Source organism: Klebsiella sp. K-Nf6 (assembly GCF_002806655.1).
Classification (GTDB): Bacteria; Pseudomonadota; Gammaproteobacteria; order Enterobacterales; family Enterobacteriaceae; genus Klebsiella; species Klebsiella variicola.
Genome location: NZ_PIBN01000003.1, coordinates 1 through 55,646, shown reverse-complemented (window position 1 = coordinate 55,646; position 55,646 = coordinate 1). Strand labels below are relative to the sequence as shown.

The 55,646-nt window shown below is 58.9% G+C and carries 54 protein-coding genes, 1 tRNA gene and 1 pseudogene (1 of these 56 running past the window's edge); 27 read left to right on the top strand and 29 right to left on the bottom strand.

All coding sequences use genetic code 11. The annotated features are described in order from the left end of the window. The 4 genes from CWM61_RS06665 to CWM61_RS06650 form a co-directional block, all read left to right on the top strand. Positions 1 to 434, top strand: partial view of a nucleobase:cation symporter-2 family protein gene (locus CWM61_RS06665; RefSeq protein WP_008806808.1) — the end only. It extends 958 nt beyond the left edge of the window; the window shows 434 of its 1,392 coding nt (coding positions 959–1,392); the start codon falls outside the window, past its left edge; it ends in the stop codon at positions 432 to 434. 140 nt (positions 435 to 574) lie between these two features. Further along, positions 575 to 2,272: an AsmA family protein gene (locus CWM61_RS06660; RefSeq protein ID WP_100630958.1), complete on the top strand. Its 1,698-nt coding sequence runs from the start codon at positions 575 to 577 to the stop codon at positions 2,270 to 2,272. A 254-nt stretch (positions 2,273 to 2,526) separates the two neighbouring features. Then, positions 2,527 to 4,086 (top strand): PTS transporter subunit EIIC, encoded by a 1,560-nt coding sequence (locus CWM61_RS06655; RefSeq protein WP_100630957.1) that lies wholly within the window; start codon positions 2,527 to 2,529, stop codon positions 4,084 to 4,086. Between the two features lie 12 nt (positions 4,087 to 4,098). Next, the gene (locus CWM61_RS06650; protein ID WP_100630956.1) at positions 4,099 to 5,478 is read left to right on the top strand and encodes a glycoside hydrolase; all 1,380 of its coding nucleotides are present in this window, start codon (positions 4,099 to 4,101) and stop codon (positions 5,476 to 5,478) included. Between the two features lie 358 nt (positions 5,479 to 5,836). Here the strand turns inward: CWM61_RS06650 and CWM61_RS06645 are convergent, their stop codons facing one another. The 11 genes from CWM61_RS06645 to CWM61_RS06595 all read right to left on the bottom strand — a co-directional run bounded on the left by CWM61_RS06645 (position 5,837) and on the right by CWM61_RS06595 (position 17,569). Next, complete coding sequence (locus tag CWM61_RS06645) at positions 5,837 to 6,559, bottom strand: MurR/RpiR family transcriptional regulator (protein ID WP_100630955.1); 723 nt, start codon at positions 6,557 to 6,559, stop codon at positions 5,837 to 5,839. Between the two features lie 71 nt (positions 6,560 to 6,630). Beyond that, positions 6,631 to 7,305: a D-lyxose/D-mannose family sugar isomerase gene (locus CWM61_RS06640; RefSeq protein WP_100630954.1), complete on the bottom strand. Its 675-nt coding sequence runs from the start codon at positions 7,303 to 7,305 to the stop codon at positions 6,631 to 6,633. After that, entirely contained in the window at positions 7,302 to 8,219 is a 918-nt protein-coding gene (locus CWM61_RS06635; RefSeq protein WP_074386935.1) for an ROK family protein, read from the bottom strand. The genes CWM61_RS06640 and CWM61_RS06635 overlap by 4 nt, the downstream gene beginning before the upstream one ends. Before the next feature lie 49 nt (positions 8,220 to 8,268). Next, positions 8,269 to 9,129, bottom strand: coding sequence for a ketose-bisphosphate aldolase (locus CWM61_RS06630; protein WP_074387090.1), 861 nt, complete (start codon positions 9,127 to 9,129; stop codon positions 8,269 to 8,271). A gap of 80 nt (positions 9,130 to 9,209) precedes the next feature. Continuing rightward, positions 9,210 to 10,061 (bottom strand): class II fructose-bisphosphate aldolase, encoded by an 852-nt coding sequence (locus CWM61_RS06625; RefSeq protein WP_074386934.1) that lies wholly within the window; start codon positions 10,059 to 10,061, stop codon positions 9,210 to 9,212. Positions 10,062 to 10,072: 11 nt separating this feature from the next. Continuing rightward, positions 10,073 to 11,164, bottom strand: coding sequence for a PTS fructose transporter subunit IIC (locus CWM61_RS06620; RefSeq protein ID WP_074386933.1), 1,092 nt, complete (start codon positions 11,162 to 11,164; stop codon positions 10,073 to 10,075). Between the two features lie 23 nt (positions 11,165 to 11,187). Continuing rightward, complete coding sequence (locus tag CWM61_RS06615; RefSeq protein WP_015369119.1) at positions 11,188 to 11,502, bottom strand: PTS fructose transporter subunit IIB; 315 nt, start codon at positions 11,500 to 11,502, stop codon at positions 11,188 to 11,190. A gap of 21 nt (positions 11,503 to 11,523) precedes the next feature. After that, on the bottom strand, positions 11,524 to 11,994 hold the full coding sequence (locus CWM61_RS06610) for a PTS sugar transporter subunit IIA (protein ID WP_074386932.1): 471 nt from the start codon (positions 11,992 to 11,994) through the stop codon (positions 11,524 to 11,526). A 10-nt stretch (positions 11,995 to 12,004) separates the two neighbouring features. Next, the gene (locus tag CWM61_RS06605) at positions 12,005 to 13,576 is read right to left on the bottom strand and encodes a BglG family transcription antiterminator (protein WP_100630953.1); all 1,572 of its coding nucleotides are present in this window, start codon (positions 13,574 to 13,576) and stop codon (positions 12,005 to 12,007) included. Between the two features lie 267 nt (positions 13,577 to 13,843). Continuing rightward, positions 13,844 to 16,162, bottom strand: coding sequence for an alpha-xylosidase (gene yicI / locus CWM61_RS06600; RefSeq protein WP_100630952.1), 2,319 nt, complete (start codon positions 16,160 to 16,162; stop codon positions 13,844 to 13,846). A gap of 12 nt (positions 16,163 to 16,174) precedes the next feature. Next, positions 16,175 to 17,569, bottom strand: coding sequence for a glycoside-pentoside-hexuronide family transporter (locus CWM61_RS06595; protein ID WP_100630951.1), 1,395 nt, complete (start codon positions 17,567 to 17,569; stop codon positions 16,175 to 16,177). A gap of 292 nt (positions 17,570 to 17,861) precedes the next feature. Here CWM61_RS06595 and CWM61_RS06590 point away from each other — a divergent pair. The 4 genes from CWM61_RS06590 to CWM61_RS06575 all read left to right on the top strand — a co-directional run bounded on the left by CWM61_RS06590 (position 17,862) and on the right by CWM61_RS06575 (position 20,003). After that, positions 17,862 to 17,956: transfer RNA gene (locus CWM61_RS06590), tRNA-Sec, on the top strand. 167 nt (positions 17,957 to 18,123) lie between these two features. Further along, positions 18,124 to 18,591 (top strand): DUF3237 domain-containing protein, encoded by a 468-nt coding sequence (locus CWM61_RS06585; protein ID WP_074386928.1) that lies wholly within the window; start codon positions 18,124 to 18,126, stop codon positions 18,589 to 18,591. A gap of 112 nt (positions 18,592 to 18,703) precedes the next feature. Then, positions 18,704 to 19,711 carry a zinc-binding alcohol dehydrogenase family protein gene (locus CWM61_RS06580; protein ID WP_008806800.1) on the top strand — a complete coding sequence of 336 codons (1,008 nt, stop codon included), beginning with the start codon at positions 18,704 to 18,706 and terminating at the stop codon, positions 19,709 to 19,711. A gap of 1 nt (position 19,712) precedes the next feature. Beyond that, a complete protein-coding gene (locus tag CWM61_RS06575) occupies positions 19,713 to 20,003 on the top strand; it encodes a putative quinol monooxygenase (protein ID WP_074386926.1) in 291 nt (96 codons plus the stop codon). Between the two features lie 51 nt (positions 20,004 to 20,054). On the opposite strand, the gene CWM61_RS06570 is transcribed toward CWM61_RS06575, so the two are convergent. Further along, complete coding sequence (locus tag CWM61_RS06570; protein WP_100630950.1) at positions 20,055 to 20,753, bottom strand: winged helix-turn-helix transcriptional regulator; 699 nt, start codon at positions 20,751 to 20,753, stop codon at positions 20,055 to 20,057. 370 nt (positions 20,754 to 21,123) lie between these two features. Between CWM61_RS06570 and CWM61_RS06565 the strand changes: the two genes are divergently transcribed. Continuing rightward, entirely contained in the window at positions 21,124 to 22,173 is a 1,050-nt protein-coding gene (locus tag CWM61_RS06565; protein ID WP_100630949.1) for an NAD(P)-dependent alcohol dehydrogenase, read from the top strand. Here the strand turns inward: CWM61_RS06565 and CWM61_RS06560 are convergent. Then, complete coding sequence (locus CWM61_RS06560; RefSeq protein ID WP_100630948.1) at positions 22,170 to 23,123, bottom strand: GlxA family transcriptional regulator; 954 nt, start codon at positions 23,121 to 23,123, stop codon at positions 22,170 to 22,172. The genes CWM61_RS06565 and CWM61_RS06560 overlap by 4 nt on opposite strands. Before the next feature lie 21 nt (positions 23,124 to 23,144). Continuing rightward, positions 23,145 to 23,924 carry an MBL fold metallo-hydrolase gene (locus CWM61_RS06555; protein WP_100630947.1) on the bottom strand — a complete coding sequence of 260 codons (780 nt, stop codon included), beginning with the start codon at positions 23,922 to 23,924 and terminating at the stop codon, positions 23,145 to 23,147. 167 nt (positions 23,925 to 24,091) lie between these two features. On the opposite strand from CWM61_RS06555, the gene CWM61_RS06550 reads away from it, so the two are divergent. After that, entirely contained in the window at positions 24,092 to 24,652 is a 561-nt protein-coding gene (locus tag CWM61_RS06550) for an NUDIX hydrolase (protein WP_100630946.1), read from the top strand. On the opposite strand, the gene CWM61_RS06545 is transcribed toward CWM61_RS06550, so the two are convergent. The 3 genes from CWM61_RS06545 to CWM61_RS06535 all read right to left on the bottom strand — a co-directional run bounded on the left by CWM61_RS06545 (position 24,642) and on the right by CWM61_RS06535 (position 27,363). Then, positions 24,642 to 25,496 (bottom strand): DMT family transporter, encoded by an 855-nt coding sequence (locus tag CWM61_RS06545; RefSeq protein ID WP_074386920.1) that lies wholly within the window; start codon positions 25,494 to 25,496, stop codon positions 24,642 to 24,644. The two genes, CWM61_RS06550 and CWM61_RS06545, sit on opposite strands and share 11 nt — an antisense overlap. Positions 25,497 to 25,520: 24 nt before the next feature. Continuing rightward, positions 25,521 to 26,330, bottom strand: a complete 810-nt coding sequence (gene nlpA, locus CWM61_RS06540; protein WP_100630945.1) for a lipoprotein NlpA — start codon at positions 26,328 to 26,330, stop codon at positions 25,521 to 25,523. Between the two features lie 127 nt (positions 26,331 to 26,457). Next, positions 26,458 to 27,363, bottom strand: a complete 906-nt coding sequence (locus CWM61_RS06535; protein WP_100630944.1) for an AraC family transcriptional regulator — start codon at positions 27,361 to 27,363, stop codon at positions 26,458 to 26,460. 116 nt (positions 27,364 to 27,479) lie between these two features. Here CWM61_RS06535 and CWM61_RS06530 point away from each other — a divergent pair, with 116 nt between their 5' ends. Next, entirely contained in the window at positions 27,480 to 28,016 is a 537-nt protein-coding gene (locus CWM61_RS06530) for a carboxymuconolactone decarboxylase family protein (protein WP_074386917.1), read from the top strand. A 20-nt stretch (positions 28,017 to 28,036) separates the two neighbouring features. On the opposite strand, the gene CWM61_RS06525 is transcribed toward CWM61_RS06530, so the two are convergent. Both CWM61_RS06525 and CWM61_RS06520 read right to left on the bottom strand, forming a co-directional pair. After that, entirely contained in the window at positions 28,037 to 28,507 is a 471-nt protein-coding gene (locus CWM61_RS06525; RefSeq protein ID WP_016946126.1) for a DUF1348 family protein, read from the bottom strand. Beyond that, entirely contained in the window at positions 28,507 to 29,136 is a 630-nt protein-coding gene (locus CWM61_RS06520; RefSeq protein WP_074386916.1) for a pyridoxamine 5'-phosphate oxidase family protein, read from the bottom strand. The genes CWM61_RS06525 and CWM61_RS06520 overlap by 1 nt, the downstream gene beginning before the upstream one ends. A gap of 95 nt (positions 29,137 to 29,231) precedes the next feature. Between CWM61_RS06520 and CWM61_RS06515 the strand changes: the two genes are divergently transcribed. Beyond that, positions 29,232 to 30,146: a LysR family transcriptional regulator gene (locus CWM61_RS06515; RefSeq protein ID WP_061152913.1), complete on the top strand. Its 915-nt coding sequence runs from the start codon at positions 29,232 to 29,234 to the stop codon at positions 30,144 to 30,146. Here the strand turns inward: CWM61_RS06515 and CWM61_RS06510 are convergent. Further along, complete coding sequence (locus CWM61_RS06510; protein WP_074386915.1) at positions 30,143 to 31,636, bottom strand: MDR family MFS transporter; 1,494 nt, start codon at positions 31,634 to 31,636, stop codon at positions 30,143 to 30,145. The two genes, CWM61_RS06515 and CWM61_RS06510, sit on opposite strands and share 4 nt — an antisense overlap. 80 nt (positions 31,637 to 31,716) lie before the next feature. Here CWM61_RS06510 and CWM61_RS06505 point away from each other — a divergent pair, with 80 nt between their 5' ends. Next, positions 31,717 to 32,364 carry a TetR/AcrR family transcriptional regulator gene (locus CWM61_RS06505; protein ID WP_074386914.1) on the top strand — a complete coding sequence of 216 codons (648 nt, stop codon included), beginning with the start codon at positions 31,717 to 31,719 and terminating at the stop codon, positions 32,362 to 32,364. 493 nt (positions 32,365 to 32,857) lie between these two features. Here the strand turns inward: CWM61_RS06505 and CWM61_RS06495 are convergent, their stop codons facing one another. Next, positions 32,858 to 33,274, bottom strand: a complete 417-nt coding sequence (locus tag CWM61_RS06495) for a GNAT family N-acetyltransferase (RefSeq protein WP_074386913.1) — start codon at positions 33,272 to 33,274, stop codon at positions 32,858 to 32,860. Here CWM61_RS06495 and CWM61_RS29095 point away from each other — a divergent pair. Then, the gene (locus tag CWM61_RS29095; protein WP_162676795.1) at positions 33,249 to 33,365 is read left to right on the top strand and encodes a hypothetical protein; all 117 of its coding nucleotides are present in this window, start codon (positions 33,249 to 33,251) and stop codon (positions 33,363 to 33,365) included. The two genes, CWM61_RS06495 and CWM61_RS29095, sit on opposite strands and share 26 nt — an antisense overlap. Here CWM61_RS29095 and CWM61_RS29090 read toward each other — a convergent pair. Beyond that, a complete protein-coding gene (locus CWM61_RS29090; protein WP_046620780.1) occupies positions 33,325 to 33,447 on the bottom strand; it encodes a hypothetical protein in 123 nt (40 codons plus the stop codon). The two genes, CWM61_RS29095 and CWM61_RS29090, sit on opposite strands and share 41 nt — an antisense overlap. Positions 33,448 to 33,653: 206 nt before the next feature. Between CWM61_RS29090 and eefA the strand changes: the two genes are divergently transcribed. The 8 genes from eefA (at position 33,654) to CWM61_RS06450 (ending at position 44,447) form a co-directional block, all read left to right on the top strand. Continuing rightward, on the top strand, positions 33,654 to 34,778 hold the full coding sequence (gene eefA, locus CWM61_RS06485; RefSeq protein ID WP_074386912.1) for a multidrug efflux RND transporter periplasmic adaptor subunit EefA: 1,125 nt from the start codon (positions 33,654 to 33,656) through the stop codon (positions 34,776 to 34,778). Further along, positions 34,778 to 37,885, top strand: coding sequence for a multidrug efflux RND transporter permease subunit EefB (gene eefB, locus CWM61_RS06480; protein ID WP_100630943.1), 3,108 nt, complete (start codon positions 34,778 to 34,780; stop codon positions 37,883 to 37,885). Before eefA ends, eefB begins: the two co-directional genes overlap by 1 nt. 3 nt (positions 37,886 to 37,888) lie before the next feature. Continuing rightward, positions 37,889 to 39,253, top strand: a complete 1,365-nt coding sequence (gene eefC / locus CWM61_RS06475; protein ID WP_074386910.1) for a multidrug efflux RND transporter outer membrane subunit EefC — start codon at positions 37,889 to 37,891, stop codon at positions 39,251 to 39,253. A 45-nt stretch (positions 39,254 to 39,298) separates the two neighbouring features. Then, entirely contained in the window at positions 39,299 to 40,462 is a 1,164-nt protein-coding gene (locus tag CWM61_RS06470) for a multidrug effflux MFS transporter (RefSeq protein ID WP_074386909.1), read from the top strand. 162 nt (positions 40,463 to 40,624) lie between these two features. Beyond that, positions 40,625 to 41,527: an N-acetylmuramic acid 6-phosphate etherase gene (gene murQ, locus CWM61_RS06465; RefSeq protein WP_074386908.1), complete on the top strand. Its 903-nt coding sequence runs from the start codon at positions 40,625 to 40,627 to the stop codon at positions 41,525 to 41,527. Positions 41,528 to 41,551: 24 nt separating this feature from the next. After that, positions 41,552 to 42,982 carry a PTS N-acetylmuramic acid transporter subunit IIBC gene (gene murP / locus CWM61_RS06460; RefSeq protein WP_074386907.1) on the top strand — a complete coding sequence of 477 codons (1,431 nt, stop codon included), beginning with the start codon at positions 41,552 to 41,554 and terminating at the stop codon, positions 42,980 to 42,982. A gap of 165 nt (positions 42,983 to 43,147) precedes the next feature. Then, a complete protein-coding gene (locus CWM61_RS06455; protein ID WP_002923118.1) occupies positions 43,148 to 44,050 on the top strand; it encodes a DMT family transporter in 903 nt (300 codons plus the stop codon). A gap of 106 nt (positions 44,051 to 44,156) precedes the next feature. Further along, complete coding sequence (locus tag CWM61_RS06450) at positions 44,157 to 44,447, top strand: YicS family protein (RefSeq protein WP_023298372.1); 291 nt, start codon at positions 44,157 to 44,159, stop codon at positions 44,445 to 44,447. 3 nt (positions 44,448 to 44,450) lie between these two features. Here CWM61_RS06450 and CWM61_RS06445 read toward each other — a convergent pair whose 3' ends face one another. The 4 genes from CWM61_RS06445 to galB are packed head-to-tail and all read right to left on the bottom strand — an operon-like array spanning position 44,451 to position 47,853. Further along, positions 44,451 to 45,314, bottom strand: coding sequence for an NAD(P)-dependent oxidoreductase (locus tag CWM61_RS06445; RefSeq protein ID WP_100630942.1), 864 nt, complete (start codon positions 45,312 to 45,314; stop codon positions 44,451 to 44,453). Positions 45,315 to 45,316: 2 nt separating this feature from the next. Further along, complete coding sequence (locus CWM61_RS06440; protein WP_074386905.1) at positions 45,317 to 46,402, bottom strand: 4-oxalomesaconate tautomerase; 1,086 nt, start codon at positions 46,400 to 46,402, stop codon at positions 45,317 to 45,319. Next, complete coding sequence (locus CWM61_RS06435; protein ID WP_032731516.1) at positions 46,403 to 47,116, bottom strand: 4-carboxy-4-hydroxy-2-oxoadipate aldolase/oxaloacetate decarboxylase; 714 nt, start codon at positions 47,114 to 47,116, stop codon at positions 46,403 to 46,405. It lies immediately after the preceding gene. Next, complete coding sequence (galB, locus tag CWM61_RS06430; protein WP_008806774.1) at positions 47,113 to 47,853, bottom strand: 4-oxalmesaconate hydratase; 741 nt, start codon at positions 47,851 to 47,853, stop codon at positions 47,113 to 47,115. The genes CWM61_RS06435 and galB overlap by 4 nt, the downstream gene beginning before the upstream one ends. A 127-nt stretch (positions 47,854 to 47,980) precedes the next feature. Here galB and CWM61_RS06425 point away from each other — a divergent pair, with 127 nt between their 5' ends. Beyond that, complete coding sequence (locus CWM61_RS06425; RefSeq protein ID WP_074386904.1) at positions 47,981 to 49,207, top strand: LysR family transcriptional regulator; 1,227 nt, start codon at positions 47,981 to 47,983, stop codon at positions 49,205 to 49,207. Here CWM61_RS06425 and CWM61_RS06420 read toward each other — a convergent pair. From CWM61_RS06420 to CWM61_RS06410, 3 genes are all read right to left on the bottom strand, one after another. Beyond that, complete coding sequence (locus tag CWM61_RS06420) at positions 49,204 to 50,466, bottom strand: gallate dioxygenase (RefSeq protein ID WP_100630941.1); 1,263 nt, start codon at positions 50,464 to 50,466, stop codon at positions 49,204 to 49,206. The genes CWM61_RS06425 and CWM61_RS06420 overlap by 4 nt on opposite strands. Before the next feature lie 13 nt (positions 50,467 to 50,479). Then, complete coding sequence (locus tag CWM61_RS06415; RefSeq protein WP_100630940.1) at positions 50,480 to 51,850, bottom strand: MFS transporter; 1,371 nt, start codon at positions 51,848 to 51,850, stop codon at positions 50,480 to 50,482. A gap of 211 nt (positions 51,851 to 52,061) precedes the next feature. Then, the gene (locus tag CWM61_RS06410; protein WP_020324162.1) at positions 52,062 to 53,003 is read right to left on the bottom strand and encodes a LacI family DNA-binding transcriptional regulator; all 942 of its coding nucleotides are present in this window, start codon (positions 53,001 to 53,003) and stop codon (positions 52,062 to 52,064) included. 293 nt (positions 53,004 to 53,296) lie between these two features. Between CWM61_RS06410 and CWM61_RS06405 the strand changes: the two genes are divergently transcribed. From CWM61_RS06405 to CWM61_RS29800, 4 genes and pseudogenes are all read left to right on the top strand, one after another. Beyond that, positions 53,297 to 53,611, top strand: coding sequence for a PTS sugar transporter subunit IIB (locus CWM61_RS06405; RefSeq protein ID WP_004145041.1), 315 nt, complete (start codon positions 53,297 to 53,299; stop codon positions 53,609 to 53,611). Between the two features lie 11 nt (positions 53,612 to 53,622). After that, a complete protein-coding gene (locus CWM61_RS06400) occupies positions 53,623 to 54,945 on the top strand; it encodes a PTS sugar transporter subunit IIC (protein ID WP_100630939.1) in 1,323 nt (440 codons plus the stop codon). A gap of 97 nt (positions 54,946 to 55,042) precedes the next feature. Beyond that, the gene (locus CWM61_RS06395; RefSeq protein WP_004205145.1) at positions 55,043 to 55,345 is read left to right on the top strand and encodes a PTS lactose/cellobiose transporter subunit IIA; all 303 of its coding nucleotides are present in this window, start codon (positions 55,043 to 55,045) and stop codon (positions 55,343 to 55,345) included. Between the two features lie 144 nt (positions 55,346 to 55,489). After that, positions 55,490 to 55,646: pseudogene (locus CWM61_RS29800) on the top strand (hypothetical protein); the annotation flags it as partial.

The window sequence follows — 55,646 nt, the reverse complement described above, 5'->3', positions numbered from 1 at the left end:
CCTTTGTTTCCGCGGTCTTCAACACCTTCCCGAACTCCTGCTTCGGCCAGAACAACGGCGTGATCCAGCTGACCGGCGTTGCCAGCCGCTACGTCGGCTTTGTGGTGGCGCTGATGCTGATCGTCCTCGGCCTGTTCCCGGCGGTGAGCGGCTTCGTGCAGCACATCCCTGAGCCGGTGCTCGGCGGCGCTACGCTGGTGATGTTCGGCACCATTGCCGCGTCCGGCGTGCGCATCGTCTCCCGTGAGCCGCTGAACCGTCGGGCGATCCTGATTATCGCCCTGTCACTGGCGGTGGGCCTCGGCGTGTCGCAGCAGCCGTTGATCCTGCAGTTCGCCCCAGACTGGCTGAAAAACCTGCTCTCCTCGGGGATTGCCGCCGGTGGTATCACAGCCATTGTTCTGAATTTAATTTTCCCGCCAGAAAAAGCCTGATCTGACGCGCTCCCGGTCGTGCTATCGGCCGGGACGCTCTCCACGACCTGCCTCATCACGGAAATAAACCACGCCCGCCTTGAGAAGTGCGCCTAAATCGGGCATAACACGGTTATGTGCATCTCACAGAATGGAAGACCATGAAATTTCTTGGAAAGCTGATTCTCTGGCTGCTAGTCGCTCTGCTGCTCGTCATTGTTGGCGCATGGTTTCTGCTGCAAACCCACTGGGGCGCCCGCCAGGCCAGCGCCTGGCTCAGCAATGGCACCGGCTGGCAGGTCTCCTTCGATGCGATGGAACACGATTTCTCCTCCCCTCTTCATGTGCAGTTGCAAAACGTCACCTTTGGCCGGGAAGGCAAGCCGGCCACCCTGGTGGCAAAAACGGTCGATATTGGCTTCAGCACCCGCCAGTTTAGCGATCCGCTGCATGCGAATGAGATAGTCCTTAACGACGGCACCCTGAATCTGTCTCCCCACTCCGCGGCCCTGCCGTTCGCTGCCGACCGGCTGATGTTGCGCAATATGGCCTTCAACAGTCCGGAAACCGGCTGGGCGCTTAGCGCGCAGCGCGTCACCGGCGGCGTCAGCCCATGGGCGCCGGAGGCAGGCAATGTGCTGGGGAACACGGCGCAGATCCAGATGAGTGCGGGCTCGATGACCCTCAATGGCGTCGAAGCCAGCAACGTCCTGATTCAGGGTAAGATTGATCATGGCGAGGTCACCCTCTCCACCCTCGGCGCCGATGTCGCCCGCGGCACCTTAACCGGCAATGCAAAACGCAGCGCTGACGGCAGCTGGCTGGTGGATAACCTCCAGCTCAATGAGATTCGACTGCAAAGCGCCTCATCGCTGGCCGACTTTTTCGCCCCGCTGACCACCGTCCCCTCCCTGCAGATTGGCCGCCTGGATATCACCGACGCCCGCCTGCAGGGGCCGGACTGGGCGGTAACCGACCTCGACCTGAGCCTGCGCAGCCTGACGCTCAGCCACGGCGGCTGGCAGAGCGAGGACGGCACGCTGTCGATGAACGCCAGCGAATTTATCTACGGCTCGCTGCACTTCTTCGACCCGATCCTGAATGCTGAATTCTCTCCCCAGGGCATTGCGCTGCGCCAGTTTACCTCACGCTGGGAGGGCGGCATGGTGCGCACCTCCGGCAACTGGCTGCGCGCCGGTAACGCCCTGGTGCTCGACGACACCGCCTTCGCCGGACTGGAGTACACGCTGCCGGCGAACTGGAAACAGCTGTGGATGGAGCCAATGCCGGCCTGGCTGCAAAGCCTGACGCTGAAAAAATTCAGCGCCAGCCGTAACCTGATCATTGATGTGGACCCTGCCTTCCCGTGGCAAATTACCGCCCTCGATGGCTATGGCGGCGAGCTACAGCTGGTGAAAAACGGCAGCTGGGGAGTATGGAACGGCAGCGCGACGCTGAACGCCGCGGCGGCGACTTTTAACCGGATAGACGTGCGCCGCCCGTCACTCAAGCTGAGCGCGACGGCGTCTACGGTCAATATCACTGAGCTTAGCGCCTTCACCGAGCGCGGCATTCTGCAGGCCACCGCCGCGGTATCGCAGCTACCCCAGCGCCAGGTTAATCTCAGTCTGAACGGCCGCGGCGTGCCGCTGGGTATTCTGCAGGCCTGGGGCTGGCCTTCGCTTCCCATTAACGGGGACGGCAATCTCCAGCTGACCGCCAGCGGCAGCGTGCGGGCCGATGTCCCGCTCAAACCGACGGTTAACGGGCAGCTCAGTGCGGTAAATATGGAGAAACAGCAGGTGGCGCAAACGATGCGCAACGGCGAGGTCAACACCGCGCCCGCCGCGCCGCAGTAAACTCCCCCTCACCCTGGCCCTCTCCCCCACGGGGAGAGGGAACACTTCCCGGCAAAACTCCGCTCTGGCTACTCCCTTTCCCTTTCAGGGAGAGGGTTGGGGTGAGGGTCCTGAAACCTGTGTGCAATAAGCGGCTATCTGTACCTATTTAGCGCAACAGGTTCCTTTCAAATATCAGAATTGCTATAACCAAATTACTGGAAGTCGATAAAAAAACCGCTCCCTGTACCTACAAAAATATAAAAGGATCAATCATGCCTGAAATACGTCAGCGTATTCTGGAGAATATGCAAAAATTCTCCCGGGCCATGATCGGCGCCGTATTGTTCTTGCCGGTCATTGGCTTAATTCTGGCCCTCAGTTCAGTATTAACTAATCCGACATTAATTGCTGAAACCAGTTTCTTACACCAGCTTGGGCAAATGCTCGGCGACACCTTTTGGCCTTTATTTGGCAACCTCGGCTTATTATTTTGCGTCGGCATTAGCTATGGTCTGGCAAAAGATAAAAAAACCGAAGTCGCGCTGGTTTCAGTGATGTGCTTCATTATGTTCCTTGGCGCCAATCACTCCTGGCTGGAACACACCCACGGACTCGCCGAAAAAATTAACGGTGAATATTATGGCACCGGACAAACCCAGCTGCTGGGCTTTGTGGTGGTGGATATGGGCGTTTTCCTGGGCATTATTCTCGGCTGCACGATTGCGTGGGTGCACAATAAAGTCTCTGCCATTGAACTGCCTGGCGCGCTGTCGATGTACGGCGGCGCTAAGCTGACGCTGGTGGCGATGACGCCGGTGGTTATCTTCTACGCCATCGCCTTTACCTGGATTTGGCCCTTTATGACCCATGGCATCTCCGCCCTCACCGGTTTTATGAAAAATGCCGGGGTCGCCGGGGTCTTCGTCTATGGCTTCTTTGAAAAATTTCTTATCCCGACCGGCCTGCATCATTTCGTCTGGTCCCCCTTCCAGCTCACCCAGATTGGCGGCACCCTGAACGTGGACGGTCAGGTGGTCTCCGGGACCCAGGCCATTTTCCTCGCTTATATGCGCCATCCCGACCTGACGCCGGTCATGAACGACGCATTACGTTTTTCGCAGCAAGGGATGACCACTATCTTTGGCCTGGCGGGCGCCTCGCTGGCGTTCTACCACACCGCGAAGCCGGAGAAGAAAGTGATGGCGAAGGCGATTCTGCTGCCGGCGATTATCACCTCGATGCTGACCGGTATCACCGAACCGATCGAGTTCACCTTCTTATTTGTCTCGCCGCTGCTGTGGGTGATCCATGCGACGTTAACCGCCGCCTCGCAGGCCATTTGCGACATCTTCACCGTACGTCCCTGGGGAGCATCGGGCCTGATCGAGTTTCTGATCTATAACCTGCCGCTGCCGGTCTCCTTAACGCGCTGGCCGGGCTATGTCCTTATCGGTATCGGCCAGTTCGCCGTTTACTACGTGATTTTCCGCACCCTGGTGGTGAAGCTGAACCTGAAAACGCCGGGCCGGGAAGATGACGAGAACGTGAAGCTTTACAGCAAAGCAGAGTACCGCCAGAAAGTCGCGCAACCACAGTCGGTCACCGATGACATTATCCGCGGCCTCGGGGGCAAGGCGAATATTCTCTCCGTCGATAATTGTTTTACTCGTCTGCGCGTGGCTGTGCGCGATATGGCGCTGGTTGATGACGCGCAATTAAAAAATACCGGCGCCAATGGCATCGTACGAAATCGTAATGAAGTTCAGGTTATTTATGGCGTAAAAGTGGGACAGGTACGTTCCCGGGTTGATAACTGGTTAGCAGAAAATTAATGAGGAGTTTGTATGAAATTAACCGTATTAGGCGGGGGCGGCGTTCGCTCTGCATTTTTAGCGAAATCTCTGGCCTATAACGCTCATCGCATTGGTTTAACAGAAGTGGTTTTTCTCGATAACTCTGCTGATAATCTGGCGATATTTGGCGAAATTGCCCGCTATGTATTTAATACTATTCGCCCGGATATTCAGTTTAGTACCACTACCGACCCGGTCGCGGCGCTGCAGGATGCGAACTATATCATTACCACCCTACGGGTTGGCGGTGACGAAAGCCGCATTCGCGACGAACGCATTGCGCTGCAGCATAACACCCTCGGCCAGGAGACCACCGGCGCCGGCGGCTTCGCGATGGCCATGCGCTCGATCCCGGCGATCCTTCGCTATTGCCGGCTGATCGAAGAACATGCCGCCGAAGACGCCATTCTGTTTAACTTTACTAACCCGTCAGGCCTGGTGACGGAAGCGATCATCAAGTCCGGTTTTAAGCGCCGGGTCTATGGGATCTGCGATGCTCCCTCCGAGCTGATTCGTGAACTGCCAGCGATCCTTGGTTGTGAGGAACACGACCTCAGCGTGGAATGCTATGGGCTGAACCATTTCTCATGGTTTACCCACTTCACCGTACGCGGGGAAGAGGTGACCGAACGGCTGATCGCCAGCCCGGAACTGTACCAGAAGACGGCGATGCAGTACTTCTCCCCGGAGCTGGTGCGGCTTTGCGATAATCAGCTACTCAATGAATATCTCTATTATTACTACTATCGAGAGGTGGCGCTGAAGGCGATTCAGGAGGCCGGCGAGACGCGCGGAGAGCAGATCGCCCGTATCAATCAGGAGATGCGCGAAGCGCTGCGCACCGTGGATGCCAGAACGCAACCGGAAGCCGCTTTCACCATCTGGATGCAGCATTACCTGCGCCGGGAAAACAGCTATATGCAGAATGAGTCGCAGCAGGAAAAATTCCACACCCGCGAACCGCTGACGCTGCGCCAGTTTATCGAAGAGCCGGACACCGGCGGCTATGCCGGGGTGGCGCTGGATATTCTGGAAGCGGTGAACAGCACCACCACCAAGCGTATCGTGGTATCGATCCAGAATAACGACACGCTCGACTTTTTGCGCCCTGACGACGTGATTGAGATCAGTTGCGACCTGAGCCGGGAGGGCCTCAAGCCGGTGACGCCGGTGAAGGTGCCGGCGGCGCAGAAGAATATGATTTCCTGCGTGAAGGAGTATGAGCGGCTGGCGGTGGCGGCAATCCTGCAGCAGGATAAATCGCTGGCGGTGCGGGCGCTGATGGCGCACCCGCTGATCGGTTCATATTCGCTGGCGAAAACCCTGGTCGAGGCCTACCTCGACGATGAGCAATTCGCCGCCTGGCAGTAACCCGCATTGCCGATGGGATCCCCCCGCTCGCGCTGCGCTTAGCGGGGCTACGAACGGAGCGGTTTGTATTTTATGTAGGTCGGGTCAGGCGTAAGCCACCACCCGGCAAAATAGCCGCATCACCCGGTAGCCCGGATAAGGCGCAAGCCGCCATCCGGGAACTCCCCCCGCTCGCGCTGCGCTTAGCGGGGCTACAGCCCACCCGATTGAGTAGCCCGGATAAGGCGCAGCCGCTATCCGGGAACTCCCCCGCCCGCGCTACGCTTAGCGGGGCTACAGCTCACCCGATTGAGTAGCCCGGATAAGGCGCCAGCCGCCATCCGGGAACACCCCCCGCTCGCGCCGCGCTTAGCGGGGGCTAACTATTGCTACGTACGCTGGTAAACCACATCTTCAATAGTCGCTCAAAGCCTAAGATGCAGTAGCCGAAAAACGGATTGCTCCAGTAAATATCATCATCGAACTTCTGCGGGTCGTGAATAATAAACGCCGTATCCGCAGCCTGCGCCAGCGGGCTTTGATAATCGCCGGTAAAGCAGACCAGATTAATCTCCTTCCCCTCCAGGGCCTTCACCCAGTTAAGCGCCGAGCTGCTGCGCCCGGATTTAGAAATTATCCAGATGGAGTCGAAGCGGGCGGCGTTTTTCTGTTCCAGGATTTCGTAATCCGGCCACAGCGCCAGGCTCGCGTTGACGCCGGTGACGAGGAACTTGTTGTAAATATACTGGGCGATCAGCTGTGAAAAGCCGCTGCCGTGGATCAGGACGCGCTGCTGCGCAAGGCTTGCCAGCAGCGGCGTCAGCGCTTCTTCCGGCTGAACGCTCATGTAGTCGATATCGTTGGTGACATCGAGCTTCGGCATGGTGATATTGAACTTGATGAAATAGACCAGCTCCAGCCAGCCGCTGAACTTCAGTTTCTTCGCCAGCCGGACCAGCGAAGAGGGATTGCTGTAGCACTGTTCGGCCACAGCGCGGACTCCCTGGCGGATACACTGCTCCGGGTCGTTCTGAATAAAGCGCAGCACGGTCATTTCCGTTTTGCTTAGCTTCACGTCACGAAAGATACTTTCTAAATCCATGGCAGGCTCCTCTCAGCGGCAGAATACGCTATCACCTGAGGGAAACCAGGTCTGTGGGATGGCTCTCAACGTCATTGCCGGTATTCACTGCACAGCAGCCATTTTGCGGGTTCATCTTCCTCGATTGAGGGAAAACGCCCGCCGGCCTCAAGAAAACGATTATCCGTACGATCGTCATTAACCATCGAGATTTCCCAACCCATCACCATCCCTTTTTCGGCCCAGAAGCGATGATAGAGGCGCACCGGTATACAGACACTCTGTCCTGGATGTAGCACCAGCGTTTCAGCGGGTTTCAGCGTACGCCGGCAGCCATCGATCGCCACGCTAACGGGACGCTGATGATCTAACTGTTCGTCCTGTGTCGCCCAGGCCAGTTGCATACAGAGGTCGCCGCCGCCACGGTTAATAATGTCCTCCATTTTGTGGTAATGAAAATGCCAGGGCGTTTGCTGATCTGGCTGAATCTGCAACATTTTTTCCGCATAGGGTTTGGCGTAACGCGGGTCGGATAATGAACCGTTGCGTAACGTCAGCAGCGTCAGGCCCGTTTCGCGAAAGCAACCGCTACCAAAATCCGTCACATCCCATCCAAGCTGTAAATCCTGGACTTCATGCCAACCTTCACGCCGCTTTTGCGGCCAGCATGATGCCGTAAAGTGAGCAAATTCCGGCAGGCTGATACGAAAAGTTTCGGCCATCGCCAGCGCTTTATCTATTGCATAGTTAATCTGGGAACGTTTCATGGTTTTACTCCGCTTCGCACGGCAAGCCAGGCGGCGCCGCGCATACCGCTACTGTCGCCATGCCGCGCAGAAATAATAGGGGTGGAAAAATGGTCGGTGAAGACAAGCGGGGCGACCACCGAGGGTAAATCCGCCACCAGCTGCGGCGCGTTGGATAAACCGCCGCCCAGCACAATCACGCCGGGATCGATGATATTGACGATAGTCGCCAGCGTCCGCGCCAGCTGTTGACGAAAGCGATGGACCTGATGGCAAGCGGCGGGTTCTCCCACCTGCGCGCGGGCAAGAATCTGCTCGCTCGACAAAGACTCTCCACTTAGCAGTCGATAGCGTTCACATAGCCCCGTTGCGGAAATAAAGGACTCCACACAGTTAAACCTGCCGCAATAACAGCGTGTCGGCGGCCCATCCTCCTCAGGAGAATAGCCGGGCAAGGCGATATGCCCGCACTCTGCGGCAATACCTGAGGCGCCGACGAAAGGTTGCCGCTCCAGGGCAATTCCGCCTCCGCAGCCGGTGCCTAACGTCATGCCGAAAACCGATGGAAACCCTTCCCCCGCGCCATCGCATGCCTCTGATAAGGCGAAACAATTGCCATCGTTGGCTAACACCACCGGCTGACCGAGCGCCTGTTCAAGCGCATCCTGTAAACGATAGCCGTTAATCACCTGAATGTTGGCGTTACGAATGGCGCCATGCTGTGGCGAAACGCTACCCGGCAACGCGATGCCAATAGCCATCGGCGATCCCGTCCGCGCGCGAATATCGGCAACGAAATCCACGATGCACGACATAAATGCCTGACGGTTTTCTTTCCGTGTTGCGCAGCGATAACGCCCCCGCTCCCGTCCCTGCTCATCCATCACGACGGCGGCGATTTTCGTCCCACCAACATCCAGTCCGAGGTAATTCATCTTTGCCTCCTGCCGATTGGAAGGCGGGTACGCCCGCCTTCCGACTGGGTCAATACAAGCTTGCTTTGCCGGTGGAACCAAACAACTTCATTTTGTGGCGAATAACTTCACGTGCGGCAGTAATCGGTTCCGGATAAATCACATTCGGATCCCACCAGCTCTCTTTAGTCAAAATTTCACGTACTTTCAGGAAGTAGGCGTGTTTCATATCGCTGGAGATATTGATTTTCCCAACGCCGAGCGTGACCGACTCGGCGATTTCCGCATCCGGATTGGCGGACCCGCCGTGCAGCACCAGCGGGATCGACACCCGTCCGGCAATATCGCGCAGGATGTGCATCTGCAGTTCAGGTTGCATCCCTTTTGGATAGATGCCGTGCGCGGTACCAATCGCCACCGCCAGGGTGTCGACGCCGGTGCGAGTGACAAAATCCTGCGCCTGCGCCGGGTCGGTGTAGGTGACTTTCGATACCCCACCCTCTACCGACGTTCCCGTCTGGCCGATGGTCCCCAGTTCACCTTCAACAGAAACGCCAACCGCATGCGCCAGCCTGACCACTTCCTGGGTTAAAGCGACGTTTTCTTCGTAGGGCAACAGCGACCCATCGATCATCACCGAGGTAAAACCGCACTGGATCGCACGCAGCACATGCTCCACCGACGCGCCATGATCGAGATGCAGTGTAAATGGCACCCGGCTACGCTGAGTGATGTCCCGCACGTAGCTAAAAAAGGAATCGCCGACAAAATCGTGCTCGCTGGGGTGAATGGAAATGATCGCGGGGGTATTTGTCGCTTCCGCCTCTTCCACGACGGCGCGAATAAAGCAGCTGTCCGCAACGTTAAATGCGCCGATGGCAAAGCCGTGTTCACGAGTCGGTTTCAGTATTTCTTGCATGGAAACTAACATGGTCTTCTCCAGTTTCAGGGTGTAGTTCGCCCTGCCAGGGCGAATATGCGCTGGCATAAAGGGCGTGACTGATAAGTAAATCAGGCGCGGTTCATGGCGCCGGACGCTTGTAAGTAAGGGATGATAGCTTCAGCGCTGGCGTGTTCCATCACCGCCATGGCATCGGCCAGTTCAATAGAGCTGTCATGGCAAAGGGTGTGGAGGAGTGCGGCTTTACCGGCCTCAAATACCGCCGCGCCGACATTAATCTTCGCCACGCCAAATGCCGGGCAGCGGGCAAGCTGATCAAATGGCGTACCGCTGCCACCGTGCAGCGCTAAGGGCACCGAAGAGGCTCGCTGCACCTGCGCCAGACGGTCAAAGTCCAGCGCGGGCGTCACCCCAAGCGCATACATGCCGTGGGCCGTGCCGACGGAGACCGCCAGTAAGTCGATACCGGTTTGCTCGATAAACGGAGCGACGTCCGCAGGTTGCGTCATCAGGTCGGCATTTGTCGCAGAGTCATAGCGCGGAGCATCCGCCAGATGCCCCAGCTCCCCTTCAACGCACAGCCCGACGCTGGCAGCCAGCGTAGTCACTTCACGGGTCTGGCGGATATTTTCCGCAAGTGGAAATGCAGAAGCGTCAATCATCAACCCGCTGAATCCAGCGCGAAAAGCCTGGCGGATCTTCACCGGTTCTTTCCCATGATCGAGACTCAAGGTCACGGGAACGCTGGCCTCTTCGGCAAGGGTCCTGGCCACCGCCATCGCCGTCGCTGGCGGGAAATGCGCCAGATGGCCCTGATAGAGATTGAGAATAATCGGCGCGCGGTATTTTTCCGCCACGCGTACCGCGGCGCGGGCGCTCTCCAGATTCATACAGTTAATCGCCAGCAGGGCATACTGTTCACGCCAGGCTTTCTCAACCATCTGCTTCATATCGGCAAACATAGGGCCTCCGTTTACTCAAGGGTAAAGGTGATTTCATCATCGGCGACCTTTTGGTCGCTCAGTTCATCAAACTCTTCATCACGCTCCGTGACCGGTTTTTTCCACAGCGACAACATCACGCCACAGATAACCGTCCCAATCGCCAGCGCCAGACAAAACAACAGCGGATGGGTGAACAGCGGCACCACAAACATCCCTCCATGTGGAACCGGACTTTCCACACCCCAGGTCATAATCAAGCCGCCAGCGACCGCCGAAGCCACGACACAGGATCCCACCACCCGCAGCAGATCGCGGGCCGCGATAGGGATCACCCCTTCGGTGATCATGCAGATACCCATCGGGAAGGCGGCCTTAAGCGCTTCACTTTCGGCACGGGTATATTTATGACGGGTCAGCAGGAAGGACAACGTAATACCGAACGGCGGGATCATGGAGCCGACAAACTTGACCGCCTCCGGCCCATAGACCCCGCTCACCAGCAAGCCATCGGCGAATAACGACATGGTTTTATTCACCGGCCCACCAAAATCAAAGGTGGCCATCGCGCCAAGAATGGCCCCCAACAGGAATCGTGAACCGCCCTGCATCGATTCCAGCAGATGAATCAAGGCCTCCTGCAACCAGGCAATCGGCTTGCCTATCAGGGTCATCATCAACAGTCCGCTGATAATGGTGCTTAGTACCGGCAGCACCATAATGGGCATCAGCCCTTGCATTGATTTTGGCAACCGCACGTAATGCTTTAACAGAAGCACCGTGTAGCCCACCAAAAAACCGCCCAGCATCCCGCCGATAAAACCGGTGTGGATCTGCCCGCAGACAAAGCCAACAATCAGTCCTGGCGCAAAACCGGGTCTGTCGGCAATGGAATAGGCAATCGCCGCACAGATGAGCGGGACAATGAGCCCCATCCCCCAACCGCCGATTTGATTCAACATCCACGGGATGGTGCCGACGTTCTCGGCGACATTAGTACCGCCTAATATCTGACCGAGGGCAATACAGATCCCGGCGGCAACAATCAGCGGTATCATCCATGAAATACCCGTTAACAAGTGCTTTTTAATTTCCTGCGAGACAGGTGGTTTATTCTCACTCATGGTAGATCCCTCCAGAATAAGGATCAGGCATTCGCTAAGGATTTCTCGACCTTTTCGATGAACTGAATCGGTGACTTAATAACGACCTCCGTTTTCACGCGGACAATTCGTTTGTTTTTAAAACGCTCTTCGCCTTTAATTTTCACATCAACGGCAAGAATAACGACATCGGCGGCAGCAATATCTTCGGTTGTCAGTTCATTCTCAGTACCTATTGTTCCCTGAGTTTCAACTTTGACATTGTGGCCCAGCGCTTTCGCGCCTTTCATTAACTTCTCACGTGCGATATAAGTATGAGCAATACCCGCCGTACAGGCGGCAACACAGACAATATTCATCTCAGACTCCAATAGTTATTGTTAGTAAACATCCGATTCAGCATATTGACTAAAGAGATCAATAATCTTCTGCGGACTGGTTTCTTCGAGCAATTGCGCAATAATGTCATCATCGGCCAACGCTCCAGCGACCTGGGAGAGTAAGCGGATATGGGTGGTATTTTGATCTTCCAGACGGACGGCAAATAAAATAATGCAACGAACCTGACTTCCATCGAGCGTTTCCCAGGCAATATCCTGGCGAGTACGGCCAATGGCGAGCGTAGTATTCAGCACCGCAGATGATTTCCCATGAGGAATAGCGATGTGATTTTCAAATCCGGTCGAACCTTCCGACTCACGCTGCCAAACATCCTTAATAAACGTTTCTCGACAGCTTATGGCCCCATCTTTCTGCAGCAGATCGGTTAATTCTTCAATCACCTCCGCTTTAGTCGTGGCCTTCATATCCAGCAATACACGCTTAGTATTTAAAATTCGGCTGATGTCCATATTATTTACCTCATGGATATAAAATTTCATTGCTGGCAGTTGACGTTGCAGCATGGTGTAATTTCTCAGTGATCACTTTTTCTGTTACCCGCTTAATATCGGCATCGTTAAAAAAAGCCGTTACATAGACTACCGGTAGCGCAATCTCCGGCAGATGAATGGTTGAAATGACCAGTTCAATATCATCCTGTCGCTGTAGCGTATGTAAACTACCCGCAGGCAGTACGCCGACGATGGTCCAGTCGGGAAAGGCCCTGAGGACCCGGCTTTTCAACAGATGCGAAGTACCAATCCCGGTCGAACACACCAGCAGTACCCGCTTTCTGGCCACCTGCCTCTCCATTGCAGCCTGGAAATGGACAGTTAAATAACCCACTTCATCTTCCGATACCGCGTTCTCGCCCCAGGCGGCAAATACCTGATTCACCACCCGCAGAGTTAATGGCCACACCTCCGTTAATTCGCCTTTGATATCTTCAAGCAACGGATTACGGATATAGATACGATAATTCAGTCGGTTGAGCAGTGGCTTGATATGAATGAGCAGCCCTTCATATAACGCGGTGTCATGCGTCAAATCGATATCAACCACCGAGGAAAACAAGGCGATCAGCCGGGAGGTGATTTGCCGGGCCTCATCGCTGGAGCGTATATTGCACAGCATGCTGATATCATCACGCTCTTCCACCAGCATGCCGGACGAAATAATGTATTGATAAATAAACCAGCTTTCGTCCTCTGGTAAAGGATGGGCAATGCGGGCCTCAATTTTTTTCAGCATATTCTGCGCGATACGAAAGATGGACTCATCAAATAACGGATGTCCCTGTTCGCGGCGCGGTAACGCATTACCTCGAGTGATGCGATACATCATAATCAGGATATGGGTGAAGATATTGACGTAATACGGCTCGCCCAGCGACCAACTGAGTTTACGTTCCATATCCTGTAAAAGTGACTGCACAAAGATGACATCTTCTTCACCGAAATAATGCACTAAGGCTTTATAGCTACCGCTATCCAGACGGGAGTGAATAATATTCCCTGGCTCATTATGGTTAATAACACCATTAATTAATAAAGCCATGGCCTGGCGAACATGTGATTCACTCCCCTCAATATGAGTACCGCTCTGACTACGAATGAGCACCAGACCCAGTGGTCTAATCCATGATTCGATCACTTTTAAATCATTCACAATCGAGGCGCTACTAATAAAATAACGTTCTGACAATTTACTGATCGACGTTTCACGCGGCGTTTCACTTAATAACTGAGAAGCAATTTTCACACGCCGGGAATTATTCATCATGGCATCTGTATCATCGCTTTCGCTACTGAGCAACTGGTCTAGTTGCAACAGATCGGCGACGTTATCAGCCAATAGCATGACACCAGCGCCGGCACGTTTATCAATACTGATTTTCCAGTCAGAGAGCCATTGTTCGAGAAAACGTAGGTCACGCTGAACTGTTTTTTCTGAAACATTCAGGTGTTCAGCTATTTTCAATAACGTAACGTATTCTCGTTTAGGCAAGAGAAATTTTAATAATCTGTTCTGTCGCGAGGTAACCATTTGCATTATTTACCCTTATTGCATAGCAGATTAATGCCAATAAGACATCGCTATACGACGCGATCTCCACGAAAATCATTGAGGATAAATATAGGGAGAGAGGGAGTAAACAACAATACTAAATCGTGTCCGGACATCCGGACAGAAATAAGACAACCCGGAGAAAGAAAGAATATTTATAAGTCAGATCACACTTTTGCAATAAATATACGTGATAACGATCTCAAATTCGCCGAAGAATAACTCCCGCAATATGCTGCGGGAGTTTTTTATTTACAGCGTAATCGTCAACGTATTGCCCTGAGCGCTCACCACCACACCCCATTCGCTGCCAGCCTGCGTACCGCCCTGCACGCCCGCGACCTGCGGGATATTGCGCAGACACAGCGTCCAGCCGCGGGCCTCACCTTCGCCGCTCACGGCGATGGTGTTGCCCTGGCGTATAGCCTTCAGGGTGAAGATCGTCGAACCGTCGGCCGCCGGAACGTCACAGCGTGCCTCGCGTCCATCCTCGAGCTGGAACAGCTGGAAGGCGGTGCCCTCATGCCAGGCATAATCGGGTTTCTGGTCGTTGTTGCCCAGCGCCAGCAGGGTGTTGTCGCGAACGTAGACCGGCAGGCTCAGCGCATCGTGATGCTGCTTATGCCAGCGGCTACCCGGCAATTCATCGTTATGCCACAGGTGCGTCCAGCGCCCTTCCGGCAGATAAAACTGCACCTCGCCCGCTTCGGAGAACACCGGCGCCACCAGGACCGAATCGCCGAGCATATACTGACGGTCGAGATAGTCGCAGGCCGGATCGTCCGGGAACTCGAGCATCATCGCGCGCAGCATCGGCGTACCGAACTCGTTGGCCAGCGCCGCCTGGCGATAGAGATACGGCATCATACGGCATTTCAGCTGCGTGAAGTGGCGCACCACGTCGCAGGACTCTTCGTCGTAGGCCCACGGCACACGATAGGATTTGCTACCGTGCAGGCGGCTGTGGCTGGAGAGCAGGCCAAAGGCGCACCAGCGCTTATAGACGTGGGCCGGCGCGGTGTTTTCGAAACCGCCGATATCGTGACTCCAGAAACCGAAGCCGGACATGCCGATCGACAGCCCGCCGCGCAGGCTTTCCGCCATCGATTCGTAGTTGGCGTAGCAGTCACCGCCCCAGTGCACCGGGAACTGCTGCGCGCCCACCGAAGCGGAGCGGGCGAACAGCACCGCCTCCTGCTCGCCGACGGTCTCTTTCAGCACCTTCCACACCAGCTCGTTATAGATGAAGGCGTAGTGGTTGTGCATTTTCTGCGGATCGGAACCGTCAAACCACTGCACGTCGGTCGGGATACGCTCGCCGAAGTCGGTCTTGAAGCAATCGACCCCCATCGCCACCAGGCCTTTTAACTTGTCGGCGTACCACTGGCAGGCTTCCGGGTTGGTGAAGTCATAAATCGCCAGCCCCGGCTGCCACTTATCCCACTGCCACAGCGAACCGTCCGGGCGCTTCAGCAGGTAGCCCTTCTCTTTCAGCTCCTTGAACACCGGCGAGCGCTGGCCGATGTACGGGTTGATCCACACGCAGACCTTCAGCCCTTTCGCCTTCAGGCGCTTGATCATCCCTTCCGGGTCCGGGAAAGTTAGCGGATCCCATTCAAAATCGCACCACTGGAAGGCCTTCATCCAGAAGCAGTCGAAGTGGAAGACGTGCAGCGGCAGATGGCGCTCGGCCATGCCGTCGATAAAGCGATTCACCGTCGCTTCGTCATAGTTGGTGGTGAACGAGGTCGTCAGCCACAGACCGAACGACCATGCCGGCGGCAGCGCCGGGCGACCGGTGAACTGCGTATAGCGGTTAAGCACCGCTTTCGGCGTCGGGCCGTCGATCACGAAGTACTCAAGGTATTCGCCCTCAACGCTGAACTGGACTTTAGAGACTTTTTCCGAGCCCACCTCGAAGGAGACGCGCTGCGGATGATTGACCAGCACGCCGTAGCCGCGGTTGGTCAGATAGAACGGGATGTTTTTGTAGGATTGTTCGGTGCTGGTGCCGCCGTCCTCGTTCCAGGTTTCTACCGTCTGGCCGTTGCGCACCAGCGCGGTAAAGCGCTCGCCAAGGCCGTAAACGGTTTCGCCGACGCCGAGGTCGAGACGCTCGAACATGTAGTTGCGCTGTGTCTTACTATCCTGCACGTAGCCGTTGTTTTTCAGCTGGCTACCGGTGATACGCGCGCCGTTGCGCAGAAAATCCAGCGCCCAGAATTCACCTTTCGTCACGCGCACGCTGAGGCTGCCGCTTTTCAGCTCGGCGAACTCGGCCGTATTTTCTATTTCGACATGGACGTCTTTCTGCACGTTCAGCGGATAGTGCGGGCCGTTATCCAGCGCGCCCTGGAAGTGCGCCATGCGCACGCCGATTATCCCTTCCTGAGGCGAGAAAAAGCGCAGGGTGAACAATGGCGTATCCAGTTGCCAGGCGCGTTCACGGACATCGCGCGGCGCGGCATAAACCACCATTTCATTCCCCTGCTGCTCCACCTCGTAAACCTGTACGGGTTGGATCAGGTTGAGCCCTGGTTGAATGAGCCAATTTCCATCACTGATTTTCATTAAAGCGTCCTCTTAGTTTTGCCATTCTTTGTCGATCGGGGCTGCCGTGAATTCTTGTTCGTTGCGACGCGCGCCCTCGGCCAGCTCGGCCATCATTTTTTTCAGGAACGGCGTTTTCAGCGTGTAGTAGCGTTTGGCGATCACCGCGCTCAGCAGGTAGCACATCGCCGGAACGAGGGTGAACAAGGCGATAATGATGGTGAGGGTGGCGCCGTTCTGGGTTTTGGCGGCGGCGTCATAGCCGCCGCCGGCCAGCATCCAGCCGATCAGCGCGCCGCCCAGCGCCAGCCCCAGCTTGAGCACAAACAGGGTGCCGGCGAAGCTGATGCCGGTAAGGCGTTTGCCGTTGCACCATTCGCCGTAGTCGACGGTGTCGGACATCATCACCCACTGGATTGGGGTCACCAGCTGGTGCAGTACGCCAATGACGAAGATAAAGGCGAACATAGTGATTTCAGCGTCCATCGGTACGAAGAACATCGCCACGCTAAGCACCGCCAGGAGGGCGTTGGTCCACCAGAAGACGCTGACTTTGCATTTCCAGTCGGTCAGCGGTTTCGCCAGCGCCGAGCCAATCAGGTTGCCGACGCAGTAGGTGGTGAGGAAGACGGTGAACAGCGCCGCCGAACCCATGATCCAGGTGGTGTAGTACATCATCGCGCCGCCGCGAACGCAGACCGCGAGGATATTGAGGATGGTGAGCACGCCGACCACCCGCCACTGGTCATTGCGCCAGATATCGCGCAGGTCTTCACGCATCGAGGTGCTGCTCGGCGGCGCTTCGACACGCTCTTTAGTGGTGAAAAAACAGAAGGCCAGCATCAGGAAGGCAATGACTGACAGCACCGCGATGCCCCCCTGGAAGCCGAGCGCTTTATCTTCGCCGCCGATAAAGTTGACCAGCGGCATCATCAGCACGGTGGAGAGCATGCCCCCCGCCGTCGCCAGCACGAAGCGCCAGGACTGCAGCGAGATGCGCTGCGTCGGGTTGTCGGTGATCACGCCGCCCAGCGCGCAGTAGGGGATATTCACTACGGTGTAGAGCAGGGTCAGCAGCGTGTAGGTCACGGCGGCGTAGATCAGCTTGCCGTTGTGGCTTAAATCCGGCGAGCTGTAAGCCAGCACGCAGACGAGGCCGAACGGGATAGCGCCGAAGAGGATCCACGGGCGGAACTTACCCCAGCGGCTACGGGTACGGTCGGCAAGCAGGCCCATGCACGGGTCGGAAATCGCATCCAGCGCCCGCGCCAGCAGGAACATGGTGCCGACAAAGCCGGCGGGGATACCGAAAATATCGGTGTAGAAAAACATCATGTATAACATGACGTTATCAAAAATGATGTGGCTGGCGGCGTCACCCATACCGTAGCCAATTTTCTCTTTGACGGACAGAATATGATCTTTCATTTGCGCACTATTCCCTTAGCGGCACCGCGGATTGGTACCGGTTACGATTTTTGTAAACCTTTGCCGCAGTAAGATGAATTGCGATATCTCGTTATCAGATTACGTTTCTTGTTTTCTGTGATCGTGGTAGGGAATCAGCGAGTGAAAAAGTGTAACTCACGGATTTTGTGAGGATTTGTCCAGGACTGTTCTGTAAAGTCCAGTTTTAACAGTAAAAAAGTGCGTTTAGGTATGTGGTAAACGGCTGAAAGTAGCTATAATGCGCCCCGCCTCCATGTAGCAATCGAGGCGCGGAAGATCGTCATCTCCGGTGAGGTGGCTGGACTTCAAATCCAGTTGGGGCCGCCAGCGGTCCCGGGCAGGTTCAACTCCTGTGATCTTCCGCCAGTTTGCCTCTGCTCCCCAACAGCCACGCCATACCAACCTGAGCCCCCCCAAACTCATCATCCCAGCCAATCATTTTCATCCAAACCCTGCGTTATTTTGTCTCTCGCAAACCCGTTACACTGGCGCGGTGGCCGCGTGCCGTTGCCAACCGAAACAGGAGAGCCATAATGACCCCCGAACTCAGACACTGTTTTTCCATTACCATCCAGGTTGATAAACCGATAATTGTCTCCCGCAGCCCGCAGACCGGTAAGCGCCAGCTGATCCCGATTGTCGGCGGCAGCGTCTCGGGTCAACTTCGCGGCCACGTGCTGCCCGGCGGCGTCGACAGCCAGATAATCGAACCTGACGGCACCTGCAGGCTGTCCGCCCGCTATGCCCTGCAGGTGGCGGAAGGGACAGTCTATGTGGAAAATAACGGCATCCGCCGGGTGCCGGCCCAGTATCATGACCAGCTGTTCGCCGACGATATGCGCTTTTTTAGCGATATTCCGCCAGAAACCATCTATTTTCGCACTGTTCCCTCCTTCGAGGTGGATACCCCCGCGCTCAGCTGGCTAACCACCTCGCTGTTTATCTGCTCCGGTGGACGAACCCAGGATGGCGTGATGCTCGATTTCTATCAGGTGGGCTGATTTTCACTTTCTGCGTATAACTGTTATTGCCGTTAGCCCGTTTTTCCCCTTCCGGCAGCGGTCTACGATGGCGTCCTCTCTTCCTTTACCCGAATCGCAGACCGGAGCAGTTATGAAAGCTATCGCTATTACTCAAGCCGCCGCTGACGGCAACAACATCCCTTCTTTAACCGAGATCGACCTGCCGGTTCCCACCGCCCACGGGCGTGACCTGCTGGTCGCCGTGAAAGCCATCTCGGTCAACCCGGTGGACACCAAAGTGCGCGCGGGATTCCAGGGCGACACGCCGCGGGTGCTGGGCTGGGACGCCGTTGGCGTGGTGCAGTCCGTCGGTGAGGAGGTGACGTTGTTCGCCCCGGGTGATGAGGTCTGGTACGCCGGCGCGCTGGGCCGGGCCGGCAGCAACAGTGAATATCAGCTGGTGGACGAGCGCCTGGTGGCGCACAAACCGCGCACCCTCGATAACGCCGCTGCCGCCGCGCTGCCGTTGACGGCGATCACCGCCTGGGAGCTGCTGTTTCACCGTCTCGGCGTTAAGGAAGGCGGCAATGCGGGCGACACGCTGCTGATCGTCGGCGCGGCGGGCGGCGTGGGGTCAATCCTGACCCAGTTGGCCAGCAAACTGACCGCCATGACGGTGATCGGCACCGCCTCGCGTCCGGAGAGCCAGCAGTGGGTCCGCGAGGCGGGCGCGCACCATGTGATCGATCACAGCAAGCCGCTCGCCAACGAGCTGGCGCGCATTGGCATCAGCGCGGTGACCCATGTCGCCAGCCTGACCAACACCGAGCAGCACTTCAACGCGCTGATCGACGCCCTCGCCCCGCAGGGCAAGCTGGCGCTGATTGATGACCCGGAGACCCTCGACGTGGTGCCGCTGAAAGCGAAAAGCCTGTCCCTGCACTGGGAATTTATGTTCACCCGTTCAATGTTTGAGACGGATGATATGATCGCCCAGCATCAGTTGCTCACCCGCGTGGCGGCGCTGATCGACAGCCACACGATCAAAACCACCCTCGGCGAACACTACGGCGCCATCACCGCCGCCAATCTGCAGAAAGCGCATCGCCAGCTGGAAACCGGGCGTGCCGTCGGCAAGATTGTGCTCGAGGGGTTTTAAGATGATATCGCTTATCGCCGTGCTCAAGGCGAAACCGGGCCAGACGGACGCCCTGCGCCAGGCCCTGCAGGCGCTGCTCCTGCCGACGAGACAGGAGCCGGGCAACCTCGACTACGCCCTGTTTCAGCTGCGCGACGCGCCGGACACCTTCTATATGCGCGAGGCGTGGCAGGGACAGGACGCCCTCGATGCGCATGTCGCGATGCCCTATTTTCAGGCGTTTATGACGCAGATGGAGTTCCTGCTGGCTGAGCCGCTGCGGCTGGACTACCTGACGGCGATTGAGCCTTAGCAGGTTCGATTCACGAGGGGTGGGAAAATCACGCCCCTCCGCCGCACGGGCTTAAAAGTGGGTGGGAAGCGGGTGAGCGATGGTCCTCAGCACACCGCGATGGATCGTAATATAGTCACCTTTACGCAGCTCCGACAGAATCGACATAATGCGGCTACGCGACAAGTTGGTACGGCGCTGAATAAAGCTCAGGACGTTGATTTGGCGACGATATGCCTCCGGATAGTCCGCCAGCTCTGTTAGCAGGGTTCGCACCATCAGGTAAGAATCCACCCCCATCATCTCCTGCGAACGCATGCATAACACCATCAGCCGCTGCGCCAGAACATGGGCCATCTCCTGCCACAAGTTTTGCGCATTGAGGATCTCGACCGCGGCCTGATGCCCTATCCAGTGTCCGCGCAAATCTGTCTCAGCAAACAGAGAGCAGTGGTGTTTTTCCGGAATACCGTTAAAGACGCCGTAACCATCGATTAATCCCAATAGCGAAGGGGAAAATATCGTTGATATCACCATGTTGTTTTCCGCATGGCATAGCGAGGCAATCCCCTCTTCGAGCAGAATTAATCCGGATTCAGCCTGGGTAGGCGGAAAACGATAATAGGTCGATCGCGGCAGCGCAAAGGGCGAGCTGGCGGTCAGGAACGCAGATAACAGGGATTCCACCGCGAATAACGGCTTTGTTTGTCTTCCGTAATAAAAAGACGGTAACGCCTGGTCAGTAGAGAGGCTGGCTGCAGGTATCGACATGGTTTTATGCCATCGGTCAGGTTGAAAAAGTGATTCGTTGAGAATCATAGTATCAACAGGTGAAATAACGAATAAAAGACAAGACGTTACGGGGATAAAAAGAGTGTAAGCATCATTATCTGCAATAACTATTTATCTTTATTCTACAGGAATAAATAATACTATTTGCCGTAAATACCTATAAGGCTTAGCGGCTATAAAGATAAGGCCACCTTATTATTTACTGCGCTGGCTAACGCCGCGCCTGAGGGTTTCTCAACCGCTTTCCCCCTCGCATCTCGGCCAGTCCAGGCTACGCTTATCGATGCCACTGACCACCCGCATTCCCCTCCCGTTCTATTGAGTCCATTCATCAAGAAGAGGTTTCGCTATGCTGATCAATGCTATTGGTACCTACTCCGCCAGCCAACCGCTGGAATCAATGGCCATCACCCGCCGCAAGCCGGGGCCACAGGATGTACAGATCGCCATCGCTTACTGCGGCGTCTGCCACTCCGATCTCCACCAGGCGCGATCGGAATGGGCGGGAACGCACTATCCCTGCGTGCCGGGGCATGAAATTGTGGGTCGGGTGACCGCGGTCGGCGACGCCGTCTCGCGCTACGCCGTCGGCGATCTGGTCGGCGTCGGCTGCATGGTCGATAGCTGTCAACAGTGCGAAGAGTGCGCTGAGGGGCTGGAAAACTACTGCGACCACATGGTGCTGACCTATAACGGCCCGACCCAGGACGCGCCGGGCCACACGCTGGGCGGCTATTCCCAGCAGATCGTGGTCAAAGAACACTACGTACTGCGGATAACCCATCCCGAAGCGCAGCTGGCCGCCGTCGCGCCGCTGCTGTGCGCCGGGATCACCACTTACTCGCCGCTGCGCCACTGGCACGCCGGACCGGGTAAAAAAGTCGGTGTGGTCGGCATTGGCGGCCTCGGGCATATGGGGATCAAGTTGGCCCACGCCATGGGGGCCCACGTGGTGGCCTTTACCACCTCCGAATCCAAGCGTAATGCAGCCAGAGCGCTGGGTGCTGATGACGTGGTGGTGTCGCGCAATGAAGACGAAATGGCGGCCCACGTCAAAAGCTTCGATTTTATCCTCAACACCGTGGCGGCGCCGCACAATCTCGATGCCTTCACCACGCTGCTGAAACGCGATGGCACCATGACCCTCGTGGGTGCTCCGGCCACGCCGCATCCGTCGCCGGAAGTGTTCAATCTGATCTTCCGCCGTCGGTCGATTGCCGGCTCGATGATCGGCGGTATACCGGAAACTCAGGAGATGCTCGACTTCTGCGCCGAACACGGCATCGTCGCCGATATCGAGCTGATCCGCGGCGATGAGATCAACGAAGCCTGGGAAAGAATGGTCAAGGGTGACGTGAAATACCGCTTCGTGATCGACAGTGCGACCCTCGCCGGCTAAGCGCCGCGGCGAAAGGTGCGTCGCCACTCCGCCGGGCTGACGCCAAAGCGCGCTTTAAACTGCTGGCGCCAGGTGACCGCTGAAAGATAACCCACCGCCTCCGCCACCTGTTCGACCGGCAGATCGCCCGCCTCAAGCAGACTCTGGCTGCGGCGCAGACGTTCGGCGGTCAGCCAGTCGGTAATGCTCATCCCGGTCGCCCGGGCGAAGTGGCGGGTCAGGGTACGGCGGCTCATCGCCACCACCCGGGCCAGCGAATCGAGACTGTGCGGCTCGGCAATATGCTGCTGCAGATAATCCAGCAGGCAGTTAATCCGCGCATCGCGGGTGTTTTTCGGCACCGGCTGGGCGATAAACTGCGCCTGGCCGCCTTCGCGGTGCGGCGAAACAATCATCCGCCGGGCGATCTGATTGGCCGCGAGGCTGCCGAAACGCTGGCGGATGAGATACAGGCAGCAGTCCAGCGCCGCCGCGGTGCCCGCCGAGGTGATCACCCGCTGGTCATCCACATACAGGGCATTGATATCCAGCTGCACCTGCGGAAACAGGCGCTGGAAATCCTGCTCGAACTCCCAGTGGGTCGCCGCTCGCCTGCCGTCCAGCAGCCCAGCGTAGCCGAGGACGAACGCGCCGAGACACAGGCCGACAATCTCCGCGCCGTTATCCCGCGCCCGCACCAGGCTATCAAGCAGCGCCTGCGGCGGACGCCGGTCGACCTCGCCCCAGTAAGGCACCACCACGATATCCGCCTGTTCCAGCGCGGCGAAATCGCCGGTGGCGTACAGCGCAAAACCATCGCGGGCGCGCAGCAACCCCGGCCGCTCGGCGCAAATGTGCAGATGAAAGCGTTTGATTTCAGAGACCGAATCGCCAAACAGCATGCAGGGGACGGCGTAGTGAAACGGGCTAAAGCCCTCTACGGCGACAATCGCCACGTCGGTGAGTTTCATCGTCCTTTCCCCTTGCGTATGTTAATAAACCACGGTTTCCCCATCCTGCGGGATACACACCACATCGGCAATCTGATTATCCACCGCATACTGGCGCATCTCTTCCCGGCTCACCAGACAGTGGTTGACCGCCTCGAGGTGGATAGCCATGATTTTCGCTTCCGGCAGGGTGAAGTGCACGTTCAGGAGATCTTCTTTGCCCATGATAATCGGGCCAAAGCCGATGACGTGGGCGTAGCCGGCGTTCAACACCACCACGTCCGGGCGCAGCTTCAGCAGGTCGGCTGCAATGTCATCGCGCCAGATAGTATCCCCCACCAGCCACAGCGTCTTCTCCTGCGGATGGCGAAATACCACGCCGCAGGCTTCTCCCAGGCGTTCAGCCATCGCCGGCACCGCGTAGATCCGGTCGCTGCCGTGTTGGCCGGAGGTGGTTTTCTGCAGGTGCACGCCGGCAAATTCGCTGTCTGCCGACAGCAGGCGCAGATCCTGAAATCCCTGGCTGCGCAGCAGCGCGGCGTCGGCCTCATGCTGGACGAACACCGGCAGGGTTTTCGGGATCGCGGCGATCGCCGCCGCGTCCCAGTGATCGTCATGGGTATGGGTGACGATCACTGCATCAACATCGATAATTTTATCGCGGGAAAACGGCAGCTCAACCAGCGGATTGCGCAGCTCGCTACGCGCGGTGCCGGGAAAACCTGGCCAGGCGCCCTTGTCCGCCAGCATCGGGTCGATGAGAAATCTTTTCCCGGCGTAGTCAATCATCTGGGTCGCATTACGGATATGGGTGATGTTCATGTTGGCGTTCCTCTGTGGGGTCATCTGACGAACATCGTACTGAGTACCAGCCTGGCTCAACAGGGGCATTTGGGCAATGATCGATGAAATCGGGCCAACCTGCGGCAGTTGCCATCCGCCTCCGGCTATGTTGTTCTTAAGGCTCAATTTTTGACAGGAGTGGCACAATGAAAAAGAAACTGACCGCCGCCGATATGCACGACCCGCAGGTCATCGCCGAGACGCCGTGGTTCAGCATGCGTAAGGTGGGTATTGATGTCGCCCCCGGCGAGCGCCGCGACTTTTACGCCATTCACTATCCGCGCCCGGCAGTGGGGATTGTGGCCATTCAGGATGAGAAAGTACTGCTGATTCGCCACTACCGCTACCTGATCGATAAGGTGGTGTGGGCGATCCCCTCTGGCGGCGTCGATGAAGGGGAAGACCCGGCGGTCGCCGCGCTGCGCGAACTGCGGGAAGAGACCGGCTGGCAGGCGCAACGCGTCAAGGAGATCATTCGCTTTAACCCCTCCTACGGCAGCAGCGATCAGCTGTTTATCACCTGGCTGGCTACCGATTTACACTGGGTGGGGATGGATGCGGATCAGGATGAGGTAATGGAAACCGGCTGGTTTACCTTTGAGGAGATAAACCAGCTGATCGCCCGCGGCGAGATGCCGGACGGGCTGTCGCTGGTGCCGCTGCTGCAGCTGATGGCGCAGCGGCGAAGCGGCCCGCTTACGGCTTAAGCATCCGCCAGCGGAACCACAGCTGGGCCACCAGGATCAGCACGCCGCCGATGATTTTCTGCAGCGGCAGCTGTTCGCCGTACCACAGCGCGGCGGCAATGACCGTCAGCAGCGGTTCGAGCACCATGATGATCGCCGCGCTGGCCACCGCCGCGTACTTCTGCCCCTTCATCTGCAGACCGAAGCGCAGGCTGGTGGCGATGACAATGCTGGCCACCAGCCAGCCGAGAGTCGGCAGGGTCATCGGCTGGTCCCAGCGTTCAACGGCAACGGAGATGGTCAACCCGACGATACCGGTGATCGCCAGCTGCACGGTGGTCAGGGGGATCAGCGGCACTTCACGCGCGCAGCGACTGGTGTAACAGAACCAGATCGACTGCACCAGCGCCGTCAGCAAAAACCAGCCCTGGCTGGGGTGGAAGGCTATCGGCATATGCAGACTGAGCAGCCCCAGTCCCACCACCGCGATCGGCAGGCACTCCCACCAGGCGCGCGGCGGGCGTACCTTCATCATCACCCACGCGGTCAGCGGGACGAACATCATCGACAGGCTCATGATAAACGCCCCTTCGCCGAGCGACGCCGTCGTGGAGACCGAGTAGATCCACAGGCAGAGGTTGAGGGCAAACCAGAGTCCGCTGATGATGAGCTTTGGCCAGTGCTGCTTTTGCGGGCGAAAACCGCGGCAGAACGGCAGCAGCAGCAGCGCGGCGAAGAAAAAGCGCAGCCCAAGAAACGCGAAAACCGGCATGCCGGCGATCGCCTCGCGGGAAAATATCCAGCCGCAGGCGGCAATCACCGTCGCGGCAATCAGCAGCAGATCGGCCTGCCGTTGGCGTACCATACGCGCCTCTCCCTGTGTTTTAGCTTACCAGCCCGGCACCGCGCCGCCGTTGAAGATAGTCTCTGCCGCCTTCGCCACCTCCGGCGACTGATACGACTGCATAAACTCCTTCACGTTTTCCGCGTCCCTGTTGTCTTCTCGGGTCACGATGATGTTCACGTAGGGCGAGTTTTTATCTTCGATAAAGATACCATCGCGAACCGGTGACAGCCCGGTTTGCTGCAGATAGGTGGTGCTGATGATGGCCACATCGACTTTGGGATCGTCAAGTACGCGCGGCAGTTGCGCCCCTTCCAGCTCCATGATGTTCAGGTTATGCGAGTTGTCGGTGATATCCACCGCCGTCGGCAGCAGGCCGGTACCGGCTTTGAGGGTAATCAACTTCTCTTTTTGCAACAGCAGCAGCGCCCGCCCGAGATTGGTCGGGTCGTTGGGGATGGCGATCGTCGCGCCGTCTTTCAGTTCGGCGACTGACTTGATCTTGCGCGAATAGCCGGCCATCGGGAAGACGAAGGTATTGCCGACGGCCACCAGATGATAGTTATGCGCTTTGTTGTCCTGCTCAAGGAAAGGCCGATGCTGGAAGACGTTGGCGTCCAGATCGCCGGCGTTGGTCGATTCGTTAGGCAGCAGCGAGCCGCTGAATCCCACCAGCTCGACGTCCAGACCGTACTTCTCTTTGGCCACCTTCTTCGCCACTTCCGCCACATCCTGCTCGGCGCCGTTAATCACGCCGACCTTAATGTGCTTCGCTTCATTACCCTTTTGGTCGCAGCCGACCAGCACCAGACCCGCCAGCACCACTGCGGCGGCGGCCCGTAAACGTAATCTCATCCTCTTCACCCTGTCTGTCCTGACTGTCATTGTTTTTTTCGTGCAAAACTATAGCGACTTTCGGGTCGGGTAATAAACAGCAAACCACGCAACTGGAAATAAAATCATCTTCGCGGAACGCGACGCGCTAGCCCCGTCGCCACTCGCCCGGCGTCACGCCATAGCGCATTTTGAAGCGCTTCGAGAATGACGCCAGCGACTGAAAGCCGCAGCGTTCGGCAATGACCTCGAGGTTGGTCTGACGCTCCAGGCGCAGCAGCCGGGCGGCCAGCGCCATTCGCAACTGCGACAGCCACGCCTGCGGCGTCAGGTGATAGACGCGGGCAAAGTGACGGGCAAAGGTGGCCCGCGACAGAAACGCGCGGGCGGCCATGCTTTCCAGCGTCCACGGTTGCTCCGGGGTCGCCATCACCGCCAGCACCGCCGGCATCAGGCGTTCATCGCTCATCAGGCGCAGCAGTCCGCCGGGCGGCTGTTGCTCACCAAGCAGCATGCGCAGCAGGAGCACCAACAGCGTATCGCCGAGGCTGCGCACGATGGCGCTGCCGCCGGGACGCTGCGTCAGGCTCTCGCGCACCAGTATATTAAGCAGCGCGTCCAGCTCCGGGCAGTCTTCACGCGCATCGGTATGGAGATGGATCAGCGTCGATGCTTCACTGAACAGCCAGCTGACGTGCGGACCAAAATAGAATTCGCCGCACAGCATCTCCAGCGCCCCCTCCGTCGGGCCGGCGCGCATTTCCGTCACCGTGCCGTTAAACCGGTGCGCCACCGGCAGCACCTGGCCCCACTCCACCAGGCTCTCCATCAGGTGTGGCGAACCGTGGGGCAGGAGAACGACATCGCCCGCGCGCAGGTGATGGGTTTGGCCACCGACGTTGAGCCGCCCCTCGCCGCGCAGCACCACGTGCCAGGGCACCACGCCGCTGCGCATTTGCTGGTGCCCGGCCTGCCAGCGGCCGCCGAAGCGACAGTGCAGGTTCACTTCACAGCGCGGCGCCAGCAGCGCCAGCAGATGACTGAGACTGTCCATGCTTCTCCTGAGACGATAAGACAAAAAGGTGAGACGAAGACCGCCAGTCTAGCATGCGGCAAGCGCCTAAGATGACCCCATTGCCAACACACCCTCGATAACAACAGGAGTTAACCATGAGCCGTTTAGCAGATATCCGTGAACAAGACGCCACCGGCAAAGCCGCCGATATTTTCGCCGGGATCAAAAAAGCGATGGGCAAAGTGCCGAACGCCTATCTCACCATCGGCGGCCACTCGCCGGCGGCGCTGCAGCAGGCGCTGGCGCACAATGCGATGCTCCATAAAGGCAGCCTCAGCGCCCAACAGCTGGAAGCGATTAATCTGTCGGTCAGCGAAGCCACCGGCTGTGACTACTGCCTGGCCGCGCACACCCTGATGGCGAAAAAAGCCGGCTTCAGCAGCGAGCAGATCCACGCCCTGCGCCGCGGGGAGTATACGGAAGAGGCGCAGCTTGATGCGCTGGTGAAATTTGCGCAGACTCTGGTGACCACCACCGGCACCCTGCCGGCAACCGACGTCGCCGCGCTGCGCAACGCCGGTTTTAGCGACCAGCAGGTGATTGATATTATCAGCGCCATCAGCGCGATCCTGTTCACCAACATGGTGAACCGGGTTAACGACACGGTGGTCGACTTCCCGAAAGCCGATTAATCCGTCGCGCCGCGCCGGTTTTACAGCCCCAGATCGCTGAGCCCCGGATGATCGTCCGGGCGGCGCCCCTGGGGCCAGTGGAACAGGCGCTCGCTTTCGGCGATCGGCAGATCGTTGATGCAGGCGTAGCGCGTCTGCATCAGTCCGTGCTTATCAAACTCCCAGTTCTCATTGCCATACGAGCGAAACCAGTTGCCGCTGTCGTCGCACCACTCATAGGCGAAGCGCACGGCAATGCGATTCTCCTGCCATGCCCACAGCTCTTTAATCAGCCGGTATTGCTGCTCCTTGCGCCATTTTCGCTGCAGGAACTCAACAATTTGCCCCCTGCCGTGGACAAATTCGCTGCGGTTGCGCCATTCGCTATCGACGGTGTAGGCCAGAGCGACTTTTTCGGCATCGCGACTGTTCCAGCCATCTTCCGCGGCGCGGACCTTCTGGATAGCGCTGTCGCGGGTAAACGGCGGTAACGGGGGACGTTGCTCATTCATCAGGAGTCTCCTTTTGAGGATAATTGCTGCTGCAGGCGCTGATTCTCCTGCTCCAGGTCATGAATACGTTGCTGCAAGTTCTGGCTGTACTCCGCCACCTGCTGCGCGCTGTAGCGCGGCGTAATGTGCTGCGGGCAGTTCCAGTCAAACGCCTGCAAATGAAAAAGAAACAGGCGTTCAATGCGGGCGCGATAGTTGGCCGGCGCCACCTGCGCCAGCAGCTCCGGGTGGTCCTCTGCCGCCAGGACTTCGACGGTGGCGTAGATTTTCAGCCTGGCACGGCGCGGATAATCCATCAAAAACAGGCAGGCCCGGTCGCTGCCGCGCAGATTGCCGGTAGTGATGTACTGGCGGTTGCCGCCGAAATCGGCCATCGCCAGGGTGGTGTCATCCAGCAGATGCAGAAACCCCACCGGGCCGCCGCGATGCTGAATGTAGGGCCAGCCGCTCTGCGACACCGTCGCCAGATAAAAGCTGTCGCGGGTGGCGATCATCCCCGCTTCGCTGTCGCCGAAGCGGTCGGCCTGGCGGCGACTGTGCGGCGTTTGCCACAGCATGTCGCTGCCCATTTCATGCTGCACATCCATCACGTCCGGGGTGATGGCGATATCGAGAAAGGTTGCTGCCATAGCGCCTCCTGTTGTCTGGCGCCATCATGGACTGTACTGTGAAGAATGATAATACGGGTTAAGTGGCAATCATCTTTCCGGAAAACGGGAGAATAATGGATCGATTAAGCGCGATGGCGCTGCTGGTGAAAGTGACCGAGCTGGGGAGCATGTCGGCGGCGGCGCGGGCGCTGAATATGCCGTTGACCACCGTCAGCCGCCATATCGGTGAACTGGAGAGTGCGCTGGGCGTGCGCCTGCTGGCGCGAACGACCCGCAAACTGACGCTCACCGACGCCGGGGTCGATTATGTCGCCGCCGCGCGGCGGATCCTTGAGGAGGTGGAAAACGCCGAACGCCAGGCGACGGGCGAATATCAGGAACCGAAGGGCGAGCTGGTGATCTCCGCGCCAACGATGTTTGGCCGTCAGCACGTTCTCCCGGTGATCGGTGAATTTATCGCCCGCTACCCGCAAATTCGCGTCCGTTTGCTGCTCAGCGATCGCAATGCTGACCTGGTGAGCGACCATGTCGATCTGGCGGTGCGGATTGGCGACCTGGCGGACAGCAGCATGGTGGCCACCCGCCTTGGCACCATGCGGATTGTGGCCTGCGCCCATCCGGCGCTGCTGGCGAAATACGGCGAGCCGCAGCGGCCGCGCGATCTGGCGGCGCTGCCGATCATCCGCATTGAATCGCCGATGCCCTATCGCGGCTGGCGCTTTCGCGCCGCTGAGCGCGAGGACCAGCTGATTAACCTGCCGCCGGTGCTATCCGTCACCACGCCGGAGAGCGCCGCCGATGCTGCGCGGCTGGGCGTGGGCGTGGCCCGCTTACTGCATTATCAGGCGCTGGATGGCCTGCGCCACGGGGAGCTCCGTCTGCTGCTGGAAAGCGTCGAGCCCGCCCCCGCGCCGGTCCATTTGCTGTATACCGCACGAGATCTGGCGCCACTTAAGCTGAGGAAATTTATCGATTTTGCCGCACCGGCGCTGCGTCAGGCACTACTGCGCATCGCCGGCGCCGCTTAATGCACCGCGGTCTTCAGCGGTGCCTCCTTTAACAGCCAGGAGAGGACAAACGCCACCGCCATAATGCCGGCCGCCATCAGAAATGCCGCGTGGATCGCCGCACCGAAGGCGTCGAGGTAGTCGAGGCGGATATCCGCGGGCAGGTGCTGAACCGCCACCGGATTCATTCCCGGCGGCAGCACCGCGCCTTCCGGCAACAGCTTTTGCAGGTTGCTCTGCAGCACGTGCGTGAACACCGCGCCAAACAGCGCCACGCCGATGGAGCCGCCAATCGAGCGGAACAGGGTCACGCCGGAGGTGGCGACGCCGTACATCTGCGCCGGCATCGCATTCTGCACCGCCAGGACCAGCACCTGCATCACCAGCCCCAGACCCGCCCCCAGCACACCGGTAAACAGGTATAGCTGCCACATCGGCGAATGAATGGTGATGCGGGTCAGCAGTACCATGCCGGTGACGCCGAGCAGGGTGCCGAGGATCGGAAACAGGCGATATTTACCGGTACGGCTGATAATCCGCCCGCTGATAATCGAGGTCAGCAGCAGGCCGCCCATCAGGGGGATCAGCTGCAGCCCGGCCTCGGTGGGCGTCGCCTCCTTCACCACCTGCAGATAGAGCGGCAGGAAGGTGACTGACCCGAACAGCGACATGCCGATGACGAAGCCAATCAGGCTGCACAGCAGGAAGCTGCGGTTGCGGAACAGCGCCAGCGGAATAATCGGCTCGGCGGCGATCCGCTCTTCGTAAATAAAGCCGATGATCCCCACGATGCCGAAGGCCAGAATGCACCACAGCTGCGGGTCATTCCACGCATGGACGCTGCCCCCTTCCGAGGTAAACAGAATGATGCACAGCAGCGCCATGCTGAGGTAAATCGCCCCCAGCCAGTCAATCTGATGCTGGCTGCGTTTATTGCTGCTGTGGAATACCGCGCCGATCACCAGCAGCGCGAACAGGCCGAGCGGCAGGTTGATATAGAAGATCCAGCGCCAGGAGGCGTGCTGCACCAGAAAACCGCCGATCAGCGGGCCGATCACCGTCGCCAGGCCGAAGACGCCGCCGAACAGCCCCTGATAACGGCCACGGTTGGCGGGTGGGATGACGTCGGCGACCGCCGCCATACTGATCACCATCAGGCCGCCGCCGCCGAGCCCCTGCAGGCCGCGCATCAGCACCAGTTGGGTCATATTCTGCGCCAGCCCGCAGAGCGCGGAGCCGACGAGAAACAGCCCAATCGCCACCTGCAGCACGATTTTGCGACCGAACAGATCGCCGAATTTCCCGTACAGCGGCACCGCGATGGTGGAGCTGAGAATATAGGCCGTGACCACCCAGGAAAGCTTGTCCAGCCCGCCCAGTTCGCCGACAATCGTCGGCAGCGCGGTGGAGACAATGGTCTGATCCAACGCCGAGAGCAACATCACCAACAGCAATGCGCTGAACAGCAGGCGTATCGACTGCACCGGTGGGTTAGCGACTTCAGAAGTCATTACAACGCTCGCTTGAAATTAATTAAATGCATAATTAATATTTAGTGAAAGAATGAGTCGGGTCAAGAGATCGCCATACCATGACAGCACAAAAGGATCAGGATGCACCCCGCCGCCCGGGTCGGCCGCGCGGTAAAAAACCGGGTACCGCCAACCGCGAACAGCTGATGGACATTGCCCTGACGCTGTTTGCCCGCGACGGGACGGCTCGCGTGTCGTTGAACGCCATCGCCAAAGAAGCCGGGGTGACGCCGGCGATGCTGCATTACTATTTCAGCTCCCGGGAAGCGCTGGTGACCCAGCTGATTGAGGAGCGCTTTATGCCGCTGCGCAATCACATCAGCCGCATTTTTGTCGATCATCCGCAGGACCCGGTGTTGGCGCTGACGATGATGGTCGAGACGCTGGCGCATATGGCGGAGAAAAACGCCTGGTTCGCGCCGCTGTGGATGCAGGAGATCATCGGCGAGATGCCGATCCTGCGTCAGCATATGGATGCCCGCTTCGGCGAGGAGCGTTTTCAGGTGATGCTGGAGACGGTGCGTCGCTGGCAGCTGGAGGGCAAGATCAATCCGGCGCTGTCGCCGGAGCTGCTGTTTACCACGGTGATTAGCCTGGTGCTGGTGCCATTTTCACGCATTCACAGCGATCCGCGTTTACAGGCGGTCAACCGCCAGACCATCATCAGCCACGCGCTGGCGTTAATGGGCCACGGCATCGGGGGTTAAGGCGTGGTTTTGACGCTTTTGTAGCCCGGATAAGGCGCCACGCGCCGCCATCCGGGATTTTCCCTGCTCGCGCTACGCTTAGCAGGGCTACCACTCCCGTGTTATGTCCGGGCAGATTGCGCTCCCGATATTTCTTCTGCGCTATGTCTCTTATGGCGCAGGGAGCGCACAGGGGGCGGTCAGTCGCCGCCGCCCCCTGTACCCCCGGGCTCCGGCCAGCACCGGCAGTTTCAGTCGCGCAAGTGGGTATATCAACAACAGGCCGCTCGGCATCATGGCGGGCACAGCACGAACCCCAGGACGGGTAAGGCGACAGCCGCCACCCGGCAAGAATACAGGTGCCGTGCCTGATATCCTGCCCGGCGGCGCTGCGCTTGCCGGTCCTGGGTGGGACGAAACGACGGGAGGACTGTGTAGGCCGGATAAGGCATTTATGCCGCCATCCGGCACAACCACAGGTACGGTACCTGACCGCCCGGGGATACCACTACCGTTACAGCGCCTTCGACAAATAGTGGCGCTGCATGCCTGCGTGGGGGAAGTCGGGCAGCGACATCTGCAGCTGATAGCCTAATTTTCGATAAAACGGCAGCGCCTGGAAGCTAAAGGTATCCACCAGCAGATGGCTGCAGCCTAGCGCCTGCGCCTGCTGTTCCGCCTCCTGCATCAGCTCGCTCCCCAGCCCGCGCCCGCGCGTCGTCTCGCTGACCCACAGATACTCAATGCACAGCCAGTTGCCCTTGCGTTTGGCAATCAGCCCGCCCTGCATCACCCCTTGCGCATCGCGGGAGTAAACCCCCAGATCGCCAAACTGCGCCGCATCGAGATACTGCTGATTATAGTGCCGCAGACCGGCAAGCAATTCTTGTTGATCGTCGGGATTAATGCTTTTTGTAATGATTAGTGTCATTAACTATCTCCAGTATTGCGATGCCGAATCGTTATTTTCCCTCTCCACTTTCACAAAATATTCTTATTTTCTCCATGATTATTTGCCTTAATTTTTTGCGTTCTAAAAGTAAGCAAAAAAACCTTTCCATTATCGCGGCGGATCGTATAATGGAGAAAAATGAGAATGATCATTCTCACCACAAAACCAGAGGAGATGCGCTTTTCACCTCCTGAAGACCGAAGAGGTTGGCTTCAACGGAGACACAATAACAATCACGTTCAGGAACATCTGTGTTCCTTTTTTGTCATTTTCGCTCACCCGAAAATGCCTCAGCGCCCAACCTATTCCCTCGTTTTTAAATAAACGGGGCGGACGTCTTATATCTTGAGAAAATATAATGAAATACATCATAGCTCCCATCGCGACAGCATTATTTCTCCTTAGCGGATGCGATAATGCGCAGACATCTGCCCCGCAGCAACCCGCGCCGGAAGTGGGCGTGGTCACCCTGCAAAGCCAGCCGGTTCCGGTAGTCAGCCAGCTCACCGGCCGCACCACCGCCTCGCTCAGCGCCGAAGTACGCCCGCAGGTGGGCGGCATCATCCAGAAACGCCTGTTTACCGAAGGCGATATGGTGAAGGCCGGGCAGGCCCTTTACCAGATCGATCCCTCCAGCTATCGCGCGACCTGGAACGAAGCGGCGGCCGCGCTGAAACAGGCCCAGGCGCTGGTGGTCTCCGATTGCCAGAAGGCCCAGCGCTACGCGTCGCTGGTCAGGGATAACGGCGTTTCCCGCCAGGATGCCGACGACGCCGCCTCCACCTGCGCCCAGGACAAGGCCAGCGTGGAATCGAAGAAAGCAGCGCTGGAGAGCGCGCGCATCAACCTGAACTGGACCACCGTCACCGCGCCGATTGCCGGGCGCATCGGCATCTCGTCGGTTACGCCGGGGGCGCTGGTCTCCGCCGATCAGGATACCGCGCTGGCGACGATCCGCGGGCTCGACACCATGTATGTTGATCTGACGCGATCCAGCGTCGATCTCCTGCGTTTACGCAAACAAAGCCTGGCCAGCAACAGCGATACCCTCAGCGTGACGTTAACCCTGGAAGATGGCAGCACCTATCAGGAAAAAGGGCGTCTGGCGCTTACCGAAGTTGCCGTCGATGAATCCACCGGCTCGGTGACCCTGCGCGCGATCTTCCCCAACCCGCAGCACGTCCTGCTGCCGGGGATGTTCGTCCGCGCGCGCATCGATGAAGGCATCATGAACGACGCGATCCTCGCCCCGCAGCAGGGGATCACCCGCGATGCCAAAGGCGACGCCACGGCGCTGGTGGTCGATGCCGCCAACAAAGTTGAGCAGCGTACCGTGGAAACCGGCGACACCTATGGCGATAAATGGCTGGTGCTGAGCGGCCTGAAAGCGGGCGATAAGCTGATTGTCGAAGGCACCAGTAAAGTGGCCCCCGGACAGACAGTGAAGGTCGTTGCCGTTAACAACAACGGAGGCAATGCCTGATGTTCTCCCGTTTCTTCGTGCGTCGCCCGGTCTTTGCCTGGGTGATCGCCATTCTGATTATGCTCGCCGGGGTGCTGGCGATCCGCACGCTGCCGGTAGGCCAGTATCCGGACGTCGCCCCGCCGGCGGTGAAAATCTCCGCCACCTATACCGGGGCGTCCGCCGAAACCCTGGAGAACAGCGTCACCCAGGTCATCGAGCAGCAGCTCACCGGGCTCGACCACCTGCTCTATTTCAGCTCCACCAGCAGCTCCGACGGCTCGGTCAGCATCACCGTCACCTTTGAGCAGGGGACCGACCCGGACACCGCCCAGGTGCAGGTGCAAAACAAAGTCCAGCAGGCGGAATCGCGGCTGCCGAGCGAAGTCCAGCAGTCCGGCGTGACGGTGGAAAAATCGCAGAGCAGCTTCCTGCTGATCCTCGCGGTGTATGACAAAACCAACCGCGCCACCAGCTCCGACATCTCCGACTGGCTGGTCAGCAATATGCAGGACCCGCTGGCGCGCGTGGAGGGCGTCGGCAGCCTGCAGGTGTTCGGCGCCGAATACGCGATGCGCGTCTGGATGGACCCGACCAAACTCGCCTCCTACTCGCTGATGCCTTCCGACGTCCAGTCGGCGATTGAGGCGCAGAACGTGCAGGTTTCCGCCGGTAAAATCGGCGCGCTACCGTCGTCCAATGCCCAGCAATTGACCGCCACCGTGCGGGCGCAATCCCGGCTGCAAACCCCTGACCAGTTCAAAGCGATCATCGTGAAAAGCCAGGCCGACGGCTCGGTAGTGCGCCTGAGTGATGTCGCGCGGGTGGAGATGGGCAGCGAGGATTACACCGCCACCGCCAATCTGAACGGCCACCCGGCCGCCGGGATCGCGGTGATGATGGCCCCCGGCGCCAATGCGCTGAATACCGCGACCCTGGTGAAAAGCAAAATCGCCGAATTCCAGCGTCAGATGCCGCAGGGCTACGATATCGCCTATCCGAAGGACAGCACCGAGTTCATCAAAATCTCGGTCGAGGACGTGATTCAGACTCTGTTCGAGGCGATCATTCTCGTGGTCTGCGTGATGTATCTGTTCCTGCAGAACTTCCGCGCGACGCTCATTCCAGCGGTGGCAGTGCCGGTGGTGCTGCTTGGCACCTTCGGCGTGCTGGCCCTGTTCGGCTACTCGATTAACACCCTGACGCTGTTCGCCATGGTACTGGCGATCGGTCTGCTGGTGGATGACGCCATCGTGGTGGTGGAAAACGTCGAGCGCATTATGCGCGACGAAGGGCTGCCCGCCCGCGAAGCCACCGAAAAATCGATGGGCGAAATCTCTGGCGCGCTGGTGGCGATTGCCCTGGTGCTGTCGGCGGTGTTCCTGCCGATGGCCTTCTTCGGCGGATCGACCGGGGTCATCTATCGCCAGTTCTCGGTCACCATTATCTCGGCGATGATGCTGTCGGTGGTGGTGGCGCTGACTCTCACCCCGGCGCTGTGCGGCGCGCTGCTCAACCACTCCAAACCGCACACCAAAGGGTTCTTCGGCGCGTTTAACCGCCTGTGGGGGCGCACGGAGGCGGGCTACCAGCGCCGCGTACTCGGCGGCCTGCGCCGGGGCGCGGTGATGATGGGCGCTTACGCGTTGATTTGCGGGGCGATGGCGCTGGCGATGTGGAAGCTGCCGGGCAGCTTCCTGCCGGTGGAGGACCAGGGGGAGATCATGGTCCAGTATACTCTGCCCGCCGGGGCCACCGCGGTGCGTACCGCTGAGGTGCGCCGCCAGGTGACCGACTGGTTCCTCACTAAAGAGAAAGCCAATACCAACGTCATTTTCACCGTCGACGGCTTCAGCTTTAGCGGCAGCGGCCAGAACGCCGGGATGGCCTTCGTGTCGCTGAAAAACTGGTCGCAGCGCAAAGGGGACGACAATACCGCCCAGGCCATCGCCCTGCGGGCCACCAAAGCGCTGGGGACGATCCGCGACGCCACTCTGTTCGCCATGACCCCGCCGTCGGTAGACGGTCTCGGGCAGAGCAACGGCTTCACCTTCGAACTGATGGCCAGCGGCGGTACCGACCGCGACAGCCTGATGAAGCTGCGCAGCCAGCTGCTGGCGGCGGCCAACCAGAGCAGCGAGCTGCAGTCGGTGCGCGCTAACGATCTGCCGCAGATGCCGCAGCTGCAGGTGGATATCGATAACAACAAAGCCGTCTCGCTGGGGCTGTCGCTGAGCGATGTAACCGATACGCTCTCCAGCGCCTGGGGCGGTACCTACGTGAATGACTTTATCGATCGCGGCCGGGTGAAAAAGGTCTATATCCAGGGCGAAAGCGACGCGCGCGCGGTGCCGTCGGACCTCGGCAAATGGTTCGTTCGCGGCAGCGATAACAGCATGACGCCGTTCTCCGCCTTCGCCACCACCCACTGGCAATACGGCCCGGAAAGCCTGGTGCGCTACAACGGCTCCGCCGCCTTTGAGATCCAGGGCGAAAACGCCGCCGGCTTCAGCTCCGGCGCGGCGATGGACAAGATGGAAAAGCTGGCCGACAGCCTGCCGGCGGGCTCCACCTGGGCGTGGAGCGGCATTTCGCTGCAGGAAAAGCTCGCCAGCGGCCAGGCGATGAGCCTCTACGCCATCTCGATTCTGGTGGTGTTCCTGTGCCTGGCGGCGCTGTATGAGAGCTGGTCGGTGCCGTTCTCGGTGATCATGGTCATCCCGCTCGGCCTGCTCGGCGCGGCGCTGGCGGCGACGCTGCGCGGTTTAAGCAACGACGTCTACTTCCAGGTGGCGCTGCTGACCACCATCGGCCTGTCGTCGAAAAACGCCATCCTGATCGTGGAGTTCGCTGAATCCGCCGTGGATGAGGGGTATTCGCTCTCCCGGGCGGCGATCCGCGCCGCGCAGACCCGTCTGCGCCCGATTGTCATGACCTCGCTGGCGTTTATCGCCGGGGTACTGCCGCTGGCCATCGCCACCGGCGCCGGAGCCAACAGCCGCGTGGCGATCGGCACCGGCATCATCGGCGGCACCCTGACGGCCACCCTGCTGGCGGTGTTTTTCGTACCGCTGTTCTTCGTGCTGGTGAAACGTCTCTTCACCCGCCAACGTCCTTCTCAGGAGTAAGGTATGTTTCGTTTGAGTGTAGTGTTTATCGCGCTCCTGACCGCGGGCTGCGTCTCGCTTGACCCGCATTATGATCGCCCGGCCGCGCCGGTGCCGGCCACCCTGCCCGGGGCGCACGGCGAATCGACGGCGGTGGTCGGCGACTGGCAGAAAGTGGTCAATGACGCGCGGCTGAAAAAAGTGGTCAGTCTCGCGCTGAACAGCAACCGCGATGTGCAAAAAGCGCTGGCCGATATCGAGGCCGCGCGCGCCCAGTACGGCGAGACGCGGGCGTCGCTGTTTCCCACCGTCGATGCCGAGCTGAGCCATACCCGCAGCAAAACGGTAGCCAGCGGCCTGAGCTCCACTTCGCAGGCCGACGGCGCGGTCTCCAGCTTCGAACTGGACTTGTTCGGCAAGAACCAGAGCCTGTCGCGCGCGGCGCGCGAAACCTGGCTTGCCAGCGAATTCACCGCGCAGAATACCCGGCTGACGATGATTGCCGATTTGACCACCGCCTGGGTGACGCTGGCGACGGATAATAGCAATCTGGCGCTGGCGCAGCAGACCATGGACAGCGCAGCAAACTCGCGCAACATCGTCGCCCGCCAGATGGCGGTGGGTACCGCTTCCGCCGGCGATGTAAGCTCGGCGGAAAGCGTCTATCAGCAGGCCCGCGCCAGCGTCGCCAGCTATCGCACGCTGGTGGCGCAGGATAAAAACGCCATTAACCTGCTGGCGGGGGAAACCGTGCCGGAGAGCCTGCTGCCCGGTACTCTCGAGAGTCTGGGGGATAACAGCATCGCGCTGGTGCCGGCGGGTGTGTCGTCGTCGGTGCTGCTGCGCCGGCCGGATATTCAGGAAGCGGAGCACAATCTGAAGAGCGCCAATGCCGATATCGGCGCGGCGCGGGCGAACTTCTTCCCGTCGATTTCCCTGACCGCCAGCGCCGGGGTCGGCAGCGACTCACTGTCGTCGCTGTTCAGCCACGGGATGCAGGTATGGTCGTTCGCCCCCTCCATCAGCCTGCCGCTGTTCACCGGCGGCAGCAACCTGGCGCAGCTACGCTATGCGGAAGCAGAGAAAAAGGGGCTGATCGCCACCTACGAGAAATCGATTCAGAGCGCCTTTAAGGACGTTGCCGATGCGCTGGCGCGCCGGGAAACGCTGAGCGAAGAGCTCGATGCCCAGCGGCAGTACGTCGCCGCCGAGCAGACATCGCTGGATATCGCCATGAAGAGCTATCAGGCCGGAGTCGGCGATTATCTGTCGGTGCTCACCGCTCAGCGCACGCTGTGGTCGGCGAAGACGACGTTGCTGTCCCTGCAGCAGACCGACCTCAATAACCGGATCACCCTCTGGCAGTCGCTGGGCGGCGGCGCCAGTTAATTTCACCCGCCGGGCGGCCGCGCCCGGCTTCTGTAAGGAATCGTTATGCCACGTGTTTCCCTCTCCTGGGCGCTGATCCTCGGCCTGCTGTCAGGTATCGGCCCGCTGTGCACGGATTTTTATTTGCCGGCGCTGCCGGAGATCACTCAGCAGCTGCAGGCCACCAGCACCCAGACCCAGCTGTCGCTGACCGCCGCGCTGATTGGCCTCGGCCTGGGTCAGCTGTTTTTCGGCCCGCTGAGCGACCGCATTGGCCGCCTGAAACCGCTGGCGCTGTCCCTGCTGCTATTTATCTTCGCTTCGGTGATGTGCGCCCTGACCCGGGATATCAACATGCTGATTGTCTGGCGTTTTTTACAGGGCTTCGCCGGTGCCGGCGGCTCGGTGCTGTCGCGATCCATCGCCCGCGATAAATACCAGGGCACCCTGCTGACCCAGTTTTTCGCCCTGCTGATGACGGTGAACGGCATTGCGCCGGTGCTGTCCCCGGTGCTGGGCGGCTACGTCATCACCGCCTTCGACTGGCGAATTCTCTTCTGGACGATGGCCGCCATTGGCGGCGTGCTGCTGGTGATGAGCCTGACGATCCTGCGGGAAACGCGCCCGGCCACAGCAACGCATGCCGCCCGCCAACAGCCCGGCCAGCAGGTGTTGAAAAATCGCCGCTTTCTGCGCTTCTGCCTGATTCAGGCCTTTATGATGGCTGGGCTGTTCTCTTACATCGGCTCCTCTTCCTTCGTGATGCAGAGCGAATACGGCATGAGCGCCATGCAGTTCAGCCTGCTGTTCGGTCTGAACGGTATCGGGCTGATTATCGCGGCGATGATCTTTTCCCGCCTGGCGCGCCGCTTTAGTGCCGAAAGTCTGCTGCGCGGCGGCCTGACGCTGGCGGTGGGCTGTGCGGCGATCATGCTGCTGTTTGCCTGGCTGCAGCTGCCGGTGCTGGCGCTGATCGGCCTGTTCTTTACCGTGTCGTTGATGAGCGGCATCAGCACCGTCGCCGGCGCGGAGGCGATGAGCGCCGTCGACGCCGCGCAGTCCGGGACCGCGTCCGCGCTGATGGGCACCCTGATGTTTGTCTTCGGCGGCATCGCCGCGCCGCTGGCGGGCCTCGGTGGTGAAACGATGCTGAAAATGAGCTTCGCGATGGCCATCTGCTACCTGCTGGCGCTACTGTTGGGCCTCAGCAAACCGCGCAGCGCGCGCTAAACGCCAGGTGCGGTAATAAAATATTCCAGATTTATTACCGCACTATTTCCCGCCATACCTACCATTCTCGTATTATTCTCCGCGTACTAATCGTGATACTCTTCACAGGCAAGGAATAAATAATTCCTTATACTGCGCGCCACTGAGAATAACGAGGTTTCTATGAGTATCGACCTGAGCAAACTGCTGACCGAGCGACGCAACGCCAACAGCGCCAACATTGACACCCTCTCCACCCTCGACATGCTGACGGTGATAAACCAGGAAGACCAGCAGGTAGCCCAGGCGATTACGCCCTATCTGCCGCAGATTGCCGAGGTGGTGGATAAGGTCGCGACGGCGCTGCAGGCCGGTGGCCGCTTGATTTATATCGGCGCTGGCACCTCAGGCCGACTGGGGATCCTCGATGCCAGCGAATGCCCGCCAACCTTCGGCACCCGCCCGGAGCAGGTGGTGGGGATCATCGCCGGCGGACATAAAGCGATTCTCAGCGCCGTGGAAAACGTGGAAGACAACAAAGCGCAGGGGGCAATGGACCTGCAGAACCTGAACTTCAGCCACCGCGATGTGCTGGTGGGACTGGCGGCCAGCGGACGCACACCGTACGTCATTGGCGCCATGGAATACGCCCATCGTCAGAATGCCTTTGTCGCCATCGTCAGCTGTAACCCGCATGGCGAAATGGCCCAGCTGGCGGATGTGGCGATCACCCCGGTGGTCGGCCCGGAAGTGGTCACTGGCTCTACCCGTCTGAAAGCCGGTACCGCGCAAAAGCTGGTACTGAACATGATCTCCACCGGGGCGATGATCCGCGTCGGCAAGGTGTACAGCAACCTGATGGTCGACGTCGAAGCGACCAACGCCAAGCTGATCGAGCGCCAGGTCTCTATCGTGATGGAGGCGACCGACTGCGATCGTCCCACTGCCCGGAAGGCGCTGGAGGCCTGCGGCCGCCATTGTAAAACGGCGATCGTGATGGTGCTGGCGGACTTAAGCGCCGAAGCGGCGCAGTCGCTGCTGGCGAAAAACAACGGCTATATCCGCAAGGCGCTCAGCAACACCTGAGCGCCGACAGACAGGTAACGGGCAATGGCAAAAATAACGAAAGAGATGATAGCGCGGATCCTCGCCCACGCAGGCGGCGCCGCAAACGTCGCGCAGGCAGGCAACTGCATGACGCGCCTGCGCTTGACCCTGCGCGATGAAAGTCTGGCCGACAGCGCCGCCATCCGCCAGATTGACGGCGTGATGGGGGTGATCGTCAGCGACGAGCAGTTCCAGGTGGTGCTCGGCCCCGGCAAGGCGCAAACCGCCGCCGAGATGATGAACGGCCTGCTGGAGGAGGCGCCCGCCGCGCCGTCGCTGGCCGACGTCGCGGCAGAGAAAAAGCAGGCGCTGAAGGGCAAGCAGACCAGCGCGGTGCAGAAGTTTCTCGCCAAATTCGCCACCATCTTTACGCCGCTGATCCCCGGCTTTATCGCCGTCGGGCTGCTGCTGGGCTTCGCCACCCTCGCGGAACAGGTCTTCGTGCTGGAGAACGCCCATCCGAACGCCAGTCTGGTAGCGCTGATTGGCTACATGAAGGTCTTCAGCAAAGGGATGTTCACCTTCCTGAGTATCCTGATTGGCTATAACGCGCAGAAGGCGTTCGGCGGCTCCGGCGTGAACGGCGCGATTATCGCCTCGCTGTTCGTGCTGGGCTACAACCCGGAGGCAACCAGCGGCTTCTACGCCGGCATTTCCACCTTCTTCGGCCACTGCATTGACCCGCGCGGCAATATCATCGGCGTATTGATCGCCGCTATCCTTGGCGCGTGGGTTGAGCGTCAGGTGCGGCGGGTGATGCCCGCCAACCTCGATATGATCCTGACTTCGGCGGTGACCCTGCTGATCATGGGCGCGGTGACCTTTACGGTGATCATGCCGATTGGCGGCTGGTTGTTTACCGGCATGTCGTGGCTGTTCCTGCATCTTAACGGCAACCCGTTTGGCTCGGCGGTGCTGGCCGGCCTGTTCCTGCTGGCGGTGATGTTTGGCGTCCATCAGGGGTTTGTCCCGGTCTATTTTGCGCTGGTGGACGCCCAGGGCTTCAACTCGCTGTTCCCGATCCTGGCGATGGCCGGGGCCGGGCAGGTGGGGGCGGCACTGGCGCTGTTCTGGCGGGCGAAGCGCGATTCGCTGCTGCGAACCCAGATTAAAGGGGCGATTATTCCGGGCTTCCTCGGGATTGGCGAGCCGCTGATCTACGGCGTCACCCTGCCGCGGATGAAGCCGTTTGTCACCGCCTGTATCGGCGGCGCCTGCGGCGGTTTCTTCGTCGGACTGATCGCCTGGCTGGGACTGCCGGTCGGCCTGAACACGGTGTTCGGCCCGTCGGGGCTGGTGGCGCTGCCGCTGATGACCTCCGGCAGCGGAATTTACGCCGGGATGGCGGTCTACGCCGGTGGACTGGTGGTCTCCTACCTGTGCGGCTTTGTCCTCACCTGGCTGTTCGGCAGTAAAAATGTCGATTTAAGCTAGAACGCGACTGTCGGGTAGTGCCCGGTGGCGGCTTCGCCTTACCGGGTCTGCAAAAACAGTGACGTCTGCCGGACCCGCCGCCGCGCCCGACTACCATTTCCTGCCCCGCCGCCCGGGCGCGCGCATGCTATGATTCCCCTTTGTCATATTTCGCTTGAGGAAAAGATGGGCTCCAGCAAAAAAGGGATGCTGAACGTACTGATTGCCGCCGTGCTGTGGGGCAGTTCCGGGGTGTGCGCGCAGTTTATTATGCAGGAAAGCCAGATGTCGTCGCCGTTTCTGACCATGACGCGTCTGCTGTTCGCCGGGCTGATCCTGCTGATGCTCGGCTTTGTTCACGGCGACCGCATTTTCCGCGTGCTGCAAAACCGCCGCGACGCCCTCAGCCTGCTGTTTTTCTCGCTGTTTGGCGCGTTAACTGTGCAGTTCACCTTTCTGATGACCATTGAAAAATCCAATGCCGCCACGGCCACGGTGCTGCAGTTCCTGTCCCCGACGATCATCGTCGCCTGGTTCGCCCTCGCCCGTAAAGCGCGTCCCACTCCGCTGGTGTTGGGGGCTATCTGCACCTCGCTGGCGGGCACCTTTCTGCTGGTGACCCACGGCAACCCAACGACGCTGTCGATTTCGCCGGCGGCGCTGTTCTGGGGGATCGCCTCGGCGTTTGCCGCCGCCTTTTATACCACCTACCCCTCGACGCTGATTGCCCGCTACGGGACGCTGCCGATCGTCGGCTGGAGTATGCTGTTCGGCGGCGCGATGCTGTTGCCGTTTTACGGCGGCCAGGGCACCGATTTTGTGGTTAACGGCAGCCTGCTGTTAGCTTTTTTCTATCTGGTGGTGATCGGTACCTCGCTGACCTTCAGCCTTTATCTCAACGGCGCGCAGAAAATTGGCGGCGCGAAGGCCGGGATCCTCAGCTGCGCCGAACCGCTGAGCAGCGCCCTGCTGTCGCTCCTGCTGCTGGGGATCACCTTCACGCTGCCGGACTGGCTGGGCACTCTGCTGATCCTCGCGTCGGTGGTGCTGATCGCCATCGACTCACGGCGGCGGGTGAGAGCCGCCTGAGCAGGCGATAAAAATTGCATTTTCAATAAGTTAAACTGACCACTATTTGCGTGTTTTCACGCCTGCGCATATAGTTGACGGAAGCGATTACGGAAGGAGAAGCCTGATGAAAGCATGTTGGATGGTATGCCTGGTCACTGCCCTGAGCGCCACGTCGGCGTGGGCCGAATCACCGCTGCAAAGCCTGCAGTTCGAACAGCAAAAACAGCTGGTGCTCAAAGCGGTGAAGGAAAAATGCGCGCCAGCAAGCCACCTCAGCGATAACGATTTTGCCAATAAAGTGCTGGCGACCGACGGTAACAAGAACGCGGTCCGCGAAGCAACGCTGGCGAAAGAGCGCAATAACCAGAAAAGCTACCAGGCCGCGATCGACAAAATCGTCTGTCCGGCCAAATAGCGGTTATTTCAGGCTGGCGACCAGCGTTTTCCAGTCAAACGGCGTCAGCTGCCTGTAGCTCAGGCTACGGGCGGCCATCTGCTCCGGCAACTGGCGCTGGCTTTTCTCGATCGCCTCGCTCATTATCCCGGCGCTCCCCACATCACGCAGGGTTTTCACCACCTCTTCCATCTCTTCGCTGCGCCGAATGCCATGTTCCGCCACCCGGCTGATCAGATAGTCGGGAAACGCTCCCGTCCAGCCCAGAGAGGGGAAACTATGATGCAAGGAGCTAAGCACCTCCTCCTCGACACCGTATTCACGGGCCGCGAACAGGCATTCTGTGGTGAGCGCTTCAAGCCCCTTGATCATCACGCTGCGGCACATTTTTATCGCCGACACCTGGCCCACCGTACTGGCGCCATAGCGGGCATTCAGCCCCAGCCCCTGCAGACGCGGCGCGATCGCCTCCGCCTGCGGCCCGCCGATCAATAACGGTGTCTGCAATCGGGCGGGCGGTACCGGCGCCATCACCGCGACATCAATGTAGGCGCCGGGCAGAAAATGAGCGGCGGCCTGCCGTTTTGTCTCCGGCGCCACGGAGTTGAGATCGAGGAAGTATTGCCCCGGCTGCAGCAGCGCGGCGGCCTGCTGCGCCACCTTTAGCGCCTCACCCGCGGTCACAGTAGAAAAAACCAGCGTGGCGCTCTCCAGCGCCTTCGCCAGCGAACTTCCCACCTGAACACGCGAGTCACAGGCTTTTTTGCCCATCGCCTCTCGCGCCGGGCCATTGAGCTTGCAATCCCACATGGTCACCGTATTCTCACGGGCCAGATCCGCCGCCAGAATGCCACCCGCCTCGCCAAAACCAATAAACGCGATCGTCATCATCACTCCTCACGCGGCCAGACGCGGGCCGGAATAAAAACCTCGCCAGCAAACAGCAGTCGCGCCGTGCGTAACAGACCGCAGCCTGCTAACGCACCGTCAGCGTCAAGCTGAAGCGTTACGCTAAATTCGCCTGTCGGATGCTCAACGCTGAGCAGCGGCGTAGGGCCTGACGTCACTTGCGCCATACCCTGCGCGACGGATCCAGGAAGCAGACAGGCGCTGGCCACGCTCACCGCGCCAAACACGCCGATTGACGCGTGGCAGCGGTGCGGGATAAAGGTGCGGCTGCTGATGGCGCCGCCGTGTCGTGGTTCGGCGATCAGGGTCATCTTGGGCACCGTGCGCTGGCTGACGTCGCCAAGCTGCATCAGCGGCCCGGCCTGCAGGCGAATCGACTCCAGGCGACGTTTAAGCGCATCGTCATTATCCAGCTGTTCGCGCGTCTCATAGCCGGTGCAACCGAGGTCGCAAGCGCGCAGCAGGATCACCGGCATACCGTTATCGATGCAGGTCACCTCAACGCCGTCAAAACGGTCACGAACCCGGCCGGTCGGCAGCAGCGCCCCGCAGCTGGAGCCCGCCACATCAAGAAAATGGAGCAGGATCGGGCTGGCGCTGCCCGGCACGCCATCGATACGACTCTCGCCGACGTAGTCGACCCCGTCGGCATCGCACGGGATCTCTGCCACCGCCAGTTGCCCCGTGTTCTCCATATAAATACGCACCCGAGTGAGCGGCGCATCGTGGCGAACCAGACCACGCTCGATGGCGAAAGGGCCAACGGCGGCAAGAATATTGCCGCAGTTTTGGCCGTAATCCACGGTGGCCGCCGCCACGTTCACCTGGGCAAACAGATAGTCCACATCGGCGTCAGGCCGTGCGGAGCGGCGGATAATCGCCACTTTACTGGTCAGCGGATCGGCGCCGCCGATCCCGTCAATTTGCCGGGGATCAGGCGAGCCCATCACCGCCAGCAGCACCGCATCACGTTGCACCGGATCGGCAGGCAGATCGTCAGCCAGAAAACAGGCTGCCTTCGAGGTGCCGCCGCGCATCCATAGACAGGGGATTCCGCGTTGCGCCATTTATTCCTCCACCTCGTCTGCGCGGTCGTAATACCGCAGCCCCTTTTCCGCCAGACGCGGGCGCATCGCGTAAATATCCAGCCCCAGCTCGCCATGGCGCATCCGCTCACGCTTCGCAAGCTCATTGCTCATGCGGGCTTCCGCTTTATCGAGCACATCACGGACCTGCGCGTGAGGCAGCACCACGACGCCATCGTCGTCGGCCACTACGACATCGCCCGGCTGCACAAGCTGACCTGCGCAAATCACCGGGACGTTAACCGAGCCGAGGCTCTCTTTCACCGTTCCCTGGGCATAAACCTGACGGGACCAGACGGCGAATCCCATCTCCCGCAAAGTCTGCGAATCACGAATGCCGATATCGCCCACCAGACCGACCACGCCGCGCGATTGGAGAGACGTCGCCAGCAGATCGCCGAAGAAGCCATCGCCGCACGGCGACGTCGGGGCCACCACCAGAATATCGCCGGCGCGGCACTGCTCGACCGCCACATGAAACATCCAGTTGTCGCCTGGCGTCACCAGCACGGTTACCGCGTTGCCCGCCCGGCTGACGCCCTGCTGAATCGGACGGATTGCCGGCCCCATCAGCCCCTGGCGCTCCCAGGCTTCATGGAGCGTCGCCACCCCGGCCGCCTCACAGCGGCGCAAAACCGCCTCGTCATGGCGCGGCAGATGGCGGATCACAAGGCCTTTTTTATTTAACAGGTTCATGCCAGGTTCTCCGTTACGCGGGGGAAGATGCTCTGGAAGGCTTCGCCGTGAACGATATCGCGCGCGGCCGTGATGCCGATATTGCGCTTGGCCTGCACCCCACGCTGCAGCGCCACGCGGGTGTAGTATTCCCACAGATGCTCCTGACCCTGCATGCACTGAATGGCCTGATACTTTTTCTCCCAGACGGCGGTGATGTCCAGTAACACATCGGGTTTCCAGTTGCACTGCTCCGGCTGGTGCGGTTCGAAACAGTAAACCGGGGGAGCAGCGACAATTTTCTCACCAGGGCGATAGCCCTCTGCCTGAGCGATAATCCGTGCTTCCTGCGCCAGATGGGAGGCCAGCGGATGATCGTAGTTATAGGGATCGTGCAGGGAGTGCGTCAGGACAAAGTGGGGCTGGATACGGCGATACACATCCGCCAGACGAAATAGCGTCTCTTTATCGGCGCGCAGCGGATAGTCGCCGATATCAAAGAATTCGACGCTGGCGCCCAGGATCTCAGCGGCGGCCTGCGCCTCTTCGCGACGCACCTGCTTCACCGCCTCCTCGGTCATGTTGCCTTTGCGCCACAGTTTGGCGGACTCGCCGCGCTCGCCAAAGGATAAACAGACCACATGGACCTGATAGCCCTGCAGGGCATGCAGCGCTATCGCACCGCCCGCGCGCCAGACGAAATCGGCCGAGTGGGCGCTGACGACAAGGGCACTTTTTTCGCTAACCGGATGAGACATGATGGCTTCCTCTGTTGTTTTTTTCAGCTTGTCATGTCCCGTCGCAGGGAGGTAATTCGTTAACTTGCGAAGGCTATGATTTTTATTTATGTTGTCGACTCACTCACTGTTTCAGGCCTGACGAACCATGCTGAAGAAAAAGCACGATAAAATCATAAATATCATGCAGCTGCGCTTTTTCTGTCAGGTCGCGCTGCGCGGCAGCGTCTCGCGTGCGGCCGATGACTTATTCCGCACGCAGTCAGCGATAACCCGGGCGATCCGCGACCTTGAAGCCGCGTTGAACGTCACGCTGTTCGAACGCCATTACAGCGGCATGGTGCCCACCGAGTATGGCAAGTGCATCCTGCCGCGCGCCCGGCGGGCGATTGACGACCTGCAGGCCATCCCGGCGCTGATGCAGAAGCACCATACCCGCAGCAGCGGCCCGCTGGCGGACGCCGGCTGGCTGTTCAATACCCGCCGGTTAGCCATTTTTATTCAGCTCTATCACGTCAACCATACCCAAACCGTCGCGCAACAGTTGGGGATCACTCAGCCGGCGGTCAGCGCCGCGTTGAAGGTCCTGGAGAAAGGGGCGGATTCGGCGCTATTTCGCCGGACGCCAGAAGGGGTGCGCCCCACGCCCGCCGCGGAGCTACTCTATCCCCCGGTAAGCAGAGCGCTCAACGAGCTGGAAAACATCTGGAGCGATCTCGCCGCCCGTCGCGGGGTGCTGGAGGGCACCGTGCGCATTGGCGCCCTGCCGCTGAGCCGGACCCGGCTACTGCCCTCCGCCATCGCCGCCTTTCTGGCCCAGCACCCGGGCATTACCCTCATGACCAATGAAAGCCCGTATGAGTCGCTGGTCGCCGATATGCGGGCAGGTAATATCGATTTTATTATCGGCGCCCTGCGCCAGGATGAAGATCTCCCGGACCTCTGTAGCGAGGCGTTATTCGAAGAGGATATGTTGATTTTACTGCGTAATAACCACCCGCTGCTGCGCCATCCGGATCCGCGCAGCCAGCTGGCGACCGCACAATGGGTGCTGCCGCGCGCCAACGCGCCGGCGCGCCATTTGCTGGATAAGGCGTTTATCACCCTGGGGCTGCCGCTGCCCCAGCCGAGGGTGGAGACCGGGGATGCGGCGATGGTGAGAGGATTGCTGCAGGACTCCGACATGCTGGCGGCGGTCTCCGCCAGCCAGATGCGTTTTGAAACTGACAATGGGCTGCTCAGCGTGTTGCCGGTCCCCCTGCCCGATACCACCCGGCGTATCGGGCTGACGTTTCGCGCCGGCAGCCTGCCCTCCCCGGCGACGCAGGCGCTGTTGCGTTTTATCTATCAGCAAGTTCAAGACGGGACCGTTTAACGTTTACCCGCCACCGAATAGGTTACCTGTTGGTTGCGCGTTTGCTGAAACGCCTCCAGCGTCTGCCCGCGCATCGCGGCATAAATATGCAGGTTGGATACACCGACCACCGCGCCCATTTTCTCCAGCAGGAAGAAACTGGCGCCATACTGAATCAATCCCCGCCAGTCGCGTGCGTTGAGCAACTGCTGTTCCTCCTCACTCAGTCCGGCTTCGGCATAAAGCGACTGAGGCGACTGCAGAAAACGTTCGCGCCAGGCAGGCTCAATCAGCCGATGCAGGAAACGGTTAAGCCGCAAGCCATTCAGGCTGCGCTCGTGGGTAAAAGGATAGGTTCCCGGCAGTTTCTCCACCCCGGCCAGCTGCTGCGCCATATGCTGGCGATGGCGCGTCAGGGTATCGACGGGGGGCAGGCGCGCATTGTTCTCAAGGATCAGCGTGGCGATACCGGTCATCGACGGCAGGTAATAGTCGCGCCAGGTTTCGGTGACATTGGCTGATAGCGCGCCGCGCATCACCAGCCACATGATCACTTCGGACCCCTCCATCCCCCCCAGCTCAGCATATTCGCCAAGGGTCATTTCGGTGAGCTTTTCCGGGTCATTAACCAGCATGTCAACAAACTGGGCATCCCAGTCGGGATTATTAAATCCGCAGCGCTCGCCATGAACCTGATGCGAGAGCCCGCCGGTCGCGACAATCGCCACATTGATATCTTCCGGGAAGCTTTCAATTGCCCGGCGCAGCGCCTGGCCGAGTTTGTAACAACGGCGCGCGCTCGGTACCGGAAATTGCAGCACGCCGATCTGTAACGGGATCACCGCCGTCGGCCACCCCTGCGCTTCATCCCAGGGCAATAGCGCCGAAAGCGGCGAGAAAAGGCCGTGGTCGAGCTTTTTATCCATAAAGAACGACATATCAAACTCATCGGCCATCAGGCTGGCGCCAATGTGCCTTGAGAGCGCCGCATTGCCCTGGACCGGCGGCAGACAGCGTGGTCCGCCCCCTTCATCGGCAACGTCATATTGACTATCGATTCCCAGCGTAAAAGTCGAATAGTGATCGAAGAAAAAGGCGGTCACATGGTCATTAAAGATGTACACCAGCGCATCCGGCTTTTTTTCCTCCAGCCAGCGCTGCAGCGGTTCGAAGCTCTGGAAGATCGGCGACCACGCCGGGTCCAGCTGTTTATGATGATCGACCGCGAAGCCGATAGTCGGGGTATGAGAGACGGCGATACCGCCGAGAATGTTAGCCATCAGATAACTCCACTTATCGGTGTTCCAGGGGGGATGACAAAGCGTTCAGTTCTGCCTCTGTGAGTCGAGGCTTAGCGTGATTCATACGGTGCAACAAAATACAGATCCCCGCCAGGCAGGCCGGCAGCGCAAGCACCAAAAAGATCGACGAGTGTCCCGGCACAGCCAGCATCAGCATCCCACCCAGCGTGGAGCTGAGAATAGCCCCGGTACGGCCGATACCATGCATCCAGCTGACGCCGGTAGCACGGATCTCGGTTTGATAATAGGCTGGCGAATAGGCCTGCAGACCGTTCTGCGCGCCGTTAATGCACATCCCGCTGATAAAAATCAGCACCGACAGCGCCGCCGATCCGAAATCCATCAACCCCTGGGACAACAGGCACAGGCAGCCGAGGAAATAGGTTGCCGCAATCACGGCTTTCGCCGAAGCACGATCCATCAGCATACCGACAAGGATCCCGCCCAGCGGGCCGCCGAGCTGGAACAAGCCGGTCATCATCGCCGCCTGCTGCAGCGACAGCCCGCCGGAGCGGAGAATGGTTGGCAGCCAGCCGTTCAGCAGATATATCACGAACAGCCCCATAAAATAGGTCAGCCACAGCGCTATCGTGCCGCGGGCATAGCCATGCCGAAACAGCTGCGCCACTTTGCTGCTCCGCGTGATGGACGGCGCATTTAACTGAAAAACGGTTTCCGCCGTAAACTGGCCCCCAAGCCGGTTAAGCGCCCTGGCGATCTGCTCGCCCGGTAGTCGGCGCGCCACCATGTTCATCGCCGACTCCGGCAACATCACGATCATAAAGGGGAGCACCACGAGCGGCAGCACGCCGCCAAAAATCAGCGCCGAGTGCCAGCTGTAATGCGATAACAACCCGGCGGCGATAAAGCCGCCGAGGCCAGAGCCCACGTTAAAACCGCTGTACATCAGGGTGATCATCACCCCTTTACGCCGCTCCGGCATATATTCCGCCACCAGCGTGACGCAGTTGGGCATCACCGCGCCAAGGCCAAGGCCAGTAAGAAAACGCATCAGCGCCAGTTGCGATGGGCTTTGCGCCACGGCGCCGGCCAGGCTGAACAGCGCAAACAGCGCCACCGACCAGAGTAAAATGCGTTTTCGGCCGTAGCGGTCAGAAAGCGGGCCCGCCACCAGGGCGCCAATGGCGACGCCGAACATGGCCGCCCCAAGAATCGGCCCCATTTCAGCCCGGCTGATGCCCCAGTCCTCGATGAGCGCCGGGGCGACAAAGCCCATCACCGCGGCGTCATACCCATCCAGCATAATGATGATGAAACAGAGCAGCAGCACGTTCCATTGAAAGCGCGAGACCGGACGGGCATCTATCCACGCTTTCACATCGACAACGTTCATGTGATTCATAGGGTCACTTCCTTAAGCAGGCGGTACGAATGTTCTGGTTAGGTTTTTTTGAGTGGAACTTTCGTACTCAACTTAAGGCAGGTCACGCAGACTGTCCGGTTCGAAAACCCGGCGTCAGATATGAGTTTTATTTATAATGTGAGGAATACGACAAAAACCAGCCAGCAAAAAACCCGCAGCCAACGGCGGCGGGTCAGGGCAAGAGCGGCGTTCAGTGCTTCGGAATAATTAAATCGCCGCGCAGCGGGCTGCCGCCCGGGTTGTCCGTTTTCTCGGTCAGCCAGTTGACGATCCGCGACGCCATCGCGTCCATGGAATATTCAATGGCCGGAATGGTGGGGATACCGGGCAGCTGTAACGATCCGGCGAGGCTAAACACCATCACATTTTGCGGAACGGCGCGGTTAAACGCCTGCAGCTGCGGCACCACGCGCTGCGCCTGCTGTTCATCGCTCACCAGCAGCGCGTTAAAGTTCAGCGTCGTGGCGTTATTGACCAGCTCCTGCACCGCCACCGACGGCGAGGTGTTATCCAGAAACACCAGGTTGCGATTAAACGGCAAAAAGTTTTTTTCCAGCGCGTGCTTGTAGCCCAGCAGCACCTGGTCGGCAAAGCCGCTGCTCTGCGGATGAATCAGCGCAATCTGCCGTCTCCCCTGGCTAATCAGATAATGACAGGCGGTTTCGGCAGCGAAAGCATGATCGAACTGAATGCTGTTGTCGCCCTCGCTGTCGAGGCAGTCCACCAGCACCACGTCCGGGCGGTTAATATTCAGGGGAAAACGCGCGCCGATGATCAGCACGTTATCGCACAGCCCGCAGGTCAACTCCTCCAGTGAGTTCATCACGCCGTTGCTGGTGTTGGCGAAGCGCAGCAGCAGGTGCTTCTGGTGCTGGCTGAGCTGTTTTTCCAGGGCGTAGAGATAGCTGGTGGTTTGGTTGATGTTGTCCTGGGCGCAGATGACGCCGATACAGCCGGTGGACTGGCTGAGCAACGACTGGGCTATCATGTTTGGCCGGTAATTGAGCGCTTCCGCCGCCTGCAGCACCGCCTGACGACTGGCTTCCTTCACGCCACGTGAGCCGCTCAACACTCGCGACACCGTGGCTTTGGAAACCCCGGCAAGTCGTGAAACATCATTGATTGTCGACATCATTTTCCCCTGCGCGGGCGCCGCGTCCCGCCAAAATCCTGTAAACCTGAATCGCTTCAATTGTGACCAGCGCAGTATATCCATTTCGTCATTTGTTTGGAAACCGATTTTCCATTTCAGCGCAAAACATCGCCAAATCGACAGAATAATGTGAGCGAAATCCAATAAATCCGCCCCATAAGCAGGAGATCTTGACCACTATCACAGTTCTGCTTTTTATGAATGGAAACCGGTTTCCGTCTGATATCAAATCATCCACGCAATAACTTTTTACATTTTGAGGATGGTCGTCGATGTACAAGATTATGCTGTGCTGCTCTGCCGGGATGTCCACCAGTCTGCTGGTCAGAAAGATGGTGGAGGCGGCGAATGAACGTGATCTGCCGGTGCAGATTGATGCCTATGGTGTTTCCGAATTTGACATGCAGTTTCCGCAGTATCAGGTGGTGTTGCTTGGCCCCCAGGTGAAATACATGTTGAAAACCCTGTCTGACAAAGCGGCTTCCCTGAACATTCCCGTTCAGCCCATCGATACGATGGACTATGGCATGCAGCGGGGAGACAACGTCCTGAATTATGCTCTGTCGCTGATCCCAGCGGCGCACTGAGAGGTGTTGAAATGAGTTCTCTGTATCAGTCCATGATTGCCGTGATCGAGCAATCTATTACTCCGCTGGCAGGACGCCTTGGGCAGCAGAAATACGTTATCGCTATCCGCGATGGCTTCACTGCCGCTTTGCCGTTTATGATCATCGGCTCTTTCATGCTGGTATTTATCTTTCCGCCGTTTTCACCCGATACCACCAACGGCTTTGCCCGCGGCTGGCTTGATTTCTCCCAGCACTACCGCGAACAGCTGATGCTGCCGTTTAACCTCAGCATGGGCGTAATGACCTTCTTTATCTCGGTCGGCATTGGCGCCAGCCTCGGTCGGCAGTTTCAGCTCGATCCGGTGATGTCCGGTCTGCTGGCGTTTATGGCCTTCCTGCTGGTCGCCGCGCCCTATGCCGATGGCAAAATTTCCACTCAGTATCTGTCCGGTCAGGGCATTTTCACCGCGCTGATCACCGCCATCTACTCCACCCGCGTTTACGCCTGGCTGAAGCAAAACAACATTACTATTCGTCTGCCGAAAGAGGTCCCCACCGGCGTCGCCCGTTCGTTTGAAATCCTGAACCCGGTGCTGGTGGTCATTGCGACTCTGCATCCGCTGAACCTGTTTATCGAAGCGCAGACCGGGATGATCCTGCCGCAGGCGATCATGCATCTGCTGGAGCCGCTGGTTTCCGCCTCCGACTCGCTGCCGGCGATTTTGCTCTCCGTTCTGATGTGCCAGATTTTCTGGTTCGCCGGGATCCACGGCTCACTGATTGTTACCGGCATTATGAACCCGTTCTGGATGGCCAACCTGTCGGCAAACCAGGCGGCGCTGGCGGCGGGTACGGTGCTGCCGCACGTCTATCTGCAGGGCTTCTGGGATCACTATCTGCTGATTGGCGGTGTCGGTTCGACCCTGCCGCTGGCTTTCCTGCTGCTGCGTAGCCGGGCCACTCATCTGCGCACCATCGGCAAGATGGGCATTGTGCCGAGCTTCTTTAATATCAACGAGCCGATTCTGTTCGGGGCGCCGATCATCATGAACCCGATGATGTTTATCCCCTTCGTCTGCGTGCCGATGGTCAACGCGGTGCTGGCTTACGGCGCGACGCGTCTTGGCTGGCTGAGCCAGGTGGTGTCGCTGACGCCGTGGACCACGCCGGCACCGATTGGCGCGTCGTGGGCGGCTAACTGGACCCTGAGTCCGGTCGTGATGTGCCTCATCTGCATGGTGATGTCGGCGGTCATTTACCTGCCGTTCCTGCGCGCCTATGAACGTTCCTTAATGAAAACCGAAGTTGAGAAAGCCAAAAATAGCGTTCCGGTGGCAGAAACCGTTAGCTAATACCTCTCCGTCCGGAGCGATAATAAGATGACAGCGTAATAATGCAGAAAATGGACTTTCACTGCATTATTAAATAATAAATACCTCAGGAATACACATGATTGAATTAGAAGATGCGGTAATGGAAATTATCGTTAATGCGGGACAGTCACGCTCATTATGTTTTGAAGCGCTGCATGCGGCCCGAACCGGAAATATCGACGAAGCGCGCTTACTCTTAAATGAGGCCGACGGCTACGCCCGCCGGGCGCATCAGATGCAGACCCAGCTCATCGAACAGGATGCCGGTGAAGCGCGTCAGCCTATGACGCTGATTATGGTACATGCCCAGGATCATCTGATGAACTCGCTGCTGGCTCGCGAGTTCTCAGAAGAATTAATCCATCTGTATCAGCGTTAATTAATATGGAATAACGTCAGCGAGAATATTATTCTCCGGCGTCGCTGTACCCTAAAAAACAAATCAGCTTATTTTGGTTATTTATTTTAGCCAGAATGGGATGGTTATTATCTGAAATATATTAATTATTAAAGCGAGATAACCATGAATACTGTGAAAAAACTGCCTTTAGCCATGGCGGTTGTCGCCGCGCTGTGCCCAATTTCTGTCATGGCGCAAGAATTTACGCAGGAACAGATCGACGCCATCGTTGCCAAAGCCGTTGATAAAGCGCTGGCCGACCGCCAGGCGAAAATCGACG

What these genes read in the sequence shown, in the direction of transcription:
- CWM61_RS06565 (WP_100630949.1), top strand. Translation starts at nt 21,124, where the DNA reads ATGCTGATCAATGCTATTGGTACCTACTCCGCCAGCCAACCGCTGGAA.
- CWM61_RS06580 (WP_008806800.1), top strand. Translation starts at nt 18,704, where the DNA reads ATGAAAGCTATCGCTATTACTCAAGCCGCCGCTGACGGCAACAACATC.
- eefC (WP_074386910.1), top strand. Translation starts at nt 37,889, where the DNA reads ATGTTTCGTTTGAGTGTAGTGTTTATCGCGCTCCTGACCGCGGGCTGC.
- CWM61_RS06535 (WP_100630944.1), bottom strand. Translation starts at nt 27,363, where the DNA reads ATGGACAGTCTCAGTCATCTGCTGGCGCTGCTGGCGCCGCGCTGTGAA.
- CWM61_RS06660 (WP_100630958.1), top strand. Translation starts at nt 575, where the DNA reads ATGAAATTTCTTGGAAAGCTGATTCTCTGGCTGCTAGTCGCTCTGCTG.
- CWM61_RS06505 (WP_074386914.1), top strand. Translation starts at nt 31,717, where the DNA reads ATGACAGCACAAAAGGATCAGGATGCACCCCGCCGCCCGGGTCGGCCG.
- CWM61_RS06510 (WP_074386915.1), bottom strand. Translation starts at nt 31,636, where the DNA reads ATGACTTCTGAAGTCGCTAACCCACCGGTGCAGTCGATACGCCTGCTG.
- murP (WP_074386907.1), top strand. Translation starts at nt 41,552, where the DNA reads ATGGCAAAAATAACGAAAGAGATGATAGCGCGGATCCTCGCCCACGCA.
- CWM61_RS06530 (WP_074386917.1), top strand. Translation starts at nt 27,480, where the DNA reads ATGAGCCGTTTAGCAGATATCCGTGAACAAGACGCCACCGGCAAAGCC.
- CWM61_RS06555 (WP_100630947.1), bottom strand. Translation starts at nt 23,924, where the DNA reads ATGAACATCACCCATATCCGTAATGCGACCCAGATGATTGACTACGCC.
- CWM61_RS29090 (WP_046620780.1), bottom strand. Translation starts at nt 33,447, where the DNA reads ATGATCATTCTCATTTTTCTCCATTATACGATCCGCCGCGATAATGGA.
- CWM61_RS06545 (WP_074386920.1), bottom strand. Translation starts at nt 25,496, where the DNA reads ATGGTACGCCAACGGCAGGCCGATCTGCTGCTGATTGCCGCGACGGTG.
- nlpA (WP_100630945.1), bottom strand. Translation starts at nt 26,330, where the DNA reads ATGAGATTACGTTTACGGGCCGCCGCCGCAGTGGTGCTGGCGGGTCTG.
- CWM61_RS06630 (WP_074387090.1), bottom strand. Translation starts at nt 9,129, where the DNA reads ATGTTAGTTTCCATGCAAGAAATACTGAAACCGACTCGTGAACACGGC.
- CWM61_RS06520 (WP_074386916.1), bottom strand. Translation starts at nt 29,136, where the DNA reads ATGGCAGCAACCTTTCTCGATATCGCCATCACCCCGGACGTGATGGAT.
- CWM61_RS06620 (WP_074386933.1), bottom strand. Translation starts at nt 11,164, where the DNA reads ATGAGTGAGAATAAACCACCTGTCTCGCAGGAAATTAAAAAGCACTTG.
- eefA (WP_074386912.1), top strand. Translation starts at nt 33,654, where the DNA reads ATGAAATACATCATAGCTCCCATCGCGACAGCATTATTTCTCCTTAGC.
- CWM61_RS06650 (WP_100630956.1), top strand. Translation starts at nt 4,099, where the DNA reads ATGAAATTAACCGTATTAGGCGGGGGCGGCGTTCGCTCTGCATTTTTA.
- CWM61_RS06560 (WP_100630948.1), bottom strand. Translation starts at nt 23,123, where the DNA reads ATGAAACTCACCGACGTGGCGATTGTCGCCGTAGAGGGCTTTAGCCCG.
- CWM61_RS06635 (WP_074386935.1), bottom strand. Translation starts at nt 8,219, where the DNA reads ATGAATTACCTCGGACTGGATGTTGGTGGGACGAAAATCGCCGCCGTC.
- CWM61_RS06415 (WP_100630940.1), bottom strand. Translation starts at nt 51,850, where the DNA reads ATGAATCACATGAACGTTGTCGATGTGAAAGCGTGGATAGATGCCCGT.
- CWM61_RS06655 (WP_100630957.1), top strand. Translation starts at nt 2,527, where the DNA reads ATGCCTGAAATACGTCAGCGTATTCTGGAGAATATGCAAAAATTCTCC.
- CWM61_RS06515 (WP_061152913.1), top strand. Translation starts at nt 29,232, where the DNA reads ATGGATCGATTAAGCGCGATGGCGCTGCTGGTGAAAGTGACCGAGCTG.
- CWM61_RS06450 (WP_023298372.1), top strand. Translation starts at nt 44,157, where the DNA reads ATGAAAGCATGTTGGATGGTATGCCTGGTCACTGCCCTGAGCGCCACG.
- CWM61_RS06470 (WP_074386909.1), top strand. Translation starts at nt 39,299, where the DNA reads ATGCCACGTGTTTCCCTCTCCTGGGCGCTGATCCTCGGCCTGCTGTCA.
- CWM61_RS29095 (WP_162676795.1), top strand. Translation starts at nt 33,249, where the DNA reads ATGCTTTTTGTAATGATTAGTGTCATTAACTATCTCCAGTATTGCGAT.
- eefB (WP_100630943.1), top strand. Translation starts at nt 34,778, where the DNA reads ATGTTCTCCCGTTTCTTCGTGCGTCGCCCGGTCTTTGCCTGGGTGATC.
- CWM61_RS06645 (WP_100630955.1), bottom strand. Translation starts at nt 6,559, where the DNA reads ATGGATTTAGAAAGTATCTTTCGTGACGTGAAGCTAAGCAAAACGGAA.
- CWM61_RS06445 (WP_100630942.1), bottom strand. Translation starts at nt 45,314, where the DNA reads ATGACGATCGCGTTTATTGGTTTTGGCGAGGCGGGTGGCATTCTGGCG.
- CWM61_RS06585 (WP_074386928.1), top strand. Translation starts at nt 18,124, where the DNA reads ATGACCCCCGAACTCAGACACTGTTTTTCCATTACCATCCAGGTTGAT.
- CWM61_RS06400 (WP_100630939.1), top strand. Translation starts at nt 53,623, where the DNA reads ATGAGTTCTCTGTATCAGTCCATGATTGCCGTGATCGAGCAATCTATT.
- CWM61_RS06610 (WP_074386932.1), bottom strand. Translation starts at nt 11,994, where the DNA reads ATGGACATCAGCCGAATTTTAAATACTAAGCGTGTATTGCTGGATATG.
- CWM61_RS06595 (WP_100630951.1), bottom strand. Translation starts at nt 17,569, where the DNA reads ATGAAAGATCATATTCTGTCCGTCAAAGAGAAAATTGGCTACGGTATG.
- CWM61_RS06570 (WP_100630950.1), bottom strand. Translation starts at nt 20,753, where the DNA reads ATGTCGATACCTGCAGCCAGCCTCTCTACTGACCAGGCGTTACCGTCT.
- murQ (WP_074386908.1), top strand. Translation starts at nt 40,625, where the DNA reads ATGAGTATCGACCTGAGCAAACTGCTGACCGAGCGACGCAACGCCAAC.
- CWM61_RS06405 (WP_004145041.1), top strand. Translation starts at nt 53,297, where the DNA reads ATGTACAAGATTATGCTGTGCTGCTCTGCCGGGATGTCCACCAGTCTG.
- CWM61_RS06625 (WP_074386934.1), bottom strand. Translation starts at nt 10,061, where the DNA reads ATGTTTGCCGATATGAAGCAGATGGTTGAGAAAGCCTGGCGTGAACAG.
- CWM61_RS06420 (WP_100630941.1), bottom strand. Translation starts at nt 50,466, where the DNA reads ATGGCTAACATTCTCGGCGGTATCGCCGTCTCTCATACCCCGACTATC.
- CWM61_RS06550 (WP_100630946.1), top strand. Translation starts at nt 24,092, where the DNA reads ATGAAAAAGAAACTGACCGCCGCCGATATGCACGACCCGCAGGTCATC.
- CWM61_RS06525 (WP_016946126.1), bottom strand. Translation starts at nt 28,507, where the DNA reads ATGAATGAGCAACGTCCCCCGTTACCGCCGTTTACCCGCGACAGCGCT.
- CWM61_RS06640 (WP_100630954.1), bottom strand. Translation starts at nt 7,305, where the DNA reads ATGAAACGTTCCCAGATTAACTATGCAATAGATAAAGCGCTGGCGATG.
- CWM61_RS06410 (WP_020324162.1), bottom strand. Translation starts at nt 53,003, where the DNA reads ATGTCGACAATCAATGATGTTTCACGACTTGCCGGGGTTTCCAAAGCC.
- yicI (WP_100630952.1), bottom strand. Translation starts at nt 16,162, where the DNA reads ATGAAAATCAGTGATGGAAATTGGCTCATTCAACCAGGGCTCAACCTG.
- CWM61_RS06495 (WP_074386913.1), bottom strand. Translation starts at nt 33,274, where the DNA reads ATGACACTAATCATTACAAAAAGCATTAATCCCGACGATCAACAAGAA.
- CWM61_RS06395 (WP_004205145.1), top strand. Translation starts at nt 55,043, where the DNA reads ATGATTGAATTAGAAGATGCGGTAATGGAAATTATCGTTAATGCGGGA.
- CWM61_RS06425 (WP_074386904.1), top strand. Translation starts at nt 47,981, where the DNA reads ATGCTGAAGAAAAAGCACGATAAAATCATAAATATCATGCAGCTGCGC.
- CWM61_RS06435 (WP_032731516.1), bottom strand. Translation starts at nt 47,116, where the DNA reads ATGAACCTGTTAAATAAAAAAGGCCTTGTGATCCGCCATCTGCCGCGC.
- CWM61_RS06440 (WP_074386905.1), bottom strand. Translation starts at nt 46,402, where the DNA reads ATGGCGCAACGCGGAATCCCCTGTCTATGGATGCGCGGCGGCACCTCG.
- CWM61_RS06575 (WP_074386926.1), top strand. Translation starts at nt 19,713, where the DNA reads ATGATATCGCTTATCGCCGTGCTCAAGGCGAAACCGGGCCAGACGGAC.
- CWM61_RS06605 (WP_100630953.1), bottom strand. Translation starts at nt 13,576, where the DNA reads ATGCAAATGGTTACCTCGCGACAGAACAGATTATTAAAATTTCTCTTG.
- CWM61_RS06615 (WP_015369119.1), bottom strand. Translation starts at nt 11,502, where the DNA reads ATGAATATTGTCTGTGTTGCCGCCTGTACGGCGGGTATTGCTCATACT.
- galB (WP_008806774.1), bottom strand. Translation starts at nt 47,853, where the DNA reads ATGTCTCATCCGGTTAGCGAAAAAAGTGCCCTTGTCGTCAGCGCCCAC.
- CWM61_RS06455 (WP_002923118.1), top strand. Translation starts at nt 43,148, where the DNA reads ATGGGCTCCAGCAAAAAAGGGATGCTGAACGTACTGATTGCCGCCGTG.